Here is a 57443-nt window from a genome sequence, read left to right as displayed (position 1 = left end):
AGTCAAGGTCAGCCGTCAAAACACCTATAAATTTACCATTTTTTATAAGTGGCGTTGAGACAGAGATGACGTAGATGCCAAGCTGGCGGTCGATATATGGCTCGGTAAAGCTTGTTGTCATACTCTCTTTTGCAGCTACAAACCAAGGGCGGTCTGAGAAATTATATTGCGGCTCGATTTCGTTACTTGCGACAAATCTGTAGCTATCCGGATATCCGGCATAGACTGCTAAAAAGCTACCCGTTCTAGCAACAATGCTAAAGCACACCTTTTATCGTAGCATAGTCTTTTATATAGTCTTTTGTCTCTATAAATTTAGCAGTCTCCTCAAGCAGTCGCTTTTGTTGTTCGATGCGCTCATTTATGATTGCTTTGTATTTTTGCACTGTTTTTATCTGGCTTGAAACGGCAGAGTTGTATGTTTGTTGTTTGTTCTCATCATAGTTTGTAAAAACTAGATAAAAATATCCCACAGCAACGGCGACTAATAAAATGTAAAAATAATTTTGCTTGAATTTCATTTCGGTATTATAGAATTTTTAAGATAAAAGTGTGCAATGGCGACCAAAAATTTGCTAAATTTAGCCTATACTATACCGCATAATATTACTGAGATACTTATTTTGAATTTAATGTCTAAGCAAAACATCAGACTAGTTAAATCAAATATCAAAATTGCATTAATGTCATTTTCCAATCCAAACCAAGATAAACTAGATTTTTAGATATGAGTCCAAAGTAATTTCATAGAATCTTTTTTATAAAGCAAAATAATTCTGGAAAACTGTACCGCTTTTTATCAAAAAAACGTTTCCTTGTTTGAGAAACAATTCAAAGAAACAAAAACTCTAAAAGATGCGGTTGAAATACCGATAAATATAGGCTTTACGCTGGCAAGATTGGCGTAGGTGCTAGCTTAATCGTCATGGGCGGCTTCACCGTAGAGCCAAGCACTGCAAACGTGCTAGATACCGACTATAACGAAATTTCGAGACTTTATGCCTGCGGTAACGTTATGGGCGGACGTTTTTTTGGGCGACTATCCGGTAGTTTTAGCCGGCACTAGCCACGGAACATGCCTATGCTACGGACGCTTAGCAGGCTATCAGGCTGCGGCAAACGCAAAAGGAGTACAAGCATGAGCAAGAAAAGAAAATATACGATAATAGGACTAATAGTAGCCGCTATCGTCGGTTTTATAGCGTTTCATCAAATAGAGGCCGCTAGCCACAAGGCTGAATTTTGTATCATATGTCACAACATGCAGCCAGAGTACGATTCTTTTACAAAAGGAGATATGCTAGCTAAAAAGCATAACGACGCAAATGTAACATGTCACGACTGCCACACGCCAACCATAGGCGAGCAGCTAAACGAGGTCAGGATGTATGTAACAGGCGACTTTGAGATGCCGGCGAAACAAAGGGGCTTTAAAAACGAGCAGTGCACTAGCTCTGTCATAAGATAGCCGACATAAGAAAAAAGACCGCGCACTATGGCCTATCTAACCCGCACGAAGGCGCTCACGATAAAGCCAATGAGATGCTACAGTGTCAGTCATGCCACGCCGTGCATCATCCGCAAAAGCTAAATACTTGTATGTCTTGTCACCCGATAGACTGGAAGGTAGATAGTAGCTGGAAGATGTATTTGCCTAATGAAAAATAATCTTTAATCCGCCTCGCTCGGGGCGGATTTATCTCCTCTGTAAATATAAACGGCTCAAGATAAGTTAAGCGGATTTTCCCTTATCAATTTTAGCAAAATGTTGTCGACCGAATCCTTTAATTTATGCTGTTCGAGAAATAATTTTGAACCGGGAAGTGAATAAAAAAGAATTTCGGCGACATACTGTATGTAAAAAAAGTATTTTTTGAGCAATTCTTGACAATGAATCTAAATTTACTATTGGCATAATTATCAAAACATAGTTTTAGTTCAAACTGAAATATATTTTAAAATATCGTCCAGATTTTTCACTATAAATTTTAAAATTACTTTATTGAGCCTTTTATGCTTTAGCATGCTATTCTCGCTTTATCCCAAGCTTATCGCCGAAATTTTGTTTTATGTAAATGTGCAAAATATCGATCGCGGCGGGCGTTACGCCACTGATCTCGCTCGCGGCAAACAGCGTCGGCGGCGCAAAGCGATTTAGCTTCTGCACGATCTCGTTGCTAAGCCCTCCGATCTTGCTAAAATCGATCTGTGGCGGGATTGCGACGCCAAGCAGCCCCTTCATCCTCTCAACTTCGGCGCGCTGCATCGCGATGTAGAAATGATACTTGCACTGCGTTAAAATTTCATCCAAAACCTCATCGCTAAAGCCCTCAAAATGCGGCGCCAGAGCAAGCAAGCCCGCCTTTGAAAAGCCGCTTTGAGAGGCGATTTTTTGCAAGCTACAGCTTTGCGAAATGGGCTCTGCGCCGATACTTTGCAGCAGGCCAAGCGTCTGTTTCGAAGGGGTAATCTGCGTTTTTAGCAAAAATTCCATTCCGCTCTCCACGTCAAGCTTAAACTTGCGCGCCCGCTCGTAGCTCGCCTCGTCTAAAAGCCCGATCTCGCGGCCGTATTCACTCAGGCGCAGCACGGCGTTGCCCTCGCGCAGTAGCAGGCGAAATTCCGCGCGCGAAGTAAACATTCGGTAAGGCTCATTCGTACCTTTAGTGACGAGATCATCGATCAAAACGCCAATATACGCCTCATCCCTGCGCAAAATCAAAGGCTGCCGCCCGCGCAAATCAAGCACGGCGTTTATGCCCGCCATCAGCCCCTGCGCCGCGGCCTCCTCGTAGCCGGTGGTGCCGTTGATCTGACCTGCCAAAAACAGTCCGCGGATCTTTTTGGTCTCGAGGCTGTGTTTAAGCTCGGTAGGATCGATGAAATCGTACTCGATCGCATAGCCCGGGCGGACGATTTTAGCATTTTCAAAGCCTCTGATCGTGCGCAAAAACGCAATCTGCACGTCGTAAGGCAAACTCGTAGAAAGCCCGTTTACGTAATACTCCGTAGCCTCACGCGTCTGCGGCTCGACGAAGACGTGATGGCGGTCTCGATTTGGGAATTCATAAATTTTAGTCTCGATGCTCGGGCAGTAGCGCGGGCCGGTGCTTGAAATTTGCCCCGTAAACATCGGTGCGCGGGCGAAATTTTCGCGGATGATCTCGTGCGTGCGTTCGTTCGTATAAGCGATGAAGCAAGCAAGCTGCTTCGGTGCAAAATTTTTGCTGCGAAAGCTGAAAGGGTGCGGATCCGCGTCGCCGTCTTGGCGCTCAAGCACGCTAAAATCGATCGTCTTAGCATCGATCCTCGGGCAGGTGCCGGTCTTTAGCCGCCCCATTTGCAGCCCCAAGCTTCGTAGTGATTCGGCTAGCTCGACGCTCGCTAGCTCGCCCACGCGCCCTGCTTGCAGCTTGTTTTCGCCTACGTGAATTAGCCCGTTTAAAAAGGTGCCTGCGGTGATTATCAGATGCTCGGTCTCATAAACGTTGCCAAGATGGGTCTTAACGCCGCAAATGCGCTGCTCGCCGCCTCGCTCGCAGGTTAAAATTTCGCTCGCGATCTCCTGGCTCACGTCCAGCCCCTGCGTGTTTAGCAGCAAATTTCGCATGTAGATGCGGTATTCATCCATATCGATCTGAGCGCGCGAACCGCGCACCGCAGGGCCCTTGCTCTCGTTTAAAATTCTAAACTGCAGCCCGCACACATCCGCCGTAAGCCCCATCTGACCGCCCAACGCGTCGATCTCCTTTACCAGATGTCCCTTAGCAAGGCCGCCGATTGCGGGGTTACAGCTCGCAGCGCCGATCTGTTCGGCCAAGATCGTAATCAGCAGTGTCTTTGCGCCCATTTTTGCGGCGGCCAAGCTTGCCTCGATACCCGCGTGCCCGCCGCCCACAACGATAACGTCGTATTTCATTTTTTGCCTTTAAATTTAAAGTAGCAATTTTAGCCAAAATAAAATTTCAAAACGATAAATCGCACGCAGATGTCGCAGGTAGCGGCTCGCTATTATTTTTAATACGCGTAAAATTTTACCGTATCGCGACTTTTAAGCGATTTTAATTTGTGCCGCCGCAAGCGCACAGACGAGCCGTCCCTAAAAGCTGCAGACACAAAAGCGGCGCATGAAGAGCGTAAAATTTCGTGCAAATTTTTAGCGCAAAATTCCTACGCCAAATTTCGCGTGCGAGCTTTGCTTTAAATTTCGCATTGTATAATTACGCATTTTTTTCAAAAAGGCTAAGTATTGATAGACAAATTTTATATTTCCGAGCTGAAAGATCGCGTGATAGGCGGCTGCGAGATTGCGAAGGAGCAGGCGCTAGAGCTGGCGCGATGCGAGGATTTGGGCGCGCTTTTTGCGGCGGCGGATGAGATCAGGCGCGAGTTTTGCGGTGATAAATTTAATCTCTGCACGATCATAAACGTAAAATCGGGGCGCTGTAGCGAGGACTGCAAATACTGCGCGCAGTCGGCGCATTTTAACACGGGCTGCGAGACTTACGGAATTTTGAGCGAACAGCAGGTGCTAAGCGCCGCGCTTGCAAACGAAGCCGAGCAGACGCACCGCTTCTCGCTCGTCGCCAGCGGGCGCGGAATTTCTCAAAAAAACTCCGATCTAGGGGCATACTGCGAGATCTATGAGCGGCTGCGAAGCGAAACGCGGCTGCATCTGTGCGCCTCACTGGGAATCGCCTCAAAGCCCGCGCTAGCGCTGCTTAAAGCAAGCGGCGTGCAGACCTATCATCACAATCTCGAGACTTCGCGAAAATTTTATCCGCAGATCTGCACGACGCACAGCTACGACGACCGCATCCAAACTATAGAGAATTGCCGTGCCGTGGGGCTTGACGTATGTAGCGGCGGGATTTTCGGGCTGGGCGAAAATATGGAGGATCGCATCGATATGGCGCTGCAGCTGCGAGAACTGGGCGTTAGCTCCGTGCCGATCAATATCCTGACCCCGATCAAGGGCACTCCGCTGCAAAACGCCGCGCCGCTAGCGCACGATGAAATTTTAAAATCAATCGCGATCTACCGCTTCATCTTGCCGCGCGCGTATCTGCGCTTCGCAGGCGGCAGGCGAAATTTGGGCGAGCACGTGCGCACAGCGCTTGGATGCGGTATCAACTCGGCGCTTACGGGCAATTTCCTAACCACCACCGGCGATAGCATCGCAAGCGATAAGGCGCTTGTAGCGCAGTGCGGATTCGACCTCGCAAAGGGCGCGGATTAGCGGCGGTCGGGAATTAAAAATAAAATTTAAGAGGCGGCTATGAAGTTAAAATTTTTCCCTTCCCTTATTTTGGTCGTCTTGCTTGGCGGTTGCTCGCTGCTCCCGCAGGGCGACGAGGAAGCTCCATTCTTGGCGGACGCGAGCAGATGCGATGTCGCAAACCCGCTAAGCAAGGAGCAGCTAAACCGCTGCGCGAAGCGGCAAAAGATTGACGCCGAAGTCGCGCAGACAGCGCAAAAGCAAGCGGTATCGCAAGATACGCTTAATTCATTCAGAGCGGACAGCGCGCAAGCACAGCAAAGAGCACAGGAGCAATATATCGCCACGCAGCAAAGCCTAATGCAACAGCAAGCACAGCAGCAACTGGAGCAGATGCAGCAGCGACAGAACATGAGAAATTTACAAAACGAACAAAACTGGAACAGGCTGCGTAATCTTGAAAATATAAGTAGCGGTAGGATTTAGCCGTGAATTTTACAATTTGATCTAAATTTTAATTCGCGCGACTTTAATTCTAGAGCAATTAGCCTCGGTAAAAATATGATGAAATTTTAATCAAAATACTCAAAAATCAAATGAGGTCTTAAATTTCAAGGGCAGACAGCTGAATGATAGAAAATTTTAATTGATTTTAAGTGATGAAATGGTGACCCACAGGAGATTTGAACTCCTGTTACCGGCGTGAGAGGCCAGCGTCCTAACCACTAGACGAGTGGGCCGCGAAATTGAGAATGAGATGATAGCGAAGTGTATATAAATTTTGGATTAAATTATATAATTTCAACAAAAATAATGCAAAATAAAATTTTCGCCGAAAACTTAAAGCTTTTTGGCATAGCCGTAAATCTTGGTGCTCTAGAGAGTCCGATATGCCGCCCATTCTAGATGGCACATAAATAAGTTCCGTCGTTGCAGCCATAAGCCAAATCGATATCATAAAGCTTGCTGTGTCTTGCTATCAGCATCAAAAAATGCCAATAATTTTATCGCGCTGATTTAAAGCAGGTGATAAAAGGCCATTTAGCATACCTTTTATTTAGCTTCTAGGCTTTTTAGATACTCATATACTCTTTTATCCTCGTTTTTCCTTGCCCAATCCGATGGAGTTACGCTTTGGTTATGAGAACATCTAGCTTTTGGATCGGCGCCTCTTTCTACTAGATATTTTACGATTTCTAGACTATGAGAACTTGCCGCATAATTTACCATGGAGCAGCCATCCCTATCCTTTGCTTTAAAATTTCCGCCGTATTTTTCCAAAAGCTTTACGAGCCTAAAACTCTTCTCATCGTCGTGTTGGCTTCCGAATACGCTCATCATCATTGCGTTATCGGTCAGTCTTTTTGCGCACTCTAGCATCGCGCGAAGCGAATTTTCGCTACCTAACATTACCGCCATTTCGATGGGAGTGGTATTTTCATGACCTTTAAAATTCGGATCGCCGCCCATTTTGCAGTATTTTTTAGCATCTTCGGCGTTGTCTGAATATGCCGTTTTGTGAAGCAACGTTTGTATCTCATCTATACTCAAACTCTCTTCAGTCTTAGGTGTAACGAAAAAGTTTTTGTCGTAAATCTCCTTTAATGAATTTGTACCGTAGTATTTACCCGGCTCGTCTTTAAAAATCAAATTTATACCATTTAAATCCGTAAGTTCTATAGAGTCGTTTGTTTTTAAATTTATTATCTTGTTAAAGTTAAAAACTAAATCATCCTTTTTAATCCCGCTATCAAAGATGAAAAAGTGGCTAAACTCGTAAGGAAATTCGTTTTTGTATTCAGGGTTTGACGCCGGATTTATCCTAGAATCGCCGATTTCTATCTTATCATGCCCCCATCTTTTACCGAAGATAAATATATTTGTACCCCAGCTTTTTGAAATTTTATCATCGTTCTCGCCCATTACGAAGATATCGTTTCCCCATGGGTCTTCCACATCGCTTCTGCCGCCCGTCAAAATATAGACGTTGTTATTTCCGGGGCAAACTATAGAGTGCCTCATATCGCTTTCGGCTATAATGATCTCGTCTGCGTTTTGGTTGCAGCGAGAATTTATATCCCAATATATGGTTTTGCTAAAATTTAAACTCACGTCTTCTAATACGGTGGTATCAAATCCTTGCGTCACTAAAATCTTTTTAGGAAAATATCCTTTTGCTTGCCCGTCTTTGATAAATTTTTCCAAGCTTTGAAAGTCGGTTATATTGCCTCCAAAACAGCCGCCGACCACCAAAAACAATATAACGATAAATCTCATACTTGCTCCTTTTTTTGAGATAAAATTTTAAAAATTATACAAAATTTGTAAGCAAAATTTACTAAAAACAGCTCAAATTTAAAAATCAAAGATAAGCGTTTTTAATGCTTATAGTAATGGCACTTGGATAGTTATAAATTTTAAGCTGCTCCGCTGCTTTTAAATTTAAAAGGTTAAATTAATTTTAAACACAATTTGCATAAAATCCCATTTCAAAAATGTATTGCACGAGCGGCGGCGGCAAAGTAAAATTTGCGGTAACTACGGCGTTAAATTAAAAGCACTCGTAACGGCGGCACCAAATAAAATTTACGGCAGTAGCCCAAGGATGAGATATTCGGCGGCGTGCTGAGCTTAAATCATTCACAGCGACGTAAAGTACGAAGTATGCGCGGCGGCGTAAAATTAAAATTTGCAGCGGCTAAATTTAAAGTTCGCGGTGATAATCAAAGCAGCGCCCGCCATTCATCTGCGCGTCGTAAGCGGCGAGCCGCATATTAAAATTTAAAGGGATAAAATGAATGAAGATTTTCAAAGAGCGAAGCTACAAGGCACGCTCGGCGCGCTCTGCCTACTGGTCGGCAGTGCGGCGTATTCTATAAAAGGCGAGATCGCGTACTTGGATTCTCAAATCTTAGTGTGGATTTTTGCCTTCACATTCCTTTACCACGCGCTTAAAAACATCCAAAATATCACGGGCCCGCAGGTCTTTATAATCTTCAAATACGCTTACAGCGTTGCGCTTGCGGCGCTGCTATATTTTTCAGCCATTTATATACTCAGAAGATGTGATTGTAATAGGCTGCAAGTATACGTGCCGTATTTGATTTTTGCGGTTACGGTCGCTTGGATAGTTATAAATTTTAAGTTGCGTGCCGCCACGGGATGCGGGCTTTTCGCCGTATATGCCGCGCTGCTAATCGCAGGCGCCGGCGCAAACATCCTCTACGGCATGCTTCAGGTGCTGGCTCCCGAGCTTATAACGGCTAGCATCGTAAAATATATGGCGCTAGTAAATTTAATCTTAAAGCCATTGACGCCCGCGGTGCTGCTTCTTGCGTGGCTTAATATAAAAAACCCCGCCGAAGCAAAGGATCTATGGAGCCAGGCGCAGAGATAAAATTTCGCCTGCGTTTTATGCTCACGCGGAGTTTGAATTTAGACCACGCCGGGGCGTTTGAAAAGATAAAATTCACGCTAGCATGCGCTGTTTCGTCAAAGACACGGCATCCAAAACCTGCCCGCTTGATTATCTACGCAGCGCTAGCCATGCGCTACATCGGCGCGACCCTCGACGAAATCGTTTTATATGATTATAAGGCCCCTTCGCCGCACTCGTAGCCGAAAATTTTAATCCCCGTATCGCTCTGCTCGTAGTGCAGCGCGGGGATTTTTTGCAGTAGATTTTTTAGCTTTTCCAGATCGTTTTTCCTCCCACCGTCGAAGACTCGCGGCACCCACACCCACGCGATCTCGTCGTATGCAAACGAGCCTACCGAAAAACTAGCCCGCTTTGAGCCCGCCTCCCATTTGGAGGAGTTTTTGATCGCGTAGAAGTTTGGATAGAGGATTTTTTTGATGATGAAGCATTTGCAAAATTTAAAATCCGCGAAAAACTCCGCCCACGTCGCATCCTCGGTAAAATAGCCCTTTGCGCGCAGGCGCTTTTTCTCTTTGCGCAGCCTAATCGGCTCGTAAAATCGCTGCCAAGCCCTCGCACAGGCATCCATAAACACGAGCATGCGGGCGAAATAAATTTTAAAAAGCGCCTTGAAAAGCTCCATCTACTTCTCGATCTGCGATTTTAGCGACTTATCGATTGCGATCTCGTTTGAGTTTATGTCGATCGTTTGAAGCGCCTTGTCCTGGAAGATAAATCCGACCTCCTTCGCGCCGAAGCTCTTGGCGATCGCCTCCAGCGTGTCGGTCGCAGATTTGTGGATCTTGCCGCCCAGATCGTTGATGATTTTTAGCGAGAGCTGCTTGACCTCGTCCTTGGCGTCGTCGATCAGGCGGTTTTTATCGCTCTCGTCAAAGCTCGCACCGAATAGCCCGTTTAGCGAATCGGGCAGCAAAAACGGCAGCAGCTTGGCGTTTTTCTCGTCGTAAATTTTCATATCTTTGATCGAGTATTTGTATTTGCACGGCGGCATCTTGATCTCGTAGCGATCCTCGCCCTGCGGCAGTATCGCAAAGTCGGGGCTTAGCAGGTCGTAAACGAACTCGATCTCAAACTCGAAGATGATGGCGATCTGCTTTTTCGTCATCAGCGGCGAAACGAGCGAGCCCAGCAGCCCGCTGCCTACGTTTTGCTTGCGCGTTACGATCTCTTTGGAGTAAATTTTAAAAACGCTCAGCTCGCCGATGCTTTTAAGCCGCGTGATGTCGGTGGCGATCTGCGGCTTGCCAGCCTGCTCGCCGCTTTTGCGCATCTTAAAAAACATAAAAACCAAAATGCAAAATATCACTAAATTTAGAAGAAAAGCAAAATTTTCCAAATTTCATCCTTTAAAATTTTATCGGTATTTTAGCAAAATACAGCGCCGATTTGTAGTGCAATTAAAATTTTACGATTTTTGCGGCAAGAAATTTTAAAATCAAAGCGTGCGGCGAAGCCGCAAAATAGAAATGATCGAGCCGTAAGGCTCGCCCCTTGAGCGTGCCAGGGGTCAGCCTTGTGGCTAATGTTAAATTTTGATATGGCTTGAATTACGGTACACGAAATTTTATGCTTGTTCGTTTCATTAGAATTAAACTCAGGCGCAGCCTGCACCGCTAGCGTCGTCGGGGGTTAGGTGGGGTTTGGGGCGGGAAGGGGAGCGACCTTGCAATTCAAGCCCCCTTCCCGCCCCAATAGAAATACACCAAAGATTAAAATACCCACGCAAAGTATTTCGGCACGGCGGGTATAAGGCGGATGTAAATTTAAAATTTAACCGCTGTGAGTCGAGAAGCGCAATCAAAGCTCAAGCCCAGAGCTCCTGCGAAATTTTACAAAATCTCCCTGAAATCATACCCTGCGTTTTTGAGCGCCCAGGCGATATCCTCTTGATGAGCTTTACCCTTGGTCTCAAGCGTGATCGTGATCTGCGCATCGCCGTACTCGATGTTGGTCGAAAAGCGGTCGTAGTCGATCTTGACGATGTTTGCATTGGCGCGGCGCAAGATTTCGGTAAGCCCCGTAAGCGCGCCCGGCTTATCGACGAGCGTGACATTGATCGTCATCTTGCGGTGCGATTTGATAAGACCCTTTTCGATGATGATGTTTAGCATCTGCACATCGATGTTGCCGCCGCTTAGGATGATGCCGATCTTTGCGCCCGCGGGGAATTGGAATTTCGCGTTCATCAGCGCCGCTACGCCCGCCGCGCCCGCGCCCTCAACGATGATTTTTTGCTGCTCGAGCAGATAGAGTATCGCGCTTGCGATCTCCTCGTCATCGACCTGCACGAACTCATCGACGCACTCAATGATCGTAGAAAGCGTGATCTCGCTAGTATCCCGCACCGCGATGCCGTCGGCGATGGTGCGGACAGATTTGGAATTTAGAGGCTTTTTCGCGACGAAGCTATCGTGCATCGCGGGCGCACCCTTGGCGGCTACGGCGATGATTTTGATGTCAGGGTTAATCTGCTTGGCGCAGCTGCAAACCCCCGTCGCAAGCCCGCCGCCGCCAACTGGAACGACGATGTATTCAAGATCTGCGACCTCCTCGATCATCTCAAGCGCGATCGTGCCTTGGCCCGCTTGTACGAACTCGTCGTTGAAGGGATGGACGAACGTCAGATTGTGCTCTTTCGCATATTCCAGCGCAAACGCATACGCCTCGTCGAAGTTATCGCCCTGCAAAATGATCTCTGCGCCCAGAGCCTTCGTGCCGCTTACCTTAAGTAACGGCGTGGCCTCAGGCATTACGATCACGGCATGCACGCCGAATTTTTGCGCGCTCATCGCTACGCCCTGGGCGTGGTTGCCCGCGCTTGCAGCTATTACTCCATGCGCCCGCTCCTCATCCGTTAGGTGCGCGATTTTATTGTAAGCGCCACGGATCTTATATGCGCCGGTGCGCTGCAAATTCTCGCTTTTGAGATACACTTCCGCGCCGTAAAGCTTGCTGAGCTTCGGCGCCAAAGCAAAGGGCGTTTTATAGACGAAATCGTTTATGGTGCGCTTTGCTTGGATGATTTTATTTAGATCAACCATCTACTTCCTTTCGTAATTTTAAATTTTGTTATTATACATATTTTAGGCGAAATTTTATCCCGCGCGCCGTCTAAATCCACAACTTCGGTTGTAAACCCGCCTAACTCCTGCGCTTTAGCAGCACGCCGCATTCGATATGCGCCGTATGCGCGAACTGATCGAAGATCGCAAATCTGCGCACCTCATGCGTAGCGCAAAGCGAGCGTAAATTTTCAAAAAGCGTCTGCGGATTACAGGAGATGTAGATCAAATTTTGAAAATTTTTTATGAAATCAATCACGCTAGGCTCCAGCCCCGCGCGCGGCGGATCGATCAAGACGTGCGAAAAATCGTAGCTGAAAATATCGATCCCCTTTAGCCGCTCAAACTCGCGCCTGCGCGCAAACGCGCTCATCAGCTCATCCGCGCTAAGGCGGACGAATTGCGCGTTGCAAACGCCGTTGAGCTCGCAGTTTATGCGGGCATTCGCGATCGAGCTTTTTGAAATTTCACTCGCCAGCACGCGGTTAAATTTAGCCGCAAGCGGGATAGTGAAGTTGCCGTGCCCGCAGTACAGCTCCAGCAGATCGCGCGCAGCGGAGCTTTCTGGGCGCACGGCATGTTTTTCGCAGCTCGAATTTTGCGGGGTGGGTTCCTCGCAGCTCGAATTTTGCGCGATGAGTTTTTCGCAGGCTGAATTTTGCACGCAATGCTTTTCGTAATCTAAATTTTGCGCGGCGGAATTTTGCACGTCCAAATCCTTGCGAGCGAAATTTTTATCCGCAGAGCTCTCGTCTTTGGACGTATAGTTAAATTTCACGGAATTTTCGCCATTAAACTCCGCGCGAGCGGAATTTGCTTTAACGGAATTCCGGAAAGCGGCGTTAAATTCGGCGGAATTTTCAGAAGCAAAATTTCGATCCGTAGAATTTCGCGGGGCGGGCTCCTCGCAGCCGTAATTTTGCGCAGAGGAATTCTCTGCTATTAAATTCTTTGCGGCGAAATTATGCGCGGCGCGCCCTTCGCCCACGCTCTCTTTGCCGAAGTCCACGCAGCTTCTCGCCCAGGCGATCATCTTTTCGTTCACGCCGCGGTTGGGCTGGATGAAGGCGTTTTCGCCGAAGCGAAATTTATAAACTCGCCCGTCCACGCAAAGCTCGTCCGTGAGGCTTAGCTCGCCGCTTAGCAGCTTCTGTCCGCGCGCGCGAACCATAACCCCGATGCCAAGCTTGTCCGCCAGCTCGCAAATCGCCCCTTGCTCGCGCTCGCCCAGGCGCTTGTGATAAAGCAGAGTCGCCAAAATCCCGCTAGCGCACGAAATGAACTCGACGCTGAAGAGCTTATCTTTTAAAGCTTCGCTCCGCCTAAGCGCCTCTAGCAGCCGCGGCATTAAATTTGCGATAGGAAGCGCCACTTTAGGGCATTCGTTAATTAAAATTTTCTTGCTTTGCGCGCCGCCCATCGTGTAGGCAAGATCAAATGCGCTATGCCAAATATCGTGCCAGATACCAAATTCCGCCCTGATGCGGTAATTTTGCGGCTGTGAGGCAAAAAACTCAAACTCGCCGTCAAAGAATTCTCTAAATTTATCGGCGATCAGCTGTTTTTTGTATAAAATTTGATCCTCATAGGGCTCGCCGAGCGTGCAGCTACCGCAACTACCGAAGCTTTCGCAATTCATACATCCACTCTTTTACCCACTACGCGCAATAAAAGAATGATAGCCGCGATACCCAAGATCAGACATCCCCACACGCTGAGCCCAAAGCCCGCAGGCAGGTAGCCGCAAACGATACTGATGCCGCAAACGACCAGCGCATAGGTCATCTGCGTGCTTACGTGCTCGATGTGATCGCAGCCCGCGCCCATCGAAGAAAGGATCGTCGTATCCGAAATCGGCGAGCAGTGATCGCCGAAGATCGCCCCGGTGAGCACCGCGCTAATATTTACGCACATGAAAACGTGAAATTCCTCGCCGCTAAGACCGTATTTTTGCCCCACGGCGTGCGCTAACGGTACGGCTAGAGGGGTTACGATGCCCATGGTGCCGAAGCTCGTGCCGGTGGAAAATGAGATAAATGAGCTAAGCACGAAGATCACGATCGCAAGAGCAAAGCGCGGCGTAGCGTCGCTTAGAAGCTCGACTAGGTAGCGCGAAGTGCCGAGCTCTTTGATAACCGAGCTAAGCGACCACGCAAAAAGCAGGATTATGACGGTATTTAGCATACTTTTCCAGCCGCCCACCCAGACCTCGATCGCCTCTTTGACGCCGTAAATTTTTTGCGCGATGCCTAAAACGACGGCGATGATCGATGAAAAGAGCGCGGATTGAAACAGCACGACCGAGGCGTCCGCCGCGCTAAAAGCGGTGCGGATCGAAGTGAAGCTAAGAGGAGCTGCTTTGACCGCCTCCAAAGTCTCGCCCTCTAGCGAGCTGTAGCCGTTGAGATAAAATCCTATGACCGAAAGGACGATCATCGCGCCTAGCGGGATCAGCGCGTTTATCTTGCGAAGAACTACGCCCTCTTTGGGTACGAAAATTTGATCCTCTAAATTTTTGATTTTAAAATCCGCAGCTCCGCTCTTGCCGCCGCGAGATGCGATCTCTGCCCGATACATCGAGCCAAACTCCCTACTCATCACGGCGGTGGCAACTACGAAAAAGATCATGAAAATATTATAAAATCTATACGGGATCGTCTCTACAAAGACGGTGAAAGCGTTTATGTTTTCTATGCCGATCTGCGAGTAGGCCTCTTTGATCGCCGAAATTTCAACTCCGACCCAGGTGGAGATCACTGCGATACCGGTAATCGGCGCGGCGGTAGCGTCGATGATGAAGGCGAACTTTGCGCGCGAAATTTTAAATTTATCCATAAGCGGCCGCATGATCGGGCCCACGATCAGCGCGTTTGCATAATCGTCGAAAAATATCACGATACCCATCAGCCAGGTGTAAATTTGACCCAAAACGGGAGTATCTGCGTGCTTGCTAAGCCAGAGCGCAAGCGCCTTCGTGCCGCCGCTTTTGGTCACCAGAGCGATGAGCCCGCCGATACACATAACCTGAAGCAAAATGCCCGCATTCCACGTATCCGCCATCGATTTTACCATGCGCGAGCACAGGTTCGTAAAAGCGAAAAGCGCCGAAGCTGCGATATTTTGATCTACCATACCGATGAGAAAGGTCCCGCTTAGCACGCCTAAAAACAGCGACAAAATCACGTCCTTGGTGATAAAAGCAAGCACGATCGCCGCAACCGGCGGGATAAGCGTCAGCATGCCGTAAAGCTCGCTGTTTCGCACGGCGGGCTCCACGTCCGCAAGCGCCAGCGCGGGCAAAAAAATCGCCGTAAAGATAAGCAAATTTTTTAACATTTTAATCCTTGATGATTGATAAAATTTTAAAATTTAACCTCCGATCGGGGGTTAAATTTTAAAATTCTGCGCACTTTGCAGCAAATTCGTATTCACACGCTTTCTTTTACGGCGATTTTTGAGTGCCTTAATCGCACAGCAAGCTCTGCTATTTTGCTGCGTTTGCAATTTTGCGAACGCATTTTTAAGTAACTTGTCGCGCAGTAAAATCTCTCCGGTGCAAAATACCGCGCGCGGCGTAATCAAAAGCATTTTATAAACGCATTTAAAATTTTACTTAACATAGCAAAAGACCCAAATTAAGGTAAAATTCCGCAATACTGCGATGCTTACCTTGTCGCAAAAGGATAAATTTCTCTCGCAAAATTTTACGAAATCCCGCTCTTGATCGCAAACCAAAATCCCTAGACAAAAATTTTATCGCGCATAAACGCACAAATCGCCATTTCTCAAGCCTGCCTGCGCGTTTATAAAATTTCAGTGCATGCAACCTGCGCAAGCAAAGCGATAAAATTTTAAAGCGTTAAATTCTACCAACTCGCACTCGAAAAATCCACTAAATTTATAGAATTTACAAAGCGGCAAAACTCCAAATTTAAAGCTCATAAAGCTTTTGCAAACCTAAAACGCTGCAAGCCTAAAACGAAGAAGCGGCGAGCAACCCTTTAAATCAAGCCTGCTTGCTAATTCTCACGCTCAGGTGCATCTTGTGGATCGCTCGTAAAATCATCGCTTGCTTGCGTAGGACTTAATCCAAGCGAGCGCAAATAGCTCTGCGTAGCCGCTTCGCCGCCTGCAAGCGCGTAGTCTAGCGCATTTAGCCCCGCCTCGTCGACTGCTTTTTCGTTTGCGCCCGATTTTACGAGCAATTCAACGATCTGCTTGGTGCTTTTTTGCGCCGCAAACATCAGCAGTGTCTTGCCCGCGCCCGAATGCTCACAGCCGTCGCTACGCTCGCCTAGCGACGCTAGAGCCTGGGCCTCGGCGCTGCCGATCTGGCGGACATTTACGCTAGCATGCGAGTAAATTAGCAACTTTACGAGCTCATAATTTTTTGCCGCGGCGGCGAAAAATATCGGAGTTTGCCCAAGCGAGTTTTTATAGCCAACCAAAGCGCCTTTAGAGATCATAAATTTAGCGCTTTGAACGTTATTCATCGCGTAAAATAGCGAGTTTTCCTCGCCAGCATTCACCTGCGCGCCCCGATCGATCAAAGCGCCGCTAAAGCGCTCGTCATATCCTAGCAAAAGTGCCAGATCCAGGGCATTATCAAGCTCGTAAATCGCAAAATCCTTGCTAAAAAGTAGCGTACGAAACTCATCTGCGCCTACTCCGCCTTTTAGCGCCAGCTCAAGCTCACCATAATCTCCCGCCTTGCGATCCTTTGCGGCGTATGCGATAAATTCCGCTATAACGGCGCTTGCCAGCTCATCGGCGTCGTTTTTATTAAATTTGGCGGCGAAATAATCTTTTAGCGCCTCCCTGGCTGCTGAGATCTCGCCCATAAAATTGCCATAAGCGATGAAATTTCCAATCTTGCGCTCGGAGTAAAATTCTAAGGCTTCAAGCGATTTCTCGCTAATTTGCGCGTAGTTTTTCTCTTTAGCATAGCTCAAAAAGCCCTCGCCATCCATCCCCGCAAATGCCAAGGTTCGCTCAAGCCTTTTTTCGTTCAGCAAGGCTTCGTTACCGACACAATCGATATTTTCGTCCCTGATCTCAGAAGCCGCGCTTTTTAAATTTTGCAAAAATTCTGCGCCAGCCAGCGAGCCTTTACAGCCAAAATCGCTTTGCAGCAGCTCTTCGTCCGTAGGCTCTTTGCTAAAAAAGCCGCGCGGATCGCTTAGTATCTGCTCGCAAGAAGCGCCAAAAAGCGTGCCGCAAAAAACAAACGAACCCATTAGAATTTTTCGCATCGCTACCTCGAATTGCATTTGAAGCGTTATTTTACCTTTAAATTTATTTATTAAAACTTAGTGCGGGCAGTGGAATTTTATGGAATTCCTTTCAGCCTTATAAAATTTTGCGGAATTTTTAAAATTTTACGGCGCGGCGGCGTGGCGGCGGACGGCGCTAAACGACGACTAGGCAGAGGCGTAGCGACTGGCGGCGCTATATAACGGCACGGCGACCGGCGACGTTAAAATTTTAAAATTTACGCGCAGGCTAGCGGTAAAATAAAATTTTGCAAGCTGTACAGATCTGGCGGAATTCCGTGCTAGGCTTATCGTGAAATAAAATTTTTACAAGTGAAGTCCGTTCCGTGGAATTCTACGCGCATTAGTAGAGAGATAGAATTTGCGAGGTAAAATTCCTTGCAGAATACAAAGAATTTTGCAGCGGGTAGAGTTAAATTTCTCCGCGCAAAATTCCGCGCTTAGCACAAAATCCGCCGCGTTAAAATTTAGCAAATTTCAATCTTATGGAATTTAACACGACCGTTACGGAGCTAAAGCACATCGCCGCAGCGCCGTACATCGGCTTTAGAAGCACGCCGAGCGCTGGATATAACGCGCCTGCCGCAATCGGAATACACACGGCGTTGTAAAACAGCGCCCAGAATAGGTTTTGCTTGATCGTCCGCATAGCAGCACCCGATAAGCGGAATAGATATAGCACGCTTGCAAGGTCGTTTTTTATAAAAATCACGTCGCCCGCGCCCTTGGCTACGTCACTGCCGCCGTTCATCGCGATGCCGATACTGGCGGCTTTTAAGCTTGGTGCGTCATTGACGCCGTCGCCCACGAAAAGCACCCGCTTGCCCTCATCCATCAGGGATTTGATGAACTCATATTTGCCGCTTGGAAGCACTCCGCTTTTTACCTCGTCGATGCCGAGGTTGCGAGCGACGAAATTTGCCGTTTTGGCGTTATCGCCCGTTAGCATGACGGTTTTTACGCCGCCTTTTTGCAGCGTCTGAATGACGCTGCGCGCTTCGGCTCTGATCTCGTCGCTAAATGCGATAAAGCCCGCGTACGAGCCGCCTATCGTGCAGTAAACGACGCCGAAGCCCTTGTCTAAAAGCTCCTCCGCTTCTACTTCGACGCCTACGTTCACGCCGCGCTCGCGTAGAAAGCCCGCGCTGCCGCAAAGAATTTCGCCGGTGGGATTTTTTGCGACGATCCCTTTGCCTGCGATGCTTTCAAACTCGCCGTTAAATTTAGAAATTTCGCCGAATTTCAGCTCGGCAAATTTTACGATCGCCTTTGAGATCGGATGCTCGCTAAGCTTTTGCGCGCTTGCTAGAGCGTAGAGATCCTGAGCGCTCAGATCGCTGAAGCTTACCGAAATTTCGCCCTTGCTAAGCGTGCCGGTTTTATCGAAAACCGCGACGTCAGCGCCTTTTAAAATTTCTAAAATTTCGGGATTTTTGATTAAAATTCCAGCCTTTGCGGCGTTTGAGATCGCGCAAACGATCGCAATCGGCGTCGCAAGACCTAGCGCGCACGGGCAGGAGATGATAAGCACGCAGATAGCGGCGGATGCGGCGTATGAGAGTCGCCCGTCAAGCGCCATCCACGCTATAAAGCTAACAAGCGCGATCAAAATCACCGCGGGCACGAAGATATTTGAAATTTTATCCGCAAAGCGCGCGATCGGCATCTTTTTGTTGCCCGCCTCGTTCAGCAGATTTTTAATCTCGGCAAGCAGCGTCTGATGCGAAAATTTCGTCACCTTCACGTAGATGACGCCGTCGGTGCTGACGCAGCCTGCGTTTACCTCATCGCCTACGCTTTTATAAACCGCCAAGCTCTCGCCGCTAATGAGCGAGGTGTCGATCTGTGCGCCGCCTTCTACTATAAGCCCGTCGCAAGGGATGCGCGAGCCGTTTTTTACTAGCACCTTATCGCCCGGCTTTAGCGCTTCTGCGCGCACTTCGGTTATCGTGCCGTCGTCTTTGATCAAAAGCGCAGTTTTAGGACTTAGATCGATTAGCCCCTTGATGTAGTCGTTCGCCTTCATCTTGCTGCGCTCTTCTAGGTATTTGCCGAGAGAAATAAAGGCGATTATCATCGAGGCGGACGAGAAATAAAGATTGGTAAATTCGTTCTGTGCGCCGTGCGTATAGACCCACGCCGCGACCGTTAGCGAATAAGCAAACGCAAAAAAGCTTCCCATCGCCACGAGCACGTTCATATCGAAGCTTCTGTTTTTCAGCGAGCCGTAAGCGTGATAAAAGAAGTTCTTGCCGCAGTAAAATAGGCTCACGCACGCCATCGCTGCGCAAAGTAGTGCCTTTGGAACGAAGCTTAAAAACCCGCTCATCTCCACCGCCATTACCGCCACGGCTAAAATGAGAGCGAGGATTAGCCTAAATAGCGCCGCTTTGAGATTGCTCCGCTTTTTGCGCTCCAAATCCTCGTAATCCACGGCGATGTCGTAGCCTAGCTTTTTGATCTTGGCTTTTAGCGTCTCCTCAAGCGCCGGATCAGCAAGTACGAACTCGCCACTACCGTTTGAGAAATTTACGTGCGCGTCCTGCACCCCCTCGATCTTGCGACTTACCCGCTCGATCGCGTTAGAGCAGTTTACGCAGCTCATCCCGACGATATTTAGAGTGATTTTGCTTGACATCCGTTAGTTTTTGCAGGACAGCTTTTCTACGACGCTAAAGCCCAAATCGTCCATCTCCTCTTTAAATTTAGCCTCGTCGCGCGGATCTAAGCTTAAACTCACCACTCCGCTTGCTACGTCCACCTCGATCTCGCCGAAATCGTCCTTAAGCGCGTTTTTGATCGTCCTCGCGCAGTTTTCGCAGTGGATATTTTGCGCCTTAAATTTTACGCTTTGTTTCAAAGCCATGGGTCTCTCCTTTGGATTAAAATTTCAAAACTTATACTACTTTTTAATAAATTTTATTTTAACGCCCGCTCCTGAAATTTAAGGGTTTTTCGTTATAATCACCCGTTTTAAATTTAAGCTTTAAGGAATTTTATGGGACGAGCTTTTGAATACAGACGCGCTTCAAAAGAAGCTAGATGGGGGAAGATGAGCAAACTTTTCCCAAAACTGGGCAAGGCCATAACGATGGCTGCGAAAGAGGGCGGCGAAGATCCGCTGATGAACTCCAAACTGCGCGCCGCGATCGCCACGGCAAAGGCGCAAAATATGCCCAAAGACAACATCGACGCGGCTATCAAGCGCGCAAGCGGCAAAGATAGCGCCGATATCAAAACGATCTTTTACGACGGCAAGGCGCCACACGGCGCGCTTTTAATAATCGAATGCGCCACCGACAACCCAACCCGCACCGTCGCGAACGTAAAGTCGATTTTAAACAAAGCCAAGGGCGAGTTTTTGCCGAGCGGCAGTTTGAAATTTATGTTTTCGCACAAGGCTGTTTTTGAGACCAAGCTGCCGAGCCGCGACATTGAGGAGCTGGAGCTTGAGCTCATCGACTTCGGTCTTAGCGAGCTTGAGATCAACGAGTTTGAAAACGATAAGGGCGAGCTCGAAAAGACGCTTCTAATCTACGGCGAATACGAAAGCTTCGGCACTCTAAACGAAGGTATCGAAAAGATAGGGCTTGAGATCATCAGCGCAAGTTTAAAATTTGTCGCCAACGAAAAGCACGAATTTAGCGAGGATCAGCTGAACGACATAGACGCGCTGCTCGAGCGACTAGAGGATGACGACGACGTGCAGGCAGTTTACACCAACATCGCATAGGAGAAAAAATGGAAAGCTTAAAAATTTACGACATCGACGCAGCGGCTTTGGCGCGCGATAAATACGCCGTGATAAAAACCGAAAAGGGCGATATGAAGCTGGAGCTTTTCGGTGACGAAGCCCCGCAGACGGTTACGAATTTCGCCAGCCTCGCGCGCAGCGGGTTTTACAAGGGGCTAAATTTTCACCGCGTAATTCCAAATTTCGTGATCCAAGGTGGCTGCCCGCGCGGCACCGGCACGGGCGGTCCGGGCTGGCGCATAAAGTGCGAATGCGACCACCAAAAGCACAAGCACGTGCGCGGCGCGCTATCGATGGCGCACGCAGGGCGCGATACGGGCGGCAGCCAGTTTTTCGTCTGCCACAGCGCGCAGCCTCACCTAGACGGCGTGCATACGGTGTTCGGTCGTATCGTGGATCAGCCTAGCCTAGCGGTTTTAGACGCGATCAGGCAGGGCGATAAGATCATCGACATCGAGATTAAAGAGAGCCTACAATCGTGATTAAATTTAAGCCGCGGGGCGCCAGACCGTGATAAAGATCGGCACGGACATAACCGCGGTGCGCAGGATCTCGGCGCTGCGCGCAAAATACGGCGCGAAATTTCTAAAGCGTATTTTGAAAAAATCCGAACGCTCCTCCGCGCTGCGCGACGAAAGTATCGCGGGTGTCTATGCCGCTAAAGAGGCGCTTAGCAAAGCTCTAGGCACCGGCATCGGCGCAGGATTCGGCTTTAAAGACGCTAAAATTTACAAAGACGCCCTGGGCGCGCCGCATCTAAAAATACGTAAAAAAATCCGTAAAAAATTTCATATCAAATCCGCAAGCCTTAGCATCACGCACGACGCAAACGTCGCAATCGCAGTAGTCGCACTAAAACTCAATAAGCCGCGCTCAAAGTAACGAAGCGAAGCGGCGCGACAGCAAGAACCCCGCGTAAATTCTACATAAATTTTGCGCGACGGAATTTATGAGGTTAGGCGCAGATTATGTAGAATAGTATTTCGCGGCGCGGTACGCGATGCGGCGGCAAACTTTGACTATCTCAAATTTTATATTTGCCGACTTAAAATTCTACATTCATGGATAAAATTTTAGAGCACAAAATTTACCGCAACGAAATTTTAAAATTTCACCGCGCCGCAGAATTTTGCTTTAAATTTAAGACTTGGAATTTTATAGCGGCGAGGCGGCATAAACTCAAAAGGTAAAATTTCAGCCTGGAATTTAGCGACAGAAGCATAGATTCTCTATTAAAATTTCACGGCGAAATCGTGCTCTGAAATTTTAAACGGATGCAAAGTCTGCTCCGCCTAATCTATCGCATCATAAAGGATTAAGCGAAAGTTCATGAGCCGACCGAGCATATATCGCTGCGGCGGCATCTGTTTATCGCACCCGTCTCAAGCAAGAGGCTTTTGCGCTGTACTTATGCCGAATACCGCAGATAGCGCGGCATTCTCTATTGCTATGTGCGAAAAAATAGAGGCGAGTTTATGTCGCTGCATTTACCGCTCAGTCTGGCGCTAGCTTGAGCGTACACAGATAGGCGGCACACACAGAAGCGAGCGATCAAAATTTACACGACGAAATTTTAAAGATGAAATTCTGCGAGCCATGGATTTGGCGTTAAATTTTAAAATTTCACGGCGAAGCAAAATTTTAAAATTCCATGCAGAGCGGATTTAAAATTTTAAGCCCGTGAGGATAAATTTAGCCGCCAAAAAGTTTGCAAGTCTCTGCAAAAAGAAATTTTATCACGGCGCGACGCCGCAAAATTTTCAATTGCACGTATTTTAGCGGTGGCTTACGCGGTTTATGTTTTCGCACGAAGTATAAATTTTAATTGTCTATATTTCAGCCGCTTTAAGACTGCGCCCGAAGCCGCTCTGTATTTAAAGCCGCGCAAATTTTAATCGCTCGCGCCAAGCTACGATTAAATTTCAAGTGTTTCAAGCGCAAAGCGCGGTCACGGCGCAAACTTACGTAAAATACCCAAACTACGATTAAATTCCAAGCCGCGATAGAATTCCCGCGCAATGAAAGGCGGACTAATCCGCCTTTTTTAGATTATCGGCGAGCAAAAACGCAAGCTCTAGCGCCTGATCTGCGTTTAGGCGCGGATCGCACTGCGTTTCGTAGCGCTGTTTTAGCGTCTCTTGCGTCACGTTAAACGAGCCGCCCGTGCACTCGGTGACGTTTTGACCGGTCATCTCAAGGTGAATGCCGCCCGCATGCGTGCCCTCCGCGGCGTGGATCTCGAAAAAGCTCTGAACCTCGCTTAAAATTTTAGAAAACTCGCGCGTTTTGTAGCCGTTGGTGGTCTTGACGGTGTTGCCGTGCATCGGATCGATGCTATATAGGATCGCCCTGCCCTCGCGCTTTAGCTCGCGCAAAATTTGCGGCAGCCGCGCGCCGATCTTATCCGCGCCCATGCGGATGATGACGTTTAGCCTGCCTGCTTCGTTTTGCGGATTGAGCTTGTCGCAAAGGCGCAAAATTTCATCCGCGGTGCCGCTCGGGCCGATCTTGACGCCGAGAGGGTTTTTGATACCGCTTAAAAAATGCACGTGCGCATCGTCCGCGCCGCGCGTGCGCTCGCCGATCCAAAGCATGTGCGCCGAGCAATCATACCAATCGCCGCTGGTGCTGTCGATGCGCGTCAGACACTCCTCATAGTGCAGCAGCAGCGCCTCATGCGAGGTGTAAAGCACCGTCTCGGCAAGGCTCGGAGAATTAGCGGCGCTCAGCCCGCATGCCTCCATAAATTTAAGCGTGCGCGAAATTTCATCGCTGAGCTCGTTAAATTTAGCCTCCAGCTCGCCCTTTTTCAAAAAGCCCAAATTCCACTTATGCACCTCGTGCAGGTTCGCAAGACCGCCGCGAGAAAAGGCGCGCAGCAAATTCAGCGTCGAAGCGCTTTGATGATACGCCTCGATCATGCGCGCAGGATCCGGCTTTCGCGCCGCTTCGTTAAACTCAAATCCGTTGATTATGTCGCCGCGATAGCTAGGCAGACTTACGCCGCCAACCTCCTCGAAATCGCTGCTGCGCGGCTTTGCGAACTGCCCTGCGATACGACCTACCTTCACGACGGGGCGACCCGCCGCGAAGGTAAGAATGATCGCCATCTGAAGCATTACTTTAAACATATCGCGGATATTATTCGCGCTAAAATCATTAAAGCTCTCAGCGCAATCGCCGCCTTGAAGCAGAAACGACTTGCCCTCGCTGGCGCGCGCGAGCTCGGCTTTTAGGTTGCGAACCTCGCCCGCAAAAATTAACGGCGGCAGCTTGTAAAGGCGATCTTTGGCGGCCTGCACTGCACTTTCATCCTGATAAATCGGCTGCTGTAAAATTTTATAATCTTTCCACGACGTCCTACTCCAACTCATAGCCACTCCTAGATTTCGTAAAATTTCGCGATTATACCCAAATAAGCTTTTATTAACCCAAAAAATCTTAAAATAGCGCCTTTAGGCAATTTAGAAGGAATTTTATGGAAGAAAACCGCACTAAAGGGCTAATGTTTGCTCTTGCCACCTTTGTTATGTGGGGCGTTTTTCCGATATTTTTCAAGCTCATAAAGGATGTGGGCGCTGTGCAAATTTTAGCGCATCGCGTCGTTTGGTCCTTCGTGCTGCTACTCGTTTTTCTCTGCTTTACGCACCGTTTAAAAAACGTCGCGCGGCTTCTTAGCGCCCCTAAAATCGCCCTCACGCTGCTTTGTACGGGACTACTTATCAGCACGAACTGGGGCATTTACATCTACGCGGTAAATTCCGATCAAATTTTAGCCACTAGCCTTGGATATTTTATAAATCCGCTATTTTCGGTGCTTTTGGGCGCCTTGTTTCTGCGCGAGCGGCTAAGTGCGGCGGCTAAGCTTTCCCTGCTGCTAGCCTTTGCGGCGATCGGCGTGCAAATTTACGCGCTGGGTAGGCTACCGATAATCTCGCTCGTGCTGCCGCTTAGCTTTGCATTTTACGGTCTCATACGCAAAAAAGTAAAAGTGCCTAGCTTTGAGGGGCTGTTTTGCGAGACGACGCTGATGCTGCTACCCGCGCTTGCGTTTCTGATCTACTGCGCGCTGAAAGGAAGCGGCGCTTTCGGCTTTAACGTAAGCGGTGCGCTGCTGTTTGCAAGCGGGCTGATTACGATTTTGCCGCTGCTTACCTTCGCCGTAAGCACGCAGTATCTGCCGCTATCTACGATCGGCTTTATGCAATACATCAGCCCCTCGCTAAGCATGCTGATCGCGGTATTTATCTACGGTGAGGAGCTTGAGACTTACAAAATTTTGAGCTTTTCGCTAATTTGGTTCGGGCTCGCGGTCGTGGGCTTGGACGGCTTAAGGAGAAAAAATGGCTAATTTCGCTTTGATGTTCGCAGTCGCCCTTGCGGTGGGCGCGCTCGTGTATTTTCAGGTCCAAAAGGCTTCCGCGCGTGCAGACGCCGCAGACCCCGAGCTTAGCTCGCAAAGATATATGAAATTTTGCGATATTTTAGAGGGCAAACTGCGAGATTTAAAGCGGCTTGAACTGCACGACGAAAACGCTCGCGAGAGCTATCTAGACGAGCTTGAGGCTCTTAGCAAGGAGTTAGTTTATATCAAAACGATGCATCAAAGTAACCTAAACCCCGCCGTGTGGGAAGGCAAGCTATTTGAGTTTCTAAGTAAAACGGACTCGCTTATCGAAAAATACGCCGCGGACGCAGAGCGCTCGCTGCAAGACTGGCGCAAGCAGCTGGAGATGGAATTTAAGAATTTGTAGCGCGAAATTTTAAGCGGCGAATTTCGCAGGTGTCTATATCAGTAGAATTTTAACGCCTAAATTTATATAATTTAACGCGCCGCAACTCTCGGAATTTTTAAAATTTACATACATGCCGGAATTTTGCAAACCGCTTGCGTCATGGCGACAAAATTCCATGCGTTTTACAAAGCAAAACGACGCAAATTTTAAATCGGCGTAATTTATAGAGTTTTGCAAGATACATAGCAACCGCGAAGCCGATAATCGCGTCTGTAAATTTTATAGAATTTACTCATTGGCGGACGCGGTATCTGCAGCCTTGGATCCCGCTTGCTCTAGTTGCTTAGACGCATCGCGCCTTAAAATTTTATCGTACTCCTCCACTCTTATCACCTTGCCCTCATACTCTATTTTAAGATAATATTCCAATTTTTCTAAGTGTAAATATCTAAAAAATTTATCCAAATCAAAGCCGCTTGCACCATTAGGCTCATTGCCGCAGAGCGCAGAATAGTGCTTTATAAGCGTATCGTAGATACCAAGCAGCGCCACATTGGGCGTTACCGAGCCGCATCTATTAAGATCGGGCAGCGAACCTTTGTTAAGCTTGATTACATCATTTTCCGAATACTTTGAGCGCTCCGTCATCATATATCTAAGCAGCTCATACCTAGAGCTGTTTAATAAAGTCAAATCTAAAATAATCTCATCGTAACAATAATCATCCATATGCTTTAGATATATTTTCTTATACTCCTTCAACGTATCCAAATCCTTACGGCAGTCATCGTATTTTTTTTGAATACGCTCATCGTCCGGAAGTCCTGCCAAATCGTATTTAAGCAGCAAATTTAGCATACTTGCGTCATATCGTTGCGGCAGCATCTGATAGATGGAGCAGTTCGGCTGCCGCTCATCTTTGCGGTGTTTGAGTGTAAAAGCGATACAATTATCGTCCGTCCAAGCGGTAATCTCAGGTCTTACGCCGCTGCTAAGCATAAGCTCCGTCATCTGCAAAAATCCGCCTGCTACGGCGTAATAGAGTGGATCGGATACCGCATTAGTACCTTCACTTTTAGGCGTTATGGAATATGTCTTTACCTGTGCGTCGCTAGTAACAACCAAATAGGAGTCACTATATCCAGGGTATGTAAGCCACGGACGAACATATTTAACGCTAGAAAAGCTAGCTCCGTGCTTGAGTAGAACTTCCACGGCGGCGGTAGAGTTATTTTCGATAGCATAGCTCAGCGCCGAATGAGAAAAATCGTCCGTGCGGTTGATATCCGCTCCGTGATAGATCAGCTCCTCGGTGGTGTTTGCATCGTTGTAAAAGCTAGAATACATTATCGCCGTTATGCCAAAATGTAGCGGATCGCCCGCAGTGATGCGCTGCTCTCGCATAAATGCTAAAATACGCGCAGTGTTCTTGGAGCGCAAAAGCTTACGGAAATATTCCATTCGCTCATCGCCCTGCACTACGCGCTCGTCTAAATTTAACTCGGCGCCCAGCCTTTCGTACCGGTACCTTGCTATTGCGGCGCGATCCTCGTCCGTTAGCGGCCGATTGGAGGAATTGCCGGAGGTCGCGATGCGGCTTGCCGTGGAATTTTGCGCGGGCTGAGTTTTGGATCTGTCCATAAACGCACCGCCTGCGATCAAGAAAAATACGCCTGCCGTAACAACCAAGCACGCTATGATGAGCTTGGATTTTATCTCTTTCGAAGCAATCTCCGCAAATAAAATGACAAATACTACCGAGTGTGAGCTTAGCCGAATATAAACGGGCGTTTTCGCACATAAAATTTAGTGGCGACTTACCAAAAATATTGAAATTTTAGTTTTAAATTTGCCGCCCGCTTCGCATATATTCCTAGATAAAAACCGTATAGTCCTTTTTAATATAGTCTATATTTATATTTTTCTGTAGAAAATACTCTCTAACTTCGTCGTAAATTTCACTGCTATACAAATAAATCAAATAGTAGTGTGCCGATACGACAACGGAATAATATAAATATCCGCCATGCCACGGCTCATCTACTTTTATAAATGGAAAAATTTTAAATCCTTTTATGCCTTTATTTATGCAAAAATACACGACGAATTTTATAAATATATTCGCCACATACATGCAAAGCAAAAATACAAAGAAAAAACCTAACGAGCCAATACGATAAAAAATTCTGACATTTTTGGCAAATCAGAAAAATATTCTTGTAACGATTTAAGACTACCTGTAATAGGTGCGCCCTTTATCAATGCTTTTTCTGCTCGTTTATATCTCTTTTTTTATTGGGGGGATTTGACTACATAAAATAATTTACTTTATCGATAATATCGATATTAAGCTTATTTAAAAAATATTCTCTTACCTCTTTTGTATCTTTTTTTGAAACCAAAGGAATTATTTGTTTTCCGGTTCTTGTTTTAATGCATAAATATCCTGGATTATAAAATTCAAATTTTTTATTGTAGAGCATCGAAAATAGGAATATTGGCAAAAATCTAACGACAAGTATAGAAGCGACAAAAATAATTTCTTGATAGCCAAAACCTGACAATAAGGAAATCAAACACAAAATAAAACATAAAACATTTATTTTCAATTTATAGTTTTTCTTGATAAAGCTATCATTGTTTATTTTAAAAATTTCCAACCCGCTTGATATGTTTTTAAAATATGTTATGTGCGAATTGTTGATAATAATATCATTTTCTTTTGCAAAATAGCAATACAAGGCGAACAGGCACAAAAATAAAACACTTAAAATAAAAGTTGAATTTTGATTATATAGCAAATATGTTCTACCGCCATAATATAAATCTATCAAACCTTTGTTATACAAAATTTTTATGAAAATAGACGGAATAATGATTGCTATGATGATATAAAACAGCAAGTGCATAATGTTGTAATTTTTTATAACAATCGGATCTTTGTCGTAATCCCTAGCCCCGGTTTTAGAATTTTTATTAGGAGCGGCATCATCGGAATTTGAATTTTGAAATTTTAGATTTCCTTCTATGTTTAAATTTGAGGTATCGGATTTTGAAGTATCAAAATTTAAGGCATCAAAATTTTGAGCATTAAAATATTCTTGCGAGCCTTGCTCTAAATTTTGATGTCGTTCATTTAGAATTTTCTTTAGCTCTTCGAGTCTTGCTTCGTTCATCCTTATCCCTCGCTAGCGATCTTAAGCGATTTCGTATTTTACTTCTTTATCGCTTGGGATAGTATTAAATTTAAGGCTACCTTGCTTGCCAGACTCAAGCATTTTTGAAATTTATTTGTTGAGTAAAATTTAGTGAGATAAAGAAATAAATTTAAGCGGGAAGATCCCGCTTAAATTTTATTTGCCGCAGCCGCATTTGCCCTGAGCGGCAAGCTTACGGCGGACATAGGCGATTTTGCTTTGAAGCGGAAGATGCTTAGGGCAGTGGTCTTCGCAGCCTAGCAGCGTCATACAGCCGAATACTCCGTCATCATCGCCGATTAGCTCGTAAAAATCCGCGTCGCTGCGTTTATCCAACGCATCGATCTGAAAACGTGCCACGCGGTTGATGCCGACGGCGCCGATGTAGTCTTTTCGCATTATCGCTACGCCACATGCAGCTACACAGATACCGCACTCGATGCAGCGATCCAGCTCGAAAACCTCCTGCGCGACCTCCGGCTCGACCTTCTCCTCAAGCTTTGAGATGTCGGTTTCGTGATCGGTGTGGATCCAACTCTCTACGCGTTTGCTCATCGCGTTCATCCAGTTGCCCGTATCAACGCTGAGGTCTTTTAGCAACTTAAAAAATGGAAGCGGCATAAGCTCGATCACGCCGTCCGGATAATCCTTAGTAAGCGTGCGGCACGCAAGCTGCGGCTTGCCGTTTACGAGCATACCGCAGCTACCGCAGATACCCGCGCGACAAACGAAGTCGAAGCTTAGCTCGGGATCAAATCTCTCACGAATCACGTTAAGCGCAATAAACAGCGTCATTCCGTCGGTCTCTTCGATCTCGTAAGTAGCGAAGTGCGGCTTTGAAATTTTGCTTAGCGGATTATACTTAAATGCCTTTATTGTTATTTTTCTACTCATATCCTATACCTGCTCTTTCGTTAGGTGCTTTGTATTTTGGCTGCAATTCATAATGCATCAATGCCTCTTGAATTTCATATCTGCCTTTGCCCTCGGCTTGCATTTTCTCGCGAATTTCATCGACCTCTTTTTGGCGCACGGCGCTGTCCGGATGCTCGATGATATTGCCTTTGGCGCCGTATCCGCGGAATGCAGGCGGCATCTCCATCTTCATAATATCAAGCGGCTCGTAGCTTAGAGTAGGCATAGTATCGCCCTCTTTCCAGTTTGCAAGCGTTCGTTTTAGCCAGTTTAGATCGTCGCGTTTCGGATAGTCCTCGCGGAAGTGTGCGCCGCGGCTTTCGGTGCGATCAAGCGCACCCTTGGCGATACAAAGCGCGAGCTTTAACATCTTCGGTACGCGGTAAGCCTCCTCAAGCTCCGGATTTCCGAAAAGCTCTTTATTGCTTACTTTGACGTCCAAAGACTGCTTGTAAAGCTCCTCGAGCTCTTTTACGGCTTTGGCTAATCCCTCGCCGGTGCGGAAGATTGCGCAGTGCTCCCACATAACGTCTTTCATCTTGTTTTTGATCTCGAATACGTTAAATTTACCCTCTTTTTCAAGCAGGCTTTTCATGTAGTTTTTCTCTTTATCTACGAATTTTTGTATATCGTGCGTATTGATATCGACATCGTGTCCTTGGCAATACTCCGCAAAATACTCGCCCACGATCATTCCTGCGACGACGGTTTCGGCAACGGAATTTCCGCCCAAGCGATTAAAGCCGTGCATATCCCAGCACGCAGCCTCGCCGGCGCTGAAAAGTCCAGCTAGCGTTGGACTCTCGCCCGTAGCTTTTGTTTTGATGCCACCCATCGAGTAATGCTGCATAGGAAGGATCGGAGCCCAGCCCTTGCCGCGCTTCCTGCCCTGCTCGTCGGTTATTACCTCGGTGTCGGCAGGATCGATGCCGTTGAAAATCTCGCAAATTTCTTGCACGTCGCGTAAATTTTTCTCGATATGCTCGCGTCCGAGGATCGAGATATCAAGCCAAACGTGCTCGCCGTAAGGGCTTTTGACGCCCTTGCCTTTTCTTATATGCTCCATTATGCGACGGCTTACGACGTCGCGGCTAGCAAGCTCCTTTTTCTCCGGCTCATAATCCGGCATAAAGCGGTAGCCGTCCACATCGCGTAAAATTCCGCCGTCGCCGCGGCAACCCTCGGTAAGCAAAATTCCGCTCGGAACGATAGGGGTCGGGTGAAACTGCACCGCTTCCATATTTCCAAGTTGCGCGACGCCCGTCTCAAGCGCGATAGCAGCACCTATACCCTCGCAAACGACGGCATTTGTAGTGTGCTTATACACTCTGCCGTAGCCACCGGTAGCGATCAACGTACCTTTTGATACGTATGCGCTAATTTCGCCGGTAACCAAATCACGCACGATTGCGCCGTAGCAGCGGTTATTTGCATGAATTAGCGCGATCGCTTCCTTGCGGTCGTGAATATCGACATTATGCTTTAGCGCTTCATTTGCAACGGCAAAAAGCATAGTATGTCCCGTAGCATCGGCGGTATAGCAGGTTCGCCATTTTTTCGTACCGCCGAAGTCGCGGCTGTGGATAAGTCCGTGAACCTCATCTTTTTCGGTGATCGTGGTCTTTTGAGCGTTGATAATAGCGCTTCGCTCGCCTCTAGTAATCCTGGTCCAAGGAACGCCCCAGCCCGCAAGCTCGCGGATCGCCTTAGGCGCCGTTTGCGCAAACATCCTAGCGACATCCTGATCACAGCCCCAGTCGCTTCCTTTTACGGTATCGGCAAAGTGCACGTCCTCGTTGTCGCCCTCGCTCATTTTGGAATTTCCCAGAGACGCCTGCATGCCGCCTTGAGCTGCTGCAGAGTGTGAGCGCTTAACAGGGATTAGACTCAAAACTATGGTGCTAAGCCCCTTCTCGCCGGTAGCGATCGCAGCTCTTAATCCCGCCAAACCGCCGCCAATAACTAAAGAATCGCAATATATTACATTCATCCTAAGCTCCCTATTCTAAACTTAACCATTTGAAATCGGCGATTATCGAAAGCAAGAAAAATGCGCCCCAAACGATAAAAACCGTCTTTTTGATGAGAGCTCTTTTTCTTTGAATTTCCGCCTTCGTGCCGTCTATGCTGATCCATTTCATATAAAGCCTATAAATTCCGATGCTAGCGTGAGTTACTACGAAAATCAATAAAACGAAATAAAATAGATGAAGCTGTCCGAAGCGAGCGATAGCAAGATCTGCAGTAATTTTCGGACCGAATACGATCATTAAAATATGAGCCGCCGCAAAGAAGAATAGGAAAAACCCCGTCCAAAACTGAAACCACCAAAGCGTCGTGTCGCAATGCTTCATTCGCATTTTGTGCGCTTTAAACGCTCTGTAAGCGGCGTAGTTAGCCGGAAATTTTCTCATCGCCAAAAATGCGTGAATCACGAAAATCACGAAAATTACAAAAGCGACGATGTTTGTGACGAAATAAATTCCGCCTGGTTCGGCGAAATGTACGACGCCCTCAAACGCGCCCTTACCGATCAGAATCGTACCGGTAAATATCATATGACACAGCATAAAACAGGCCAAAATCAGCCCGCTGATGCTTTGCGCCACATCTTGCAAAGCCATAATGCGGCTTTTTTTGCCGTCTATGGATCTGCCCGTAAAGCCTTCAATGCGACCTAGCATAGGTTCTCCTTAAAAAAGATGATTATAAATCCCCGCTAAACGAAAATTTACATTTTTATAAAGAGATTATATTACTTTTTAACTTTAGATTAATTTAATTTCTGCAAATTAGTTTTTTCTTCAAAGACTGCTTTAAGAAAACTGCTATCAAAAACATCACCAAAGATAAAATTTGCCCCATCGATAAATTTAAAAATATAAACCCAAGCCCGTCGTCCGGCTGCCTAAAAAATTCCACGAAAAATCTAAACGCCGTGTATAGCATCGCATACAGACATATCAACTCGCCGTTAAATTTCTTAAATTTACGATAGAAAAATAAAATCACGAAAATTACCAGTCCTTCCAAAACCGCCTCGTAAAGCTGGCTTGGATGACGCAATGTACCGCCCACCAAGATCCCCCATGGCTCGGTCGTTTCGCGCCCGAAAAGCTCCTGATTTAAAAAATTTCCCACGCGCCCGAAAAAATACCCAAGCGGCACGCTAAGTGCCACGAGATCGAGCAGCGCCCACATATCGGTTTTAAATTTTTTGCAAAACCAAACCGTCGCAATCACAAATCCGACGACCGCGCCGTGATAGCTCATACCGCGAATGCCCACGAACTCGCCGTTATGAAAGGGGTTGAAAATTTGCCACGGATGGCTGAAATACCACGCCGCCTCGCCCGAATAGATCGCGATGTATCCAAGCCGCGCGCCCAAAATGACGCCCACTTCGACCCAGATAAAGTAGCGATCGAGCATCTTATCGCTGAAGTCAAGGCCGTCTTTTTTTACAAAATACTTTGCCATAAATAGCGCCGTAAGTAGCGCCAAAACATACATAATGCCGTACCAGTGCACGTTTATACCAAACGCGCTGAATGCCACGGGATCAAAGTGAGCGTAAATTTCGTTCCAGTAATTCAAATTTTTCCTTTGTTTTAAATTTTAAAATTTAACGCCACGCATCGGACGCTGCGTGGCGAACGCTCGGTAAAAGACGCAGAGCGGCGTATACGCAGGCACTAAACCTCAGTTTTCGAACGCTCGATCGCACGCGCGAAACACGTAAGACACGAATCCTAGCGAGAGCGTCAAACGACGCGCGGGCCACCTCACATGAAATTTCAAGCGGCGGCGCCTTGTGCGGCATACAAAGCAACGCACGGATTACCCAAGCACGCAACGTCGCGGCGCAGACGCGACGCGCACGGTATCGATACCGACAGCACACGGCAAAGGCTGGATGATGCGCATAACGCGACCAAAGCGCCGAATGCCGCGCAGAATTCAAAACGACGCGCGCGATACGACAAGCACCGACGCACAAAAACAGCAAGGCAGCTACTTTGCATCCGCGCAAGATAATGCAGATAAAATTCGCCCGCCTCGCTTAGCTTGTCGCGCCCGCAGGAGCTGTATAAGCCGTAGCGCAAGGAATTTCGAAAGCAAGCTTTAAATTCTATCTCTACGCAGCACTTCTCCGTGTCGAACACGCAAAAAAATACCGAGCGCGCGTTCTAAATTCTAAATTCCAAGCCCTAGCGTTTCTTTAACCACGCGGCAAAAATCCGCCAAAAACCACCCGAGCGCCTTGTAGTAGCTGCTTTTGGCGTTTATCTGCACGTGCGTAGCAAGCGCGGAAAAGCTCGGAATGATAAATTGCGCCAGATATAGCGTCAAAATTTTATGCGATTTCGCGTCCGTGTTTTGCTTAAAGATCATGGCAAGAAGTGCTAGCATATTGGCCGCGTGAGCGCTTTTAAGCTCCGTAAAAGGCTTTTTAAAGCGGCATTTTTCATAAAACAGCTCCACTTCGCTTTCGCTAATAAGCTTGAAAAAATCCATCTCAAACGCCCCTTTTAGCGCCTCAAAATCGCGCTCTAGCGCCGCGTAGTCCTCGCCCTGCACTTTTTGCCAAAGCTCGTAGCCGTTTTTGTTCTCGATATTTTTATTTACGATGATCCAGTTTTTGCCCAAGCCGCGCAACTTCTGCTCATCTATCACGCCCCTGAAATTCGTCGCAAAGATTATGCAGATCACCGAGTATAGCTCGCCTAATTTCATCTTTTTCCTTTAAATTTAATCAAATTTCGCTCGCCTTTTTTAGCTTTTCGATGCCGAATTTTTCCCAAATCCTGCTTAAAGATCGATCCAAGCTCTGCTGCTTTTTATCGATCTCGCCAAAAAGCAGCGAGCCGCCCGATCTGCCGCCGAAATTTGAAAGATTTAGCGCTACGTGGATTATCTGCGCGCCTTTTTTCACGTCGCAGAGCTCAAACAGCTCAAGCGCGGTCTCGCTCAGCAAATTTAGACTAAACGCCCTATCCTGGCTGATTTGGTGCGAAAACTCCTCGCGCGATTTGTAGCGGATCTTTAGATCATACGTCGCGGGCTTTAGGTCCCTCGCAAGCACTTCGCCCGCCAAATGGCGCGCCAAAATTAAAATTTTACGCCGCAGCTCATCCCGATCGGTGCACGGCGCGAAGCTGCGCCCAAAGCCGATACTCTTGCGCTCGCGCTTTGAGACGACCTCGCCCTCATCCTCGCCGCTAAGGGCTGCGAAAATTTTCCTGCCGTTTGCGCCCATCTTTTCAAAAATTTCTCTGTGCCCTAGCGCGTCGCCGAAGCTTACGATGCCGTATTTGCCGAGCGTTTTTTGCGCCGCTTTGCCGATGCCCGGGAATTTCGCTACCGGCACGGCGGATAGCTCGCGCGCGATTTGCGATTTTAAAATTTGACGCACGCCGAAGGGCTTGGCAAGGCTAGTGGCGAGCTTTGCGATCAGTTTTGCTTCGCTAAGCCCGACGCTGCACGGAAGGCTAAAGCGGCGCATAATTTCGCTCTGTAAAAACGCGGCAAAGCTCAGCGCGTCCGCGTCGTATGCCGTGCCGCGTAAATTTAGAAAAAACTCGTCGATGCTAAATTTTTCGATCTCGGGCGTAAAGTTTAGTAAAAACTCATAAATTTCGCGTGAAGCTTTTCGGTATTCGCCGTGCCGCGCGCGCACCAAAATCAGCTGCGGGCAGAGTCCGAGCGCGATTTTAACGGGCTGAGCCGAGTGCACGCCGCAGGCTCTGGCTTCGTAGCTCGCGCTTAAAATCACGCTGCCAAGCTCGCTCTTGCCGCCGAAAATCTCCTCGTCGCCGCCTCCGACGACTGCGATCTTTTTGCCCGCAAGCGCGGGATCGGCAAGCCTCGCTACAGAGACGAAGAAGCTGTCCAAATCGATGTGAGCTATCAAACTATGTCGATCCCGAATCCGCTAAGCCCCGCGTAGTCTTTCGGCTCGCTCTTGCTTAGAATTTTGATTTTTCTTACGCCCAGATGCGCTAAAATTTGCGCTCCGATGCCGAAGCTCTTAAAATCGGCGCGATTTTGCGCTGATTTTAGCATCAAAAGCACGCCGCCCTCGTTGCGTAAAACGTCCAGATCGCGCATGAAATCGTTAAATTTCGTATCGCTTAAAAACTCCAGATCGCTTGAAATTTTATGAAATTTCACGTTCGTCTGCGCGCTCTTTTCGGGCTCGCCGAAAATATAGGCGCGATGCTCGTTGCCCTCGTGATCGCTCACGTCGTAAAATTTCGCCGCTTCGCCGCACAGCAGAGCGCTTTTTGGCTCGCTAAATTTAACGAGAGTTTCGTGTTTTAGGCGGTACTGCACGATCTGTGCGACCGAGATCATATTGATGCCGTGCTGCGCGCAGAATTTCTCCAGATCGTCCCTGCGCGCCATATCGCCGTCGTCTTTGACGATCTCGCAGATCACGGCGCTTTGCGAAAGCCCAGCCAAGCGGCACAGATCCGTAGAGCCCTCGGTGTGCCCCGTGCGAGCGAGCACGCCGCCGCTTTTGGCGATGAGCGGGAAGATATGCCCAGGGCGGACGAAATCATCCGCGCGAGCGCCCACGCGCGACATTAGCTCGATCGTCATATTGCGCTCATACGCGCTTACGCCCGTCTTGGCGTCCTTCGCGTCGATCGTGACGGTAAAGGCGGTCTCGTGGCTGGAGGTGTTTTTATCGACCATCAAATTTAGATCTAGCTGCTGCGCAATCTGCGGGCTAAGCGCCACGCACAACACTCCGCGAGCATGCGTGATCGCAAAATTTACCTTCTCTGCGCTACTAAAGGTGCTCGCAAACACCAAATCACCCTCATTCTCGCGATCGACGTCATCGACCATAACAAGCATCTTGCCGTTTTTCAGATCCTCGATCGCTTGCTCTACGCTAACCATTATCTCTCCTTTAAATTTACGATATTATTTTGCCGTTTTTATTCACGATCGTTTCGCGACCGTCTAAAATAATCTTGATATAGTCGTCGCTTAAAACTTTCACAAGTTCTACTTCGTCGTAGAACGCTGGCTTTAAAATTTCATTTTCCAAATCGTCTAGTAAACCCCATTTGCCGTCTTTTTTGACTTTAACATATCCTTTATAATATATGACTTGATCGTATATATCAGATATGGTATCGCCCAAGACCAATATATCATCATAAATACAAGAAACGATCTCTTTGCCGGTTTTATCTATCAAGCTACATTTACCATCTTTTTCGACACAAGACAAACCTTTGCAAAAGTATGAAGCGCCATCATAAATACAAGGAACGACTTCTTTTCCTGTTTTGTCTATATAGCCATATTTGTCGTAATCTCTGACCCTAGCTAAGCCTTCTTTAAAATCATTAATATAATTACAAATACAAGGAACAACTTCTTTGCCGGTTTTATCTATAAAGCCATATTTACCATCTTTTTTGACCAGAGCTAAACCTTCGGAAAAGTCCCTAGCATCATCATAAACAAAAGGAATGACCTCTTTGCCGGTTTTATCTATAAAGCCATATTTACCATCTTTTTTGACCCGGACTAAGTCTTCATGAACATGAAAACTATAGACTTCATTATCATAAATACAAGGAATAACCTCTTTGCCGGTTTTATCTATCAAGCCACATTTACCATCTTTTTCGACCCAAGCTAAGCCTTCGTGAAAACTATAGATAAAATCATAAATACAAGGAATAATCTCCTCTTCTCTTTGATTTATGACACCCCATTTTTTATTCTTTTTTACTGCAACTAAAATCATCTCTATCCTCCGTTTTAAATTTTGATTTCTGCGTAAGCCGCTTTTAGCTTCTGAAAAAGCGGAGCGAACGAAACGCCGTTTACGCGGACGTTTGCTATCGTCGTGATGAAATTCGTATCGCGCTGCCACCGCGGCACGAGATGATAGTGCACGTGCTCGGCTATGCCCGCACCCGCGGCGGCGCCGAGGTTCATACCGATATTTACGCCGTTTGCGCCCAGTGTGCGCTTTAAAATCCCCACTCCGGCGCGCACGTAGCGGCTCATCTCCGCCCACGCATCGTCGCTAAGGCACTCGATATTATCGGCGTGCTCGTAAGGTATGACCATAAACGCGCCCGGGCTGTAAGGGTAGAGGTTCATCACCCCGAAGCAGTGCTGCGCGCGAAAAAGTACGCCGTTGCGATCATCAAACGCCGCATCCGCCACCGCGTCGCAGAAGGGACAGCCGCTTCTTTTTTCGGTAAAATACTCGCTTCGCCAAGGGGCGCAAAGATAATCCATCTCTTTTCCTTTCCGAAATTCCAAAATTCTATGGAATTTTAAAATTTGCGTTTCGCAAAATTCTATGAAATTTGGAATTTAAAACTTCTAAATTTCATAAAATTTTAAATTTACGCGGTCTGCGCTTGCTCGAACGGCGCGGAGCTATGCACGCGACGGAACGCGCTTTGCAATCGCGGGGCACTTCGGCGCAATACGCACTCTGTGAATCAAAGCCCGCGGCGGGCGTTAGTGCGCATTTGGCGAGCACTCATCGCACGGCAAACATAGCGTCTAATCCGCACCGCAGCCGTTCGCGCGGCATGCAATAACAAGCTCGCGATGCCAAAGCGCACGTACCGACTACGTGGTATGCGATATCAAATCTACGCGGTCGTTTGCGCGGCGCATTATAACAAATCTTAGGCGCACTCACAGGCACGGTACGCGATGCCAAACCTGCGCCGCAGTCACCATCGCAACACGCGCTAAAATTTAACGCGACGCGGTCACGGCACAGCTGTAATACAGCCGAAGTTTAATCGCGGCGTATCGCAGCCAAGGCGGCTTAGATCGCGAGCTGCGATTAAATTTACGGCGCCGTATATAATCGCCAATACTAGGCTTGTGTAAGCGTACGACATACGGGGCATTACAACAGACGCGCAATCCTAAGCAGTCAAATTCCGCAAGCGCAAACCCGCCTGCGCGAAGCTATGCAAAGCGTAAATTTAAACCTCTCTCCGCAGCCGTTTGCGCGGCGCGCAATAACAAGCTCGCGATGCCAACGCGCAGCGTGAATTCTCGCGCGATGTGCGATATTAAATTGCGCCGCGGCGCTAAATTTAAAGAGCCGTTAAATTTTAAAGTCCGCCGAATTTTAAAATTTACTGCCTTAAAATTTCGCTCCGTTCACTAAATTTAACCGCTCGCTTCGGGTTTAAGCCTACGCGATCAAATGAGCCAAATTTAAATTTAGCCGCTCGCGCCGAGCTTTATCTCGCGCAGTGCCGCGCCGACGTCATTTTGGCGCATAAAATGCTCGCCGATCAAAAACGCATCGACGCCCGCCTCGTGCAAGCTTTTAAGCTGCTCGTGCGAGTGCAGACCGCTTTCGGCTACGATGATCTTGCCGTTTGGAATCAGCGGGATTAGCCGCTCGCTCAGGCTCGTATCGACCTCGAAAGTCTCTAAATTTCGATGGTTGATGCCGATAATATCAGCCCCTGCGAAGACCGCCTTTTTCAGATCGTCCTTATCGTGGATCTCGCACAGCGCCCGAAGCCCCAGCCTGCGGGCAAACTCTAGCAACTCTCTTAGCTGTTTGCCTTCCAGAGCTTTGGCGATCAGCAGGATAAAATCTGCGCCGTAAACCAGCGCCTCGAGGATTTGATAACGATCGACGATGAAATCCTTGCGCAAAATGGGCGTGCGGGTATAGCGGCGGATCTGCGGGATAAACTCCAAATCGCCTCTGAAATAATGCGGCTCGGTAAGCACCGAAAAGGCGCTCGCACCTGCATTTTCGTACTCCACCGCAAGGCTTAGCGGCTCAAAATCCTCGCGGATGATCCCCTTGCTCGGGCTTGCCTTTTTTATCTCGGCGATGATGCGCAGCGGATCCTTCTCATCGCTTCTAAGCGCGCTTATGACATCGCGCGGCTCGTAGGGATTGGCGCTTAGCGAGCGGCCGAGCAGATCCTCGGGCAGCCTTTCTTTACGAAGCGCGAGATCCTCGCGAGTGCGTTTTAAAATTTCATCCAAAATCATCGCTACTGCTTTGGTGTCTGGATTTTAGAGCCGGTGGGCTCTTTCGACGTAGAATTTTGCTCTGGCATAAAATCCTGCCTCGATACGGAATTTTGTCTTGACGAGGCAGAATTCTGCGCGGCGGAATTTGGCGTCGCAAAATTTTCAGAAGCCGCGGAATTTGGTGCCTGGTTTTGAATCGCGGAATTTGCAGACCCAGCAGAATTTTGCGAAGCGGAGTCTTTTGGCGTTAAATCACGCGTTGCAGCGGAGCTCGGACGTGCGGAATCTAACACAGAGCTTTCGGGCGCCGTAGATTTTATGGAATTAGGCGAAGGGGTTTTTATTGCCGGGCTTTGCGGCGCCTGATCTTTCGGCGCGGAGCCTTTTATCGTAGCGGGGTTTTGCGATATAGAATTCTGCGGCGCTACGCCTGTGCTAGCGGCGCACGCATCGATCGCCTCCAAATGCTCTTTACCTTCGGGGGAATTAAAAAATTCTGCGTCTTTGATCTTAGCCATTTCATTTTTAGCCTTGTCGCACTCGCCAAGCTTGTAGTATCCCCAAGCAAGCGAGTCCAGATAATACGGCGAGTCGGGGTCTTTTTGTAGAGCGCGGCGGACGAGCTCGATGCCCTTGCGAATGTCCAAATCGTGATCTATTAGGATGTAGCCGTAGTAGTTTAGGTGCACGGGGTCTTTAAGCTGCGGCGCGATATTTTCAAATTTTGCCACTACGCTAGATAGGGTCTTGGCGTCCACGTTTTTGCCCGCACTTTCATATTCGTAGATCGCCTCGATCGCCAAAAAGTCGTAATTTTTGGTCTTCATAAACTCATCGCGCGCCATTTTAATCGCGGTTTTATAGTCTTTCTTATGCGCGTAGGCGTCGATTAGAAGCTCGCGCTTGTAGTCGTATTTTTTCAAAAGCTCGATTATTTTATCAAAGTCATTTGAGTAGTAATAAATCGCTATCATATCGTCTAAGAATTTATTATCCCCCTTGGCTTCATACAGCGCTTCATCGATCTTAGCGACATCCAAATAGCGTTTATTCGCGCGATACACATCAGCTAGCAGCTCGCACGCCATACCCTGGGCGCAGCCGTAGATGCGCCTGTGCGTCTCGATGATGCGGATCGCTCCGTCCGAATCATTGAGTTTATTTAGCAGCACGTCGCATAATCTGATGAGATTTTCGTCAGTTTTGTCTAGCTCATAGGCTTTTTCAAAGTAGGTTTTGGCTAAAGTAAAATTCTCCATCGCATAATATGTCGCCGCTAAGATCGCGTAACTACGCGAAACGGGATCTACGGTGACCAGCTTAAGAGCAGCGGTATTGGCATTTAGATTATCTTTAATGCCTAAGTAGTAGCCGATTTTTACTCGCAGATACTCGGAGTCTGAGCTTAGGCTCTTTTCGCCGAGCTTTAAATAACGCGCCGTATTTTTACGATCTTTGATCGCAAAAGCGGTCTTTAGCGCTTCTAGCAGATAAACGGACGAGCCCGTTTTATTGTATGCCTTTTCGTATAAAAACATCGATGCGACTGGATCTTTATGCAGTAGCTCCAAAGCTGTAAGCAAATCGAAATTTAACTCGGCGTCCTCTTGCGCTCGCATCGCGTGATTTAGCTTTTCTTTGGTTATACTTTTAGCACTTACGCCGCGATTTATCAAGCTCTTTTTAATTGCATCTTTTGCACCGTTTTTTGTGCCAATGCTGGAATTCCGATCAGACGCCTTTTTATCCGTAACGGACTGCTTCGCTGCTGCAGCATTCGTCCCACTTTCCGCACTTAGATACTGGGGTGCTAAAATCATCGCCGCGATTAAAATTCCGCCAAAAACCTTACCCCGATACATTCTTCCTCCAATTCTTTAGTATGCGTTTTAAAATATTCCCAAAACGGGAAGCTACGGCACTGCTTCGGACGCAGCTCGTAAATCCCGCAGTTGCGCTGTGTCTCGTCAAAAAATACGCACGCCAGGCCGCCCTCAAAGGGCTTTTCTTTTACGCTAAATCTAGCGCCTATTTTTTGTAAATAAATTTTTTTAATCCTTGCAGGTGAAATTTTAAATTTTGCCGCTAGCGCCGTAATCTCGCTCTCATCTATCCAGATATAGCCGCTCTCTCCCGTGCAGCACTTGCCGCCGCAGCGCTCGCACGCGCTCGCATCAAAGCTAAAGCCGAACTCACTCATAATCCACGCTCGTTAAATCCGCGCTTTTGTAGATCGCGTGGGCTTGTGCGGTGCGCCTTCCGTGCGCGCTAGCATAGATCGGAAGGGCGATCTCACAGGGCGAGCGCGAGTTCTTACGAGCCTGCAAAAGCGCGAGTTTAGCGGGCTTTGAAATGTCAGGATAGACAAAACCAAGCCTCGTCAAATTTAGCCTAAACTCGCCCAAAAGCTCGCAAATTTTAGCTAGCTTGCCTGCCTCGTAGCAAAAAATAAGCGTACCGCCAGGCTTGAGATGAGCATTCGCAGATCGCACAAAATCCCGTAGGCTAAGGCTTACTGCGCTCTTACTAAGCGCCATGTGAGGCTCTTTGCTAAGCGACATGCGCTCTCGATAAAAAGGCGGATTTGAGACGATAAAGTCAAAACGCTTTTTGCTTTTAAACTCCGCGAAGTCCGCGTGCAAAATCTCGGCAGGCAGATCGTTTTGCAAAGAATTTAGCCTTAAGATTTCTAAATTTCGCTCTTGAATTTCTAGCAAACTTAGATTGATGCTCTCAAAATCGCGTTTTAGCAAAAATCCCAAAATTCCACATCCTGCGCCCACATCCAGCACGTCGCCGTATATCGCTCGCGGATTTAGCGCGCCTTTTAGGCTACGCTCATTGCAAGCGGCAAACCCGCCGTCAAACAAGCACTCCGCAGCAAAATCCTCGCGCACCTTGGCGTCTTCAAATTTGCTCGCGAAATCTTTATCGTGCGTCTTTTTAGATTCTAAAGACTGCGCGATTTGCTCGTCACAAAATTTAAAATTTTCACCGCTTGCGATATCGGGCTTTAAAGTATGATGGGCTTCGTCGCTTTGAAAATCGGAATTTTTATAGCGCTCGCTTTGAAATTTCTCCTGAAATTCCGCTCGAAATTCCATTTTAAATTCCGCCTTAAGTTCAGCGCAGCCCTTACTTCCAAAATCGCGATCATTCCCCACGCTATGGTTAGCGGCATACGACTCTTCTTTGCTAAAAGCGCAATCCTCGGTACAAAATTCCGCTTCGCCGCCTGCGAAATCCGCAGCGTAAAACTGCGCATTAAAGCCTCCATCTGTCGCGTCTTTAAATTCCGCGCCACAGCCCAGCGCTAAAGAGCCATTTTGCGATGCTGCGTCAGCTTTACGCACGCCTGAGCTTCTTATAAAATTCCACAAAAAAATCGTATCGCTCGTGTAGCGATAGCCCTTTTTTGGCTGATAAAGCCTCATCTGCGGATATTTTTGATGATGGTATGAGCGTGATTTATCGCCACCACGATCGATCCACCACTTCTGCTAATGAGATCTCCACCGACGTAAAGCCCGCTAGTGGCGGTCTGGAGATTTTCATCCACGATCGGCACGCCGTTTTCGTCGTAAGCGATGCCGCATTTTTTAAGAAAATCAATCGGGCTCGTGCCACCGATCGCGTATATCACGCGGTCAAACACGAGCTCGGTGCCATCATCAAATTTTACCAGCACCTTGCCGTTTTCATTCTCAAGAGCCTCTATATCGATGCCTAAACGCAAGATGATGTTGCCGTATTTGGTCTCGCGCATTACGTCGCTTTCGTTCGTCTCGTTTAGGCGGGTAAATTTAGGCTTGCGATAGCAAAGCGTCACGACATTGGTCTTGCATAGCGCTATAGCGTATTCTGCAGCTGAGTTACCACCTCCGACGACTAGAATTTTTTCATTGATCGTGCATTTATCAAGATTGAAATTTACGCGTTGCGTGATCGAAGGCGGAATTTTATAAGCGGGCTTATTGGGCTTGCCCATCCTACCAATTGCGACGATGACGTTGCGCGCGCGGTATCCAGCCGAGCTAGTCGTGATATAAAACTCATCTGCGTGCTTTTCGATCTTTTCGACCTCACTTTTGAAATTCGTATCGATTTCATCGCTATCTAAGAGCTCGTCGAAATAATTTAGCACGCTCTCTTTCGTGCCGGTTTCAAACGAAATAGAGCCGCGCGTCTCGCTGTCAAAGCCCTTATATTCTTTATCGACGCGCTTTTTATCTTTGTAAAACTGCCTAATCGTTTGAGAGTGGTTGTCGCCTTTTTCGAGCAGAAGTACATGCGCAAGCCCGTTTCTTTTGGCTTCTACTACGGAAGCGATGCCGCAAGGACCGCCGCCGATCACCGCCAAGTCGTAAACGTCTATCATAAATTTCCTTTAATCTTTTAAATTTCATACGAAATTATAGTAAAAATTCCATTAAAATCAGTGGAATTTCCTAGCAATTTCGCAGCTTAAATTTAAAATTTTAACGCTTTAAGATGCTTGCTTGGCTAAATTTGAAAAGACATAATTTTCTACGTTTAAATTTTAAATTTCACGGCGCCAATCCGTTTATAAAAGCTCATGCGGCGGAGCAGTAGAAGCGGCAGCAAGAGCAGTAAATTTTAAAATTTCACTTCGCCGAAATGGAATTTTGCGAGCTAAGATAAAGCGGTAAGGGCGGCAAATTTTAAAATTTCACCGCCCAGACAGGGGTTTTTAGTAGAAGCTTTAAGGCTAATTAAAATTTAGCGTATATTTTATGCTAAAGTTAAATTCCATATCTTTCTCGACCTTTGGAAAGCTGCCTTTTGTGCGCTCGACCGCGCTTAACGCGCCCTCATCAAGCGAATCGACATTCGAGGAAGACGTAACGCGAAGACCCTTAACATCGCCACTTGCCGTATAGGTAAAGTGCACGCCTACGACGCCGATTTTACGCATACGTTGCGCATTTTTTGGATAGTGCGACTGCGCGTAGCGAGAAATGATGGCGAAAATTTTCTTGCCGACATCGCTATTGCTAGGATCTCCGCGGCTTGTTATAGCGTCGCTACCACCACCTGCACTACTGGAGCCGCCGCCCCCGCCGCTACCCAGCGAAATAGGCTTTGTCGGGTCAAATTTTGCCGTTAAATTCTTATCGCTGCTTTGAACTTTATGCTCTTTTTTCGGCTTAGGTTTTTCGATCGGTTTTGGTTTTTCTACCGGCTTTGGCTTAGGCTTTTCGACCGGTTTTGGTTTTTCGACTACAGGCTCTGGTATAGGCTCCGGTTCAGGAATCGGCTCGGGCTCCGGTATTGGCTCTGGCTCAGGCGGAGTTGGTTCCGGTTCGGGCTCCGGCGGAATGGGCTCGGGCTCAGGATCTGGTTCGGACTGATCGGAATGAGGCGGGATATTGGGTTCATCGGAGATATCGCCCTGCTTGGCCTCATCCATTATGCTATCGATGGAAAAGGCTATCATATCGGGCATGCTAGGCGGCTTCGGTGCCGACGATAAAAGAACAAAAACACCTACAGCGATGATGCAATGCAGCACCAAAGATACAATGAAGCCTATTGCGCTATCTTTATTCATTGCTCTTTTTCGGTCACGATCGCAAATTTTTCATGGCCTGCCTTTTTTAGGACATCCATGATCGAAATGAAAGAGGAAAATTTCGAGTCTTTATCATTTTTCAACACGACAAGATCGTTTTTATCGAGCGCGGCAATTTTTTCCTCAAGCTCATCCTCGCTTATTGCGACATCGTCTAGATAAATTTTAGATTCGCTATCCACTTTGATGGTAACTTTTTTATCCTCTTGCGGATTTTGCGAGCTTGAAGAAGATGGAAGATTTACCTTAATATGCCCCTGCGCAATAAAAGTCGAGACACTAAGCACGATCGCTAACAGCACCAGCATAATGTCGATGAACGGGACGATATTTAGCCCGTCTCGTCTAGGAATGCTCATTTATTTAACCTCATCGTAGCGGTTTAGAAGCACATCTACCTTGCGGACGAAGCCGTTGTAGATGATGAGCGTAGGTACGGCGACGACTAGACCGGTAGCCGTAGCTTTAAGGGCAAGCGAGAGACCTTGCATGATAGCCTTGGTATCGATACCGCTTGCAGTACTCATATCAAAAAATGTGATCATAATGCCAATAACAGTACCTAAAAGACCGATGTACGGAGCATTTGAATAAACAATATAAAGCGTCGTTAAATTTTTTGTCAGAGCCTCTTCATATAGCGCCTTGCTTTTGTAATCGCTCGCCTTAACCTTCGAATAAAAAAGCAGCCTTTCGATAGTAAACCACACGACTAAAAAGCTCATAAATCCGAGGATCGCAAAGATAATGTAATCCACGTAATGCGCCAAAAATTCCATAATGCCCATAAGCTCTCCTTAAAAATTTTAAAAATTTTTATAAATTCAGCAAAGTGCCTTGCCAAAAAATGAGCGATTTTATCAAAAGTAGATTTAATTTTTACTAAAATTTTGATGATCGATATTTAAATTATATTTTATCATTTAGCTTTATTTAATGATAATAAAGCATTCGGAGATAAAATTCTAATGATTTTAAAATGTTTTGATAATCAATATGAAATAAAGGATTAATTTTATATTATTTGCCGTTTTTTAATCTTAATTATCATTTAGAAGTTTCGTATGAAAAAATTTCATCTGGCTTTGTCCTTGTGCGCAGTTCTTTGCTTAAGCGCACAAGTAGACGAGAAATCAAGCGCTACGGACGCATCCAAAAGCAAGGATTCAAATACGCAAAGCCTGGGCGTAATCGAAGTTACTAGCGATTCTAGCACGCCTAGCATCGTGGATGATGTCAAAATCAATACTCGCAACGCTACGCTCGTCAAAGACGTATTTCGCGACATCCCAGGCGTTTATGTGGGTGGCACTAACGGCATGAATCAAAAAATTTATATGTGCGGCGTGAGCGATCGCGGTCTAAATATCACGATTGACGGCGCGAAGCAAAACGGCAATACTTTTCATCACAACGCCGATTTACTAATCGATCCTGATCTTATCAAAGCCGTAGAGGTCGATGTAGGCGCGCGCTCGGTCGTGAACGGCTCGGGCGCTTTGGGCGGCTCAGTTGCCTTCAGGACGGTAGACGCTTCTGACATGCTTGAGGACGGTCAGGATATCGGCGCCAAGCTCAAAGTGGGCTATACGAGCAATAACGAGGGCTATTCGCAAAGCGCGATACTCTACGGCAGGGCGTTTGATAGCCTAGATATGCTTGCTGCGTTTAAGCACTACGGATACGGCTTCGGCGAATCGGGCAACGGCAAGCCTACGGGCGGCGACGGCAACGATATAAATTATTTATTAAAAGCGGGCTATAGCTTTTTGGATTTTCATAAAATTTCACTCTCTACCGAGCATATGCAGTATAAAGGCTTGTATCCTTTGCGCCCAGAATTCGGCTCATGGCTAAACGGACAGCTGGATAACCGCAAATACGAGCGCGATACATACACGATCAAATACACGTATAATCCAAGCGACCTGCTAGAGCTCGACATCACGGGATATTACACCAAGCATCAACGCATCGGATCGACTTCAACGAACGTAAAATGGGGCGTCGAGACCAAAGGCGGCAAAATCGGCGCTAAGAGTAAATTTGAAACGGGCGATCTGGCTCATACGCTACGCTACGGCTTTGATTACTACCGCTCCGAAAACTACGTTAAGCCCGGTAATCTACGCCCCGAGAAGGTCGATAATTATAGCTTTTATATCGAGGATGCTATGCGCTACGGCGGGCTTACGGTAACTCCCGGCGTGCGCTACGAAAGGCACGAGCTAAAGACTTACAACGGCAGAGGTGCTAATATCTCTAGCTACAAATATAAATTCAACGAAGTAAGCCCCGCCTTGGCGCTTGATTACGAGATCGGCGCAGGATTTGGGGCATTTGCGAGCTATGCGCGAGTATTTAGAGGACCTGACGTAATGGAGAGCATGATGGCTGCGGGTACTAGCCGCGGCAGACCACTAAGCTGGATGGCCAATGAAAATTTAAAGGCCACTACGGGTAACGCCTACGAAATAGGCGGTCGCTACAAAAGCGATCTAGCAGAAAACTCCTCAGTAAGCCTAACTGCGAAGTATTTCAGAACGGAATATAAAAATCTCATCGTAGATAACAACGCTCGCAGCGGCGTTATCGGCTGCCCGGGAGGCGCAGCAAATACCTTATGTAGGGCTAATGCAGGCGGTGCGGACATTGACGGCGTCGAGCTTTTCGCAAGATTAATATTAGATGATTTGAGCCTTGCTGCGGGTTACACCCACCAGCACGTAGAATATAAAGACCGCGTGCGCAGCGGCTCGGGCTATCTAAGCTCAAACATCATCGGCTACCGCGACTATGGCGATAAATACACCTTCAATGCCGAGTACGCAATCTCTGCGGCGGATCTACTGCTGGGCTATAACTTGCTCTTTTTCGACTCCAAAAACGTAGCCTCCGCAGATAGCGACGAAAAAACCAAGGTGCCTAGCTATGCGGTTCACGATCTATATGTGACCTACGCTCCGGATAGCGGGCGATTTAAAGGGCTTGAGATCAACGCGGGCGTTTACAATCTCTTTGATAAAGCCTACGCGTCGCACTCACAGCGCAGTGCCGATTTCACCGGTGATTCAAACGCTATCGACTGGGAGCCTGGACGGAATTTCAAGCTAAGCGTGGCGTATAAATTTTAAAGCTTACGCGATATGACGGCACGAAATTTTGCACGCTAAAGCAGCGAAATTTTAAAAATTCAAAGCCCTTGGAATTTCAAAATTCCTAGGGTTTTATAAATTTGAAATTCTTAGACTTAGAATTTCAAGCTTTTAAATTCTACTAACAAAAATTTTTCTCGTAAAATTCTTGCGAATAGCAAAATTCTCATTCGCAATGAAATTCTAGCTTGCGGCGAAATTCCCAAAATTCAAAGCGATATCCGCAGCACTTCACATCCGAAACTCGTTTAGAATTTATAAAATTCCTCCCGCTTCAAGTGCCGTCCGTTTACTCTTCATCGTTAAAATTCTGTTTTAAATTCTACTTAAAAGGAGAGCCTTTGTTAAATTATACTAAAAACGCCATTCGCGGCGCATTTTGGACGAAACCGTTCATAGTTTTAGTGCTGCTTTTGCTGCTGCTAATTCCGCTAAGCTTTATCGATAACCTCACCTACTCGCGCTCCGAAACCAAGCAGCTCGCGCAGGATTCGATCCTCACGCCGGTGGGCGGCGAGCTGCAAATCCAGGGTCTTGCGATTGTAGTGCCCTACGCAGAGATAATCGAAGCGATAGACAAAAGTAACAACGAGCTCATAAAAAGGCGCGTAGAGAAAAATTTCATCATCGTACCTAAAAATTACTCCCTCGCGGCGGAGATCGACCCCACCTATTTAAAGCGCGGAATTTTTCGCGTTCCGATATATAACGGCGACTTCGCGCTAAAAGCGGACTTTGAGGCGATAAACTATACCGAGCTCGGCGTCGATCCTGCGCGGCTAAATTTCGACGAAGCCGTGCTAGTGCTCGGCGTAGGCAATCAAAAATCCTTCACCGCCTCCCCCGCTTTAAGCTTAAACGGCAAGGAGCTTAAGCAATATCACGGCAACACCGAGGCTAAAATTTTCGATCGAAGCCTAATCTACAAGCTCCCCGCTTCCGCGCTGTCGTCTGATTTTAGCATCAGCGGCACGCTTAAAATCCAAGGCGGCGAGGCACTTCATCTAGCTCCGATCGCGCAAAATAGCCGTTTTGAAATTAGCTCTACTTGGGCATCGCCTAGCTTTGGTGGCGGCTTTATCGCCAAATCGCGCGAGGTAAGCGCTAGCGGTTTTAAAGCTTCGTGGGAAGTTACAGGCTTAGCCGCAGGCATTGCTCCTGCGTGGCTTGTAGATCAAGATGTCCGCGTCGCTATGACGAACTGGCGCAGCAACGACGATAGAAATGACGCCGTAAGCATCGGCTTCATCGAGCCCGTGAACAACTACTCGCTGATTAAGCGCTGCACGGATTACGCTCTGTTATTCTTAGCGGTGCCGTTTTTGGCGATCTTTTTGTGCGAGGTTTATACTCACGAGCGCATCCACCCGATCCAGTATCTGCTCATCGGGCTTGAGGACGTTGTTTTCTACCTGCTGGTGCTTTCGCTCTCCGAACACATCGGCTTTGCGATCAGCTACGCCATCTCGGCGATCGCGGTAAGCGCGATAGTATTTTTCTACGCGAGCGCGATTTTTAAAGGCGCGCGCTGGGGCATTTTCATCACCTGCGTTCAGCTCGTTTCTTACGCGATCCTCTACGTCATCTTAAATTCCGAGGACTACGCCCTATTAATGGGAAGCCTGATGATATTCGCGGTGATTTCGCTAGTGATGTATTTTACGCGCAAGCTTGATTGGTACGATACGGCGATCCCAAGCGGCGAGAAAAAACAAGAGCAAGAGCCCGAAATTTAGCCTTTAAATTTGCCGCTAAATTTAATCACAACGGCCTTTGGAGCTTTAAAATCCAAAGGCCTTTTTAAATTTGCTCGCTAAATTTAAACTGCTAAAATTTCATCTATCTGAAATTTTACCCGACGCGGCATACAAACCGCGACCGAGCCGAACGGCACATTTTAAAATTTAGCCCCGCGAGCGGGAGTATGTCGCGACAAAGACAAAAATTTAGATCGCGCCGCTTTAAATTTTAAAATTTCATCTATTCCATAGCGCCGATTTTTGAGTATAATGAGCGAAAAATTTTAAGGATTTTGTGTGATACTTGCTATTGAGAGCAGCTGCGACGACAGCTCGGTCGCAGTGATGGATGAGCGCAGTTTCGAGCTGAAATTTTACGAAAAAATAAGTCAGGAGGCTGATCACGCCAAATACGGCGGCGTCGTGCCCGAGCTTGCCGCGAGGCTGCATACGGAGGCGCTACCGCGGATTTTACAGCGCGCAAAGCCCTATTTTAGCGAGCTTAGCGCCGTCGCAGCGACCAATGCCCCGGGGCTTAGCGTGAGCCTGATCGGCGGCGTGAATATGGCAAAAGCGCTCGCGCTCGCGCTAAATCTGCCGCTCATCGGCGTAAATCATCTCATAGGCCACGTTTACTCGCTGTTTTTAGGCAGCGAGGCGCGATTTCCGATGGGCGTTTTGCTTGTTAGCGGCGGACATACGATGGTTTTGGATATCGACGCTGCGGGGGGTATCGAAATTTTAGCGACCACGGGCGACGACAGCTTCGGCGAGAGCTTCGATAAGGTCGCAAAGATGCTAGGCCTCGGCTACCCGGGCGGCGCACTCATCGAGGAGCTTGCAAAAGGCGGCGAGCCGAAGTTTGAGCTGCCCGTGCCGCTAAAGGGCGACAGGCGGCTGGAGTATAGCTTTTCTGGGCTTAAAAACGCCGTGCGCGTGCAAATAGAGAAGCTAAAAGAGGCGGACGAGCTAGATGAGCGGGCGATGCGCGATCTGGCGCGCTGCTTTGAGGACGCGGCGTGCGCGCACATACTGGATAAATTGCAGCGGATCTTTGAGCTGCGGCGCTTTGCGCGCTTCGGCGTCGTGGGCGGAGCGAGCGCGAACCTACATCTGCGCGGGCTTTTGACTGATTTGTGCGAGCGGGCGGGCTGCGAGATACTTTTCGCGCCGATGAAATTTTGCTCCGACAACGCCGCTATGATCGCGCGCGCGGCGATAGAAAAGCTGCGTAAAAAGGATTTTGTCGCACCCACAGAGCTTGAGATCATCCCGCATCTAAATCTACGCTCGGCATTTGAGTAAAATTTTAAAATTTACATATCGCGTTTCAGGCTCGCGCCGCGTTTTGCTAAATTTTTTGTACTCGCACCGCCATCGGTGCCGCTGCGCATGTCCTTGCCGTTTGCAATATCTGCTAAAATTTTGATCGACTTTGTTAGTTTATCGTTTTTATCCTTTCTTAATCATGCAGAAAAGTTACGACTTCGTGTTCTTTTGGCAAGAACTTTCTACCGTGTATACCACTTTCTCCATATTCTATCAAAGCTTCATTAAGCACCTTATAGAGCTCATCTAACGAAATTCCATAAGTGCTAGAATTTATATTTTCCAGCTTATATTTTATAAAAAACGGATTATCGATTAGCATTTTACTTGTGGTTTCGTCATAAATTCGCCTTATATCAAGCTCAATAACATTGCCCTTATAACATAAAATATAAATCTCCTCACCCGTAAATCCATCTCGCGGATCCGGTAGGTGCGGATCACACACAAAGATAAACCAAATATCCCTCTGCCTATCGATGACCCAATCAAGCTGCTCTATACGTTGATCGCCCAATGGAAGTTCACCAAAATTTGCCCTGGAGCTATTTACTATGTCAATAACGCCATATTTCTCAATATCCTCTTTCGAAATATATTCCGCAACGAACGCCACTTTCTACTCCTTAAATTTAATATTTAATTATATCTACGACATATTTATATTCGCTTATATGCTCGTAGATATCGCCTTCGCTTTTAATGCCTAGTCTCCCAACCATATCGTTTAGAAAAAATTTCTCAAAATTTTCAGCGGTTACCTTGGCGCCGCTACTGGTGCGCATATCTTTACCATTTGCAATATCTGCTAAAATTTGATCAGCTTTGTTGGCTTGTCATTTTTTGCACTTTCTTAATCGTGCAGAAAAGTTACGACTTCGTGTTCTTTTGGAACATATTCCCTATTTTCAATACCGCCACTACCATACTCGGATAAGGCTTCATTTAAAATTTTATAAAGCTCGTCTATCGAAATATCTCCAATGTCAGAATTTACGCTTTGGAATTTATATTTGACCTTAAATGGATTTTCCGTGAAATATTTACTCGTTGTCTCATCATAAATTCGCCTTATATCAAGCTCGATTTCTCTACCTTTATAATAAAGCAGCCAAATCTCCTCTCCAGTATATCCGTCTCTTGGATCCGGTAGATGTGGGCTACAAACAAAGATAAGCCAAATATCTCTTTGCCTGTCGATGACCCAGTTCAACCACTTTATTTCATTGGGCTCCTGTGAATCATAATGATATTTTGCCAAGCACTGATCTACACGATTTATAATATCATATTTCTTTAAGTCCTCTTTCGAAATATATTCTGCTACAAACGCCACTTTATTTTTCCTTTCTTACATCTATTAATGCTACACTAAAATCATCCTTACCCTCCCAGCCTGGTCTAAATTTAAAATCAATCAAAATATCTCTCAATATTTTAATAACTTCATTATCTGGAATAATAGAATTTATAACATTCACCTCGATAATTTTCCACACCCTTTGAAATTTGCGTCCATCCACTTCTTGATCATATTCGTAGTCCAAAAGAATATCTAAATTATTTCCTTGAATATAAAGCCTCCATAGCTTTTTGCTCCCATAACCATAATCATACCCTTCATTTGGTAGTCTTTTAATTAAAAGAAACCAAATATCTTTTTGTCTATCAACAACAAAATTTCTAGGTAGTTCTTCATAATACGGACTATATTGATAAAAAATTTTACTCAACCCGTACTTTTCATCATCCTTTTTAGTGATGATAGCATTTTCAAACGCCATTCTCTCCTCCTTAAAATTTAATTCTCGGATTATACTACGATATGTTTATATCCGCCTATGCGCTAATAAATATATCGTAGGGTTAAATTTATAATTGATTTTCGCCTCAAACCGCATGCAACGCTCGCATTAAAATTTTTCAAATTCCGAAGCGCAGTTTAAATTTACAGCCACAGCTCGGCGCGCGCCAAAGTGCAGGCCGCAGCGCGTTTAAATCCTGCCGCAAACCATGCAGTATTTCAAATTTAAACGCTACGCGGATTACACGCTACGCGGGCTCGGTAAATTTTGCCGCGGCGCGATTAAATTTCGCCGCGGCGTACCTAAACTTCTATCGCATAGGGGATTTTATCCTTCGCGCCGGCGCCAGCAAAGCCTTTAAGCCGCAGTAGGCAGCTGTCGCAAAGCCCGCACGCAGCATCCTCGCGCTCGTAGCAGCTCCACGTAAGCTCTAACGGCACGCCGATTTCAAGCGCCAGCGAGACGATCTGCGCCTTGCTAAGGTGCACGAGCGGGGTTTTGATGCGCGGATGAAAGTCGCGGCTCGTGCCCAGATCGAGCGCTCGCTCAAATGCGCCGATGAACTCCGCGCTGCAGTCGGGATAGCCGCTGCTGTCCTCCTGCACCACGCCGATGAAGATCGCGTCGCAGCGCTCCTTCTCGGCGAGCGCGGCGGCGATGCTCAAAAACACGCCGTTGCGAAACGGCACGTAGGTGCTCGGCAGATCTGAAAACGCGCTCTCGCCGCCTGGCAGCGGAATTTTATCGCTTCGGCTTGGCGATGAAATTTGATTGTTTTGGCTTTGAGGTAAAATTTCACCCTCTGCGTGCTTAAGTGGAATTTTATCGCCCTGCTGCGGCTCGGCTCCGCTTTGAAGTGAAATTTCACCTTCTTGAACCAGAATTTCGCTGCCCTGCGATAAAATTTTATCGTCGCAGGCTAAAATTTTAATGTCTTGCAGCGAAAGCTCATCGCCCTCTAGTAAAATTTCAGCGTCTTGCATTAAAATTTCACCGCTCTGCGTACAGCTGCTCCGCGCCGAATCTGCACCGAGCGTAGCATCCGCGGAGCTCGTCGAGAAATTTGACGCAGCAAAATTTTGCCCGCCAGTCTCGGCATTAATAGAATTTGCCGCGATAGAATTTTGCCCGTCTAGGCGAGCGCTCTTGGAATTTGCCGCACTGTCAATCTCGGCGCCGGTAAAATTTGCCGCGCCACAAAGCTCCGCCGCGCCCTTCCTGATCGGCAAAGTGCCGTCCGTAAGGGCGCTACCGCCGATCTGCGCGATGAAGCGAGCGTCTAAAATCAGCCTTTTTGCGACCCCCAAATCGTCGCAAATTTTACCGAAGCACTCACGCTCCTTGCCCATCGTGCGCTGATCGTAGTCAAAGTGCAGCGCCACGATCTCGTAACCTTCGCGCCTCGCAATATAGGCGCAGGTCGCGCTGTCCATGCCGCCGCTGATCACGCATAAAGCTCTCATTTTCGTCCTTTTTTTGCTAAAATTATACGAAAATTTTATAAAAAGGCGGTAAAAATGATACTTTGCGAACAGCCCTATCCCGAAATTTTGGACGCTATCGCGGCGGAGCTGGGCGGAGGGAGCGTCGAGCTAATTTTCGTGCGCGGCGAGGAGATGCGGCAGCTAAACGCGCAAACGCGCGGCATCGATAAGACGACCGACGTGCTGAGCTTTCCACTCGATCCTGCAGCGTTTGCGGGCTTCGGCGAGGATTTGAGCGAGGAGAATTCCGCGCATGAAAACAGCGGCGCCAAAATTCTAAACGCTGCGAATTCCGCTAGTGAAAATACAGGCGCCGCGAATTTTGCGAGCGAAAATTCTAATGCTGCGAATTCCGCCAGCGAAAATTTTAATACCAAAAATTCCGAGAGCGAAAATTCTAACGATAAAAATTTAAAAAATTGGAATTTTAACGGCGGAAATTTCGCTCCCGTGCTGCTCGGCTCGGTTGTGATAAATTTAGACCTCGTAGAGCTGAAAGCCGCGCAGCTGGGGCACGGCAGGGATGACGAGACGGCGCTGCTTTTTACGCACGGCTTGCTGCATGTGTTAGGCTTTGATCACGAGAGCGACAACGGGCAGATGCGCGCCAAGGAGTGCGAGATAATCGAGAAATTTCGCCTTCCAAAAAGCTTGATCGTGCGAACGGAGGGAAGCGAGGAGTAGGCGCTGTATATCGAAAAAGGGCGAGCAAAGGATATGTGCAGCGGCGTAAAATCCAAACAAAATTTTAAAAACGCAGATATGGAAGCAAAAATAAGCGGCCCAAAACCGTAGCGATAAAAGGATCTTTTAGGGTAAATTCGCCGCAATTTCCCAACCAAAATTTTACATACTTAAAGTTATCAACGGCAACTGAATGCATTGCATGTTTTACTCGTTAATGGTAAATTTTCGTATTTAAATACAAATTTCTACAAACGGATGTTTGCGAAACTTTGTCTTTAAATTTGCTAATTTTAATAAAAACCGCTTTAAGACCGTTTATTAAATTTACGGAATCGATAAAAAGTAGATAATCTTCGCTCTTATATTTTATCGGTCCGAAATAAATCAGAGTATCTCCTGCGATCTTGTTTCGATAATCCTCAAAATCTATCCTGCTATAATATGAATCGTATGAGGGGTCTTTTATAATTTTACTGCACTCTTGCGGATCTAGAATATACATAAAAATTTGCAAAAGACATCTCGTATTGCCGAAAATCTTCTCTATACGTCATAATATACAAAAGCTTATTATCAAATTTATATAACGTAAATCCTCTCCCCGTAAAGCCGTCTCTAATCGTTGTATTCATATCCATATACCAGCAATCGCCCATATTTTTCTTTAAAACGGGGTCATTGTAATCCGTCGTATCAAAAACCAGAGGCTTGATTACGCTTATATTTTTCCATTCGAACAGATCATCGTAAAAGTCGTTGCAGAAGTCTCTTTCTTTTGATAAATGCTCTTCATATTCTTTTTTGAGCGTTGTATTTCTATCTATTTGCCAAAAGCTAACGGTTTTTCCGTTGAAAGTGGTTTCTCCTTCTACCATACCGGAAGGATTGCTTCTTACTACTTTCCTATCATTAGCTTTCCATAAAGCTATTTTTAAATCAAAAGGAATTTCCGTATCGCTTACATCGTTTGCATTCGCAAATAGTACGAATGCGATCATTAAGATGAAAATATGAACCCACATATCCGCTCCTATCGATAAAGCTTCGTATTTAAGTATGAATTGCTACAAACAGGCATTTGCAAAATACCGTCTTTAAATTTCCTGATTGCGACGTTTAGTAATTGACCGCTGTGCGTATTGTCGAAATCTATGAAAAGTAGATAGTCTATATCTTTATAACGTATCGGTTCGGCATAAAACAGACGCGGTTTATATATGATATTGCCTGGAATCTCCAAATTTACCCTGCTACGAGGATCTTTTGTGATTTTACTACACTCTTTGGGATCTAAAATGTAAGCAAGATTTGCGAAATCATCCGTCTGATATATATAAGGAGTGGTTTTATAAATCATAATATACAAAAGCTTATTATCAAATTTATACAATGTAAATCCGCGCCCGCTAAAGCCGTCTTTAATCGTTTTATTCATATCCATATACCAGCAATCGCCCATATTTTTCTTTAAAACTGGGTTGTTGTAATCCGTCGTATCAAAAACCAGAGGCTTGATTACGCTTATATTTTTCCATTCGAACAGATCATCGTAAAAGTCGTTGCAGAAGTCTCTTTCTTTTGATAAATGCTCTTCGTATTCTTTTTTGAGCGTTGCATTATCTTCTATCGTAAAAAAATAAAAACTCTTGCCATTAAAGGTAGTTGCACCCCGGATCATAGGTTCGTGGAGGGCTTTTCTTACAACTTTTTTATCTTGAATTTTCCATAAAATAGGTTCCAGTTGCCATGGCATCGATGGATGCTTTATATCGTTCGCTTTTGCGAACGATACGGCAAACAAGATCGCTAAAATAAAAGCACGAATTTGCATCCCTTGCTCCTTAAATGGGCTTTTGGAATCTTAAAAGCGTTTTTTGTTATCGGTTTTATAAGCTTATACAACATAATTACTTAATCAAAGTATAAAATACATTATCATATCCGCACAAATATGAATTTATGCATATACCGCCGATCTATACGGCAGGCTTTCGATGTTTAAATTACCGATCAATTTTATTCACATTCATGAATATATGGATCTTTTAG

57 protein-coding genes, 1 tRNA gene and 3 pseudogenes (2 of these 61 cut by a window edge) are annotated in these 57443 nt (G+C 46.9%); 14 read left to right on the top strand and 47 right to left on the bottom strand.

Going from position 1 to position 57443, the window contains the following annotated elements; all coding sequences use genetic code 11:
* Positions 1-268, bottom strand: partial view of a cache domain-containing protein gene (locus Q0101_RS06305; RefSeq protein WP_297943360.1) — the beginning only. 1463 nt of this gene lie to the left of the window's left edge; only the first 268 of its 1731 coding nucleotides appear in the window; it begins with the start codon at positions 266-268; the stop codon falls past the left edge of the window.
* Entirely contained in the window at positions 258-386 is a 129-nt protein-coding gene (locus tag Q0101_RS06300; protein ID WP_297943358.1) for a hypothetical protein, read from the bottom strand. Before Q0101_RS06300 ends, Q0101_RS06305 begins: the two co-directional genes overlap by 11 nt.
* A gap of 752 nt (positions 387-1138) precedes the next feature.
* On the opposite strand from Q0101_RS06300, the gene Q0101_RS06295 reads away from it, so the two are divergent.
* Together Q0101_RS06295 and Q0101_RS06290 are read left to right on the top strand one after the other, a co-directional pair.
* Positions 1139-1468: a NapC/NirT family cytochrome c gene (locus tag Q0101_RS06295; RefSeq protein ID WP_297943356.1), complete on the top strand. Its 330-nt coding sequence runs from the start codon at positions 1139-1141 to the stop codon at positions 1466-1468.
* Between the two features lie 74 nt (positions 1469-1542).
* Entirely contained in the window at positions 1543-1668 is a 126-nt protein-coding gene (locus Q0101_RS06290) for a hypothetical protein (protein ID WP_297943354.1), read from the top strand.
* A gap of 358 nt (positions 1669-2026) precedes the next feature.
* On the opposite strand, the gene mnmG is transcribed toward Q0101_RS06290, so the two are convergent.
* On the bottom strand, positions 2027-3919 hold the full coding sequence (gene mnmG / locus Q0101_RS06285; protein WP_297943352.1) for a tRNA uridine-5-carboxymethylaminomethyl(34) synthesis enzyme MnmG: 1893 nt from the start codon (positions 3917-3919) through the stop codon (positions 2027-2029).
* Between the two features lie 330 nt (positions 3920-4249).
* On the opposite strand from mnmG, the gene bioB reads away from it, so the two are divergent.
* Both bioB and Q0101_RS06275 read left to right on the top strand, forming a co-directional pair.
* Complete coding sequence (bioB, locus tag Q0101_RS06280) at positions 4250-5239, top strand: biotin synthase BioB (RefSeq protein WP_297943350.1); 990 nt, start codon at positions 4250-4252, stop codon at positions 5237-5239.
* A gap of 39 nt (positions 5240-5278) precedes the next feature.
* Complete coding sequence (locus Q0101_RS06275) at positions 5279-5704, top strand: hypothetical protein (protein ID WP_297943348.1); 426 nt, start codon at positions 5279-5281, stop codon at positions 5702-5704.
* A gap of 179 nt (positions 5705-5883) precedes the next feature.
* Here Q0101_RS06275 and Q0101_RS06270 read toward each other — a convergent pair.
* Both Q0101_RS06270 and Q0101_RS06265 read right to left on the bottom strand, forming a co-directional pair.
* Positions 5884-5958 (bottom strand) — tRNA-Glu (locus Q0101_RS06270).
* 313 nt (positions 5959-6271) lie between these two features.
* Positions 6272-7495, bottom strand: a complete 1224-nt coding sequence (locus Q0101_RS06265; RefSeq protein WP_297943346.1) for an ankyrin repeat domain-containing protein — start codon at positions 7493-7495, stop codon at positions 6272-6274.
* A gap of 517 nt (positions 7496-8012) precedes the next feature.
* Between Q0101_RS06265 and Q0101_RS06260 the strand changes: the two genes are divergently transcribed.
* Complete coding sequence (locus Q0101_RS06260) at positions 8013-8615, top strand: hypothetical protein (RefSeq protein WP_297943344.1); 603 nt, start codon at positions 8013-8015, stop codon at positions 8613-8615.
* A 193-nt stretch (positions 8616-8808) separates the two neighbouring features.
* On the opposite strand, the gene Q0101_RS06255 is transcribed toward Q0101_RS06260, so the two are convergent.
* From Q0101_RS06255 to Q0101_RS06215, 9 genes and pseudogenes are all read right to left on the bottom strand, one after another.
* Positions 8809-9279 (bottom strand): hypothetical protein, encoded by a 471-nt coding sequence (locus Q0101_RS06255; RefSeq protein ID WP_297943342.1) that lies wholly within the window; start codon positions 9277-9279, stop codon positions 8809-8811.
* The gene (locus tag Q0101_RS06250) at positions 9280-9993 is read right to left on the bottom strand and encodes a DUF4230 domain-containing protein (protein ID WP_297943340.1); all 714 of its coding nucleotides are present in this window, start codon (positions 9991-9993) and stop codon (positions 9280-9282) included.
* Between the two features lie 493 nt (positions 9994-10486).
* Complete coding sequence (gene ilvA, locus Q0101_RS06245; protein WP_297880353.1) at positions 10487-11698, bottom strand: threonine ammonia-lyase; 1212 nt, start codon at positions 11696-11698, stop codon at positions 10487-10489.
* Between the two features lie 100 nt (positions 11699-11798).
* Complete coding sequence (locus Q0101_RS06240) at positions 11799-12752, bottom strand: methyltransferase domain-containing protein (protein ID WP_297943381.1); 954 nt, start codon at positions 12750-12752, stop codon at positions 11799-11801.
* Positions 12753-13358 (bottom strand): annotated as a pseudogene (locus tag Q0101_RS06235) (tRNA (uridine(54)-C5)-methyltransferase TrmA); the annotation flags it as partial.
* Positions 13355-15055 (bottom strand): Na+/H+ antiporter NhaC family protein, encoded by a 1701-nt coding sequence (locus tag Q0101_RS06230; RefSeq protein WP_297943338.1) that lies wholly within the window; start codon positions 15053-15055, stop codon positions 13355-13357. The gene Q0101_RS06230 and the pseudogene Q0101_RS06235, both read right to left, overlap by 4 nt.
* 683 nt (positions 15056-15738) lie before the next feature.
* Positions 15739-16989, bottom strand: a complete 1251-nt coding sequence (locus Q0101_RS06225; RefSeq protein ID WP_297943336.1) for an ankyrin repeat domain-containing protein — start codon at positions 16987-16989, stop codon at positions 15739-15741.
* Positions 16990-17452: 463 nt separating this feature from the next.
* The gene (locus Q0101_RS06220) at positions 17453-19630 is read right to left on the bottom strand and encodes a cation-translocating P-type ATPase (RefSeq protein ID WP_297943334.1); all 2178 of its coding nucleotides are present in this window, start codon (positions 19628-19630) and stop codon (positions 17453-17455) included.
* A 3-nt stretch (positions 19631-19633) separates the two neighbouring features.
* A complete protein-coding gene (locus Q0101_RS06215; protein WP_297943332.1) occupies positions 19634-19858 on the bottom strand; it encodes a heavy-metal-associated domain-containing protein in 225 nt (74 codons plus the stop codon).
* A gap of 132 nt (positions 19859-19990) precedes the next feature.
* On the opposite strand from Q0101_RS06215, the gene Q0101_RS06210 reads away from it, so the two are divergent.
* Genes Q0101_RS06210 through acpS form a run of 3 tightly spaced genes read left to right on the top strand, consistent with a single transcriptional unit; the run spans position 19991 to position 21628 of the window.
* Positions 19991-20725: a YebC/PmpR family DNA-binding transcriptional regulator gene (locus tag Q0101_RS06210; protein WP_297943330.1), complete on the top strand. Its 735-nt coding sequence runs from the start codon at positions 19991-19993 to the stop codon at positions 20723-20725.
* Between the two features lie 8 nt (positions 20726-20733).
* Positions 20734-21228, top strand: coding sequence for a peptidylprolyl isomerase (locus Q0101_RS06205; protein ID WP_297943328.1), 495 nt, complete (start codon positions 20734-20736; stop codon positions 21226-21228).
* A gap of 28 nt (positions 21229-21256) precedes the next feature.
* Positions 21257-21628 (top strand): holo-ACP synthase, encoded by a 372-nt coding sequence (gene acpS / locus Q0101_RS06200; RefSeq protein WP_297943326.1) that lies wholly within the window; start codon positions 21257-21259, stop codon positions 21626-21628.
* Between the two features lie 1148 nt (positions 21629-22776).
* On the opposite strand, the gene Q0101_RS06195 is transcribed toward acpS, so the two are convergent.
* Positions 22777-24120, bottom strand: a complete 1344-nt coding sequence (locus tag Q0101_RS06195) for a class II 3-deoxy-7-phosphoheptulonate synthase (protein WP_297943324.1) — start codon at positions 24118-24120, stop codon at positions 22777-22779.
* A gap of 104 nt (positions 24121-24224) precedes the next feature.
* Between Q0101_RS06195 and rarD the strand changes: the two genes are divergently transcribed.
* Positions 24225-25097 (top strand): EamA family transporter RarD, encoded by an 873-nt coding sequence (rarD, locus tag Q0101_RS06190; RefSeq protein WP_297943322.1) that lies wholly within the window; start codon positions 24225-24227, stop codon positions 25095-25097.
* On the top strand, positions 25090-25500 hold the full coding sequence (locus tag Q0101_RS06185; protein ID WP_297943320.1) for a hypothetical protein: 411 nt from the start codon (positions 25090-25092) through the stop codon (positions 25498-25500). Before rarD ends, Q0101_RS06185 begins: the two co-directional genes overlap by 8 nt.
* Positions 25501-25533: 33 nt before the next feature.
* On the opposite strand, the gene Q0101_RS06180 is transcribed toward Q0101_RS06185, so the two are convergent.
* From Q0101_RS06180 to exbB, 22 genes are all read right to left on the bottom strand, one after another.
* Positions 25534-25731: a hypothetical protein gene (locus tag Q0101_RS06180; protein ID WP_297943318.1), complete on the bottom strand. Its 198-nt coding sequence runs from the start codon at positions 25729-25731 to the stop codon at positions 25534-25536.
* 39 nt (positions 25732-25770) lie between these two features.
* Positions 25771-27123, bottom strand: a complete 1353-nt coding sequence (locus tag Q0101_RS06175) for an ankyrin repeat domain-containing protein (RefSeq protein ID WP_297943316.1) — start codon at positions 27121-27123, stop codon at positions 25771-25773.
* A gap of 232 nt (positions 27124-27355) precedes the next feature.
* Positions 27356-27610, bottom strand: a complete 255-nt coding sequence (locus Q0101_RS06170) for a hypothetical protein (RefSeq protein ID WP_297943314.1) — start codon at positions 27608-27610, stop codon at positions 27356-27358.
* Positions 27611-27791: 181 nt separating this feature from the next.
* A complete protein-coding gene (locus Q0101_RS06165) occupies positions 27792-28658 on the bottom strand; it encodes a hypothetical protein (protein WP_297943312.1) in 867 nt (288 codons plus the stop codon).
* A 177-nt stretch (positions 28659-28835) separates the two neighbouring features.
* Positions 28836-29573 carry a fumarate reductase iron-sulfur subunit gene (locus Q0101_RS06160; protein WP_297943309.1) on the bottom strand — a complete coding sequence of 246 codons (738 nt, stop codon included), beginning with the start codon at positions 29571-29573 and terminating at the stop codon, positions 28836-28838.
* The gene (locus tag Q0101_RS06155) at positions 29566-31584 is read right to left on the bottom strand and encodes a fumarate reductase flavoprotein subunit (RefSeq protein WP_297943307.1); all 2019 of its coding nucleotides are present in this window, start codon (positions 31582-31584) and stop codon (positions 29566-29568) included. Before Q0101_RS06155 ends, Q0101_RS06160 begins: the two co-directional genes overlap by 8 nt.
* A 10-nt stretch (positions 31585-31594) precedes the next feature.
* The gene (locus Q0101_RS06150) at positions 31595-32278 is read right to left on the bottom strand and encodes a fumarate reductase cytochrome b subunit (RefSeq protein ID WP_297904688.1); all 684 of its coding nucleotides are present in this window, start codon (positions 32276-32278) and stop codon (positions 31595-31597) included.
* Between the two features lie 94 nt (positions 32279-32372).
* The gene (lgt, locus tag Q0101_RS06145) at positions 32373-33191 is read right to left on the bottom strand and encodes a prolipoprotein diacylglyceryl transferase (RefSeq protein WP_297943305.1); all 819 of its coding nucleotides are present in this window, start codon (positions 33189-33191) and stop codon (positions 32373-32375) included.
* Between the two features lie 600 nt (positions 33192-33791).
* The gene (locus tag Q0101_RS06140) at positions 33792-34331 is read right to left on the bottom strand and encodes a hypothetical protein (protein WP_297943303.1); all 540 of its coding nucleotides are present in this window, start codon (positions 34329-34331) and stop codon (positions 33792-33794) included.
* Between the two features lie 19 nt (positions 34332-34350).
* Positions 34351-35508, bottom strand: coding sequence for a DNA polymerase IV (locus tag Q0101_RS06135; RefSeq protein ID WP_297943301.1), 1158 nt, complete (start codon positions 35506-35508; stop codon positions 34351-34353).
* On the bottom strand, positions 35505-36506 hold the full coding sequence (locus Q0101_RS06130) for a bifunctional 3,4-dihydroxy-2-butanone 4-phosphate synthase/GTP cyclohydrolase II (RefSeq protein WP_297943299.1): 1002 nt from the start codon (positions 36504-36506) through the stop codon (positions 35505-35507). Before Q0101_RS06130 ends, Q0101_RS06135 begins: the two co-directional genes overlap by 4 nt.
* A gap of 16 nt (positions 36507-36522) precedes the next feature.
* A complete protein-coding gene (locus tag Q0101_RS06125) occupies positions 36523-37368 on the bottom strand; it encodes a WG repeat-containing protein (RefSeq protein ID WP_297943297.1) in 846 nt (281 codons plus the stop codon).
* A gap of 14 nt (positions 37369-37382) precedes the next feature.
* Positions 37383-37871, bottom strand: a complete 489-nt coding sequence (locus Q0101_RS06120; protein ID WP_297943295.1) for an HIT domain-containing protein — start codon at positions 37869-37871, stop codon at positions 37383-37385.
* A 488-nt stretch (positions 37872-38359) separates the two neighbouring features.
* On the bottom strand, positions 38360-38494 hold the full coding sequence (locus tag Q0101_RS06115) for a hypothetical protein (RefSeq protein WP_297943293.1): 135 nt from the start codon (positions 38492-38494) through the stop codon (positions 38360-38362).
* A 331-nt stretch (positions 38495-38825) separates the two neighbouring features.
* Positions 38826-39620, bottom strand: coding sequence for an indole-3-glycerol phosphate synthase TrpC (gene trpC, locus Q0101_RS06110; protein ID WP_297943291.1), 795 nt, complete (start codon positions 39618-39620; stop codon positions 38826-38828).
* Positions 39621-39622: 2 nt separating this feature from the next.
* Complete coding sequence (locus Q0101_RS06105) at positions 39623-41464, bottom strand: hypothetical protein (protein WP_297943289.1); 1842 nt, start codon at positions 41462-41464, stop codon at positions 39623-39625.
* Positions 41431-41802: a YkgJ family cysteine cluster protein gene (locus Q0101_RS06100; RefSeq protein ID WP_297943287.1), complete on the bottom strand. Its 372-nt coding sequence runs from the start codon at positions 41800-41802 to the stop codon at positions 41431-41433. The genes Q0101_RS06105 and Q0101_RS06100 overlap by 34 nt, the downstream gene beginning before the upstream one ends.
* Positions 41795-43036 (bottom strand): methyltransferase, encoded by a 1242-nt coding sequence (locus Q0101_RS06095; protein ID WP_297943285.1) that lies wholly within the window; start codon positions 43034-43036, stop codon positions 41795-41797. The genes Q0101_RS06100 and Q0101_RS06095 overlap by 8 nt, the downstream gene beginning before the upstream one ends.
* Positions 43033-43980, bottom strand: a complete 948-nt coding sequence (locus Q0101_RS06090) for an NAD(P)-binding domain-containing protein (RefSeq protein WP_005872145.1) — start codon at positions 43978-43980, stop codon at positions 43033-43035. The genes Q0101_RS06095 and Q0101_RS06090 overlap by 4 nt, the downstream gene beginning before the upstream one ends.
* Positions 43981-44331: 351 nt before the next feature.
* On the bottom strand, positions 44332-45174 hold the full coding sequence (locus tag Q0101_RS06085) for an energy transducer TonB (protein WP_297943284.1): 843 nt from the start codon (positions 45172-45174) through the stop codon (positions 44332-44334).
* Positions 45171-45554 (bottom strand): TonB system transport protein ExbD, encoded by a 384-nt coding sequence (exbD, locus tag Q0101_RS06080; RefSeq protein ID WP_295151962.1) that lies wholly within the window; start codon positions 45552-45554, stop codon positions 45171-45173. The genes Q0101_RS06085 and exbD overlap by 4 nt, the downstream gene beginning before the upstream one ends.
* A complete protein-coding gene (gene exbB, locus Q0101_RS06075; RefSeq protein WP_040304198.1) occupies positions 45555-45974 on the bottom strand; it encodes a TonB-system energizer ExbB in 420 nt (139 codons plus the stop codon).
* A 285-nt stretch (positions 45975-46259) separates the two neighbouring features.
* Here exbB and Q0101_RS06070 point away from each other — a divergent pair, with 285 nt between their 5' ends.
* The 3 genes from Q0101_RS06070 (at position 46260) to tsaD (ending at position 51394) form a co-directional block, all read left to right on the top strand.
* On the top strand, positions 46260-48329 hold the full coding sequence (locus Q0101_RS06070) for a TonB-dependent receptor (RefSeq protein WP_297943283.1): 2070 nt from the start codon (positions 46260-46262) through the stop codon (positions 48327-48329).
* A 362-nt stretch (positions 48330-48691) separates the two neighbouring features.
* Complete coding sequence (creD, locus tag Q0101_RS06065) at positions 48692-50086, top strand: cell envelope integrity protein CreD (RefSeq protein ID WP_297943282.1); 1395 nt, start codon at positions 48692-48694, stop codon at positions 50084-50086.
* A gap of 300 nt (positions 50087-50386) precedes the next feature.
* On the top strand, positions 50387-51394 hold the full coding sequence (gene tsaD, locus Q0101_RS06060; protein WP_297943281.1) for a tRNA (adenosine(37)-N6)-threonylcarbamoyltransferase complex transferase subunit TsaD: 1008 nt from the start codon (positions 50387-50389) through the stop codon (positions 51392-51394).
* 157 nt (positions 51395-51551) lie between these two features.
* Here the strand turns inward: tsaD and Q0101_RS06055 are convergent, their stop codons facing one another.
* The 6 genes and pseudogenes from Q0101_RS06055 to Q0101_RS06030 all read right to left on the bottom strand — a co-directional run.
* Positions 51552-52034 carry a hypothetical protein gene (locus Q0101_RS06055; RefSeq protein ID WP_297943280.1) on the bottom strand — a complete coding sequence of 161 codons (483 nt, stop codon included), beginning with the start codon at positions 52032-52034 and terminating at the stop codon, positions 51552-51554.
* A gap of 16 nt (positions 52035-52050) precedes the next feature.
* Positions 52051-52203, bottom strand: coding sequence for a hypothetical protein (locus Q0101_RS06050; RefSeq protein WP_297943279.1), 153 nt, complete (start codon positions 52201-52203; stop codon positions 52051-52053).
* 68 nt (positions 52204-52271) lie between these two features.
* On the bottom strand, positions 52272-52631 hold the full coding sequence (locus Q0101_RS06045) for a hypothetical protein (RefSeq protein WP_297943278.1): 360 nt from the start codon (positions 52629-52631) through the stop codon (positions 52272-52274).
* A 124-nt stretch (positions 52632-52755) separates the two neighbouring features.
* A complete protein-coding gene (locus Q0101_RS06040; protein ID WP_297943277.1) occupies positions 52756-53202 on the bottom strand; it encodes a hypothetical protein in 447 nt (148 codons plus the stop codon).
* Positions 53203-53525: 323 nt separating this feature from the next.
* Positions 53526-53978: pseudogene (locus Q0101_RS06035) on the bottom strand (7-cyano-7-deazaguanine synthase); the annotation flags it as partial.
* Between the two features lie 441 nt (positions 53979-54419).
* A pseudogene (locus Q0101_RS06030) lies at positions 54420-54686 on the bottom strand (7-cyano-7-deazaguanine synthase); the annotation flags it as partial.
* A 54-nt stretch (positions 54687-54740) separates the two neighbouring features.
* Here Q0101_RS06030 and ybeY point away from each other — a divergent pair.
* Positions 54741-55391, top strand: a complete 651-nt coding sequence (gene ybeY / locus Q0101_RS06025; protein WP_297943276.1) for an rRNA maturation RNase YbeY — start codon at positions 54741-54743, stop codon at positions 55389-55391.
* 214 nt (positions 55392-55605) lie between these two features.
* Here ybeY and Q0101_RS06020 read toward each other — a convergent pair whose 3' ends face one another.
* The 4 genes from Q0101_RS06020 to Q0101_RS06005 all read right to left on the bottom strand — a co-directional run.
* The gene (locus Q0101_RS06020) at positions 55606-55896 is read right to left on the bottom strand and encodes a hypothetical protein (RefSeq protein ID WP_297943275.1); all 291 of its coding nucleotides are present in this window, start codon (positions 55894-55896) and stop codon (positions 55606-55608) included.
* On the bottom strand, positions 55865-56416 hold the full coding sequence (locus Q0101_RS06015) for a hypothetical protein (RefSeq protein ID WP_297943273.1): 552 nt from the start codon (positions 56414-56416) through the stop codon (positions 55865-55867). Before Q0101_RS06015 ends, Q0101_RS06020 begins: the two co-directional genes overlap by 32 nt.
* An 8-nt stretch (positions 56417-56424) precedes the next feature.
* Positions 56425-57225, bottom strand: coding sequence for a hypothetical protein (locus Q0101_RS06010; protein ID WP_297943272.1), 801 nt, complete (start codon positions 57223-57225; stop codon positions 56425-56427).
* A gap of 185 nt (positions 57226-57410) precedes the next feature.
* A protein-coding gene (locus Q0101_RS06005; RefSeq protein ID WP_297943271.1) for a hypothetical protein crosses the window boundary here: on the bottom strand, positions 57411-57443 show its 3' end. It continues 516 nt past the right edge of the window; 33 of the gene's 549 nt are visible here — the last part of the coding sequence; its start codon lies beyond the right edge, outside the window — the gene reads right to left on this strand; it ends in the stop codon at positions 57411-57413.

Origin of the sequence: uncultured Campylobacter sp. (genome assembly GCF_937921625.1) — a bacterium.
In the GTDB taxonomy this organism is placed as follows: domain Bacteria; phylum Campylobacterota; class Campylobacteria; order Campylobacterales; family Campylobacteraceae; genus Campylobacter_B.
Note: the sequence above shows the minus strand (reverse complement) of the source record. Positions and strands in the feature narration are given on the sequence as shown.

What these genes read in the sequence shown, in the direction of transcription:
- Q0101_RS06295 (WP_297943356.1), top strand. Translation starts at nt 1,139, where the DNA reads ATGAGCAAGAAAAGAAAATATACGATAATAGGACTAATAGTAGCCGCT.
- Q0101_RS06290 (WP_297943354.1), top strand. Translation starts at nt 1,543, where the DNA reads ATGCTACAGTGTCAGTCATGCCACGCCGTGCATCATCCGCAAAAGCTA.
- mnmG (WP_297943352.1), bottom strand. Translation starts at nt 3,919, where the DNA reads ATGAAATACGACGTTATCGTTGTGGGCGGCGGGCACGCGGGTATCGAG.
- Q0101_RS06275 (WP_297943348.1), top strand. Translation starts at nt 5,279, where the DNA reads ATGAAGTTAAAATTTTTCCCTTCCCTTATTTTGGTCGTCTTGCTTGGC.
- Q0101_RS06265 (WP_297943346.1), bottom strand. Translation starts at nt 7,495, where the DNA reads ATGAGATTTATCGTTATATTGTTTTTGGTGGTCGGCGGCTGTTTTGGA.
- Q0101_RS06260 (WP_297943344.1), top strand. Translation starts at nt 8,013, where the DNA reads ATGAATGAAGATTTTCAAAGAGCGAAGCTACAAGGCACGCTCGGCGCG.
- Q0101_RS06255 (WP_297943342.1), bottom strand. Translation starts at nt 9,279, where the DNA reads ATGGAGCTTTTCAAGGCGCTTTTTAAAATTTATTTCGCCCGCATGCTC.
- ilvA (WP_297880353.1), bottom strand. Translation starts at nt 11,698, where the DNA reads ATGGTTGATCTAAATAAAATCATCCAAGCAAAGCGCACCATAAACGAT.
- Q0101_RS06240 (WP_297943381.1), bottom strand. Translation starts at nt 12,752, where the DNA reads ATGATCGCCTGGGCGAGAAGCTGCGTGGACTTCGGCAAAGAGAGCGTG.
- Q0101_RS06230 (WP_297943338.1), bottom strand. Translation starts at nt 15,055, where the DNA reads ATGTTAAAAAATTTGCTTATCTTTACGGCGATTTTTTTGCCCGCGCTG.
- Q0101_RS06225 (WP_297943336.1), bottom strand. Translation starts at nt 16,989, where the DNA reads ATGCAATTCGAGGTAGCGATGCGAAAAATTCTAATGGGTTCGTTTGTT.
- Q0101_RS06220 (WP_297943334.1), bottom strand. Translation starts at nt 19,630, where the DNA reads ATGTCAAGCAAAATCACTCTAAATATCGTCGGGATGAGCTGCGTAAAC.
- Q0101_RS06215 (WP_297943332.1), bottom strand. Translation starts at nt 19,858, where the DNA reads ATGGCTTTGAAACAAAGCGTAAAATTTAAGGCGCAAAATATCCACTGC.
- Q0101_RS06210 (WP_297943330.1), top strand. Translation starts at nt 19,991, where the DNA reads ATGGGACGAGCTTTTGAATACAGACGCGCTTCAAAAGAAGCTAGATGG.
- Q0101_RS06205 (WP_297943328.1), top strand. Translation starts at nt 20,734, where the DNA reads ATGGAAAGCTTAAAAATTTACGACATCGACGCAGCGGCTTTGGCGCGC.
- Q0101_RS06195 (WP_297943324.1), bottom strand. Translation starts at nt 24,120, where the DNA reads ATGAGTTGGAGTAGGACGTCGTGGAAAGATTATAAAATTTTACAGCAG.
- rarD (WP_297943322.1), top strand. Translation starts at nt 24,225, where the DNA reads ATGGAAGAAAACCGCACTAAAGGGCTAATGTTTGCTCTTGCCACCTTT.
- Q0101_RS06185 (WP_297943320.1), top strand. Translation starts at nt 25,090, where the DNA reads ATGGCTAATTTCGCTTTGATGTTCGCAGTCGCCCTTGCGGTGGGCGCG.
- Q0101_RS06175 (WP_297943316.1), bottom strand. Translation starts at nt 27,123, where the DNA reads ATGGACAGATCCAAAACTCAGCCCGCGCAAAATTCCACGGCAAGCCGC.
- Q0101_RS06165 (WP_297943312.1), bottom strand. Translation starts at nt 28,658, where the DNA reads ATGAACGAAGCAAGACTCGAAGAGCTAAAGAAAATTCTAAATGAACGA.
- Q0101_RS06160 (WP_297943309.1), bottom strand. Translation starts at nt 29,573, where the DNA reads ATGAGTAGAAAAATAACAATAAAGGCATTTAAGTATAATCCGCTAAGC.
- Q0101_RS06155 (WP_297943307.1), bottom strand. Translation starts at nt 31,584, where the DNA reads ATGAATGTAATATATTGCGATTCTTTAGTTATTGGCGGCGGTTTGGCG.
- Q0101_RS06150 (WP_297904688.1), bottom strand. Translation starts at nt 32,278, where the DNA reads ATGCTAGGTCGCATTGAAGGCTTTACGGGCAGATCCATAGACGGCAAA.
- Q0101_RS06140 (WP_297943303.1), bottom strand. Translation starts at nt 34,331, where the DNA reads ATGAAATTAGGCGAGCTATACTCGGTGATCTGCATAATCTTTGCGACG.
- Q0101_RS06130 (WP_297943299.1), bottom strand. Translation starts at nt 36,506, where the DNA reads ATGGTTAGCGTAGAGCAAGCGATCGAGGATCTGAAAAACGGCAAGATG.
- Q0101_RS06125 (WP_297943297.1), bottom strand. Translation starts at nt 37,368, where the DNA reads ATGATTTTAGTTGCAGTAAAAAAGAATAAAAAATGGGGTGTCATAAAT.
- Q0101_RS06120 (WP_297943295.1), bottom strand. Translation starts at nt 37,871, where the DNA reads ATGGATTATCTTTGCGCCCCTTGGCGAAGCGAGTATTTTACCGAAAAA.
- Q0101_RS06115 (WP_297943293.1), bottom strand. Translation starts at nt 38,494, where the DNA reads ATGTCGTACGCTTACACAAGCCTAGTATTGGCGATTATATACGGCGCC.
- trpC (WP_297943291.1), bottom strand. Translation starts at nt 39,620, where the DNA reads ATGATTTTGGATGAAATTTTAAAACGCACTCGCGAGGATCTCGCGCTT.
- Q0101_RS06105 (WP_297943289.1), bottom strand. Translation starts at nt 41,464, where the DNA reads ATGTATCGGGGTAAGGTTTTTGGCGGAATTTTAATCGCGGCGATGATT.
- Q0101_RS06100 (WP_297943287.1), bottom strand. Translation starts at nt 41,802, where the DNA reads ATGAGTGAGTTCGGCTTTAGCTTTGATGCGAGCGCGTGCGAGCGCTGC.
- Q0101_RS06095 (WP_297943285.1), bottom strand. Translation starts at nt 43,036, where the DNA reads ATGAGGCTTTATCAGCCAAAAAAGGGCTATCGCTACACGAGCGATACG.
- Q0101_RS06090 (WP_005872145.1), bottom strand. Translation starts at nt 43,980, where the DNA reads ATGATAGACGTTTACGACTTGGCGGTGATCGGCGGCGGTCCTTGCGGC.
- Q0101_RS06085 (WP_297943284.1), bottom strand. Translation starts at nt 45,174, where the DNA reads ATGAATAAAGATAGCGCAATAGGCTTCATTGTATCTTTGGTGCTGCAT.
- exbD (WP_295151962.1), bottom strand. Translation starts at nt 45,554, where the DNA reads ATGAGCATTCCTAGACGAGACGGGCTAAATATCGTCCCGTTCATCGAC.
- exbB (WP_040304198.1), bottom strand. Translation starts at nt 45,974, where the DNA reads ATGGAATTTTTGGCGCATTACGTGGATTACATTATCTTTGCGATCCTC.
- Q0101_RS06070 (WP_297943283.1), top strand. Translation starts at nt 46,260, where the DNA reads ATGAAAAAATTTCATCTGGCTTTGTCCTTGTGCGCAGTTCTTTGCTTA.
- Q0101_RS06050 (WP_297943279.1), bottom strand. Translation starts at nt 52,203, where the DNA reads ATGCGCACCAGTAGCGGCGCCAAGGTAACCGCTGAAAATTTTGAGAAA.
- Q0101_RS06040 (WP_297943277.1), bottom strand. Translation starts at nt 53,202, where the DNA reads ATGGCGTTTGAAAATGCTATCATCACTAAAAAGGATGATGAAAAGTAC.
- ybeY (WP_297943276.1), top strand. Translation starts at nt 54,741, where the DNA reads ATGATACTTTGCGAACAGCCCTATCCCGAAATTTTGGACGCTATCGCG.
- Q0101_RS06020 (WP_297943275.1), bottom strand. Translation starts at nt 55,896, where the DNA reads ATGTATATTCTAGATCCGCAAGAGTGCAGTAAAATTATAAAAGACCCC.
- Q0101_RS06015 (WP_297943273.1), bottom strand. Translation starts at nt 56,416, where the DNA reads ATGTGGGTTCATATTTTCATCTTAATGATCGCATTCGTACTATTTGCG.
- Q0101_RS06010 (WP_297943272.1), bottom strand. Translation starts at nt 57,225, where the DNA reads ATGCAAATTCGTGCTTTTATTTTAGCGATCTTGTTTGCCGTATCGTTC.